52 protein-coding genes (1 of these 52 only partly in view) are annotated in these 57,671 nt (G+C 41.1%); 34 read left to right on the plus strand and 18 right to left on the minus strand.

The annotated features are described in order from the left end of the window. Positions 1–147 precede the first annotated feature (147 nt). From NSQ52_RS05140 to NSQ52_RS05150, 3 genes are all read right to left on the minus strand, one after another. Positions 148–666 (minus strand): tryptophan transporter, encoded by a 519-nt coding sequence (locus tag NSQ52_RS05140; RefSeq protein ID WP_008348886.1) that lies wholly within the window; start codon positions 664–666, stop codon positions 148–150. 125 nt (positions 667–791) lie between these two features. Then, a complete protein-coding gene (serC, locus tag NSQ52_RS05145) occupies positions 792–1,871 on the minus strand; it encodes a 3-phosphoserine/phosphohydroxythreonine transaminase (protein ID WP_342473970.1) in 1,080 nt (359 codons plus the stop codon). A gap of 158 nt (positions 1,872–2,029) precedes the next feature. Then, a complete protein-coding gene (locus NSQ52_RS05150; RefSeq protein ID WP_008348883.1) occupies positions 2,030–2,458 on the minus strand; it encodes an HIT family protein in 429 nt (142 codons plus the stop codon). Positions 2,459–2,945: 487 nt separating this feature from the next. Between NSQ52_RS05150 and NSQ52_RS05155 the strand changes: the two genes are divergently transcribed. Genes NSQ52_RS05155 through NSQ52_RS05165 form a run of 3 tightly spaced genes read left to right on the plus strand, consistent with a single transcriptional unit; the run spans position 2,946 to position 5,653 of the window. Next, positions 2,946–3,686, plus strand: a complete 741-nt coding sequence (locus NSQ52_RS05155; protein ID WP_342473971.1) for an ABC transporter ATP-binding protein — start codon at positions 2,946–2,948, stop codon at positions 3,684–3,686. Next, complete coding sequence (locus NSQ52_RS05160) at positions 3,679–4,899, plus strand: ABC transporter permease (RefSeq protein ID WP_007497169.1); 1,221 nt, start codon at positions 3,679–3,681, stop codon at positions 4,897–4,899. The genes NSQ52_RS05155 and NSQ52_RS05160 overlap by 8 nt, the downstream gene beginning before the upstream one ends. 46 nt (positions 4,900–4,945) lie before the next feature. Continuing rightward, a complete protein-coding gene (locus NSQ52_RS05165) occupies positions 4,946–5,653 on the plus strand; it encodes an EcsC family protein (protein WP_024719995.1) in 708 nt (235 codons plus the stop codon). A 28-nt stretch (positions 5,654–5,681) separates the two neighbouring features. On the opposite strand, the gene NSQ52_RS05170 is transcribed toward NSQ52_RS05165, so the two are convergent. Continuing rightward, positions 5,682–6,869 carry a M20 family metallopeptidase gene (locus tag NSQ52_RS05170; RefSeq protein ID WP_342473972.1) on the minus strand — a complete coding sequence of 396 codons (1,188 nt, stop codon included), beginning with the start codon at positions 6,867–6,869 and terminating at the stop codon, positions 5,682–5,684. 80 nt (positions 6,870–6,949) lie between these two features. Here NSQ52_RS05170 and NSQ52_RS05175 point away from each other — a divergent pair, with 80 nt between their 5' ends. Next, complete coding sequence (locus NSQ52_RS05175; protein ID WP_017360309.1) at positions 6,950–7,306, plus strand: hypothetical protein; 357 nt, start codon at positions 6,950–6,952, stop codon at positions 7,304–7,306. Positions 7,307–7,364: 58 nt separating this feature from the next. On the opposite strand, the gene NSQ52_RS05180 is transcribed toward NSQ52_RS05175, so the two are convergent. Next, positions 7,365–7,850, minus strand: coding sequence for an antibiotic biosynthesis monooxygenase (locus tag NSQ52_RS05180; RefSeq protein WP_007497177.1), 486 nt, complete (start codon positions 7,848–7,850; stop codon positions 7,365–7,367). Positions 7,851–7,977: 127 nt separating this feature from the next. Between NSQ52_RS05180 and NSQ52_RS05185 the strand changes: the two genes are divergently transcribed. The 7 genes from NSQ52_RS05185 to NSQ52_RS05215 all read left to right on the plus strand — a co-directional run bounded on the left by NSQ52_RS05185 (position 7,978) and on the right by NSQ52_RS05215 (position 18,232). Next, positions 7,978–10,113 (plus strand): transglycosylase domain-containing protein, encoded by a 2,136-nt coding sequence (locus NSQ52_RS05185; RefSeq protein WP_342473973.1) that lies wholly within the window; start codon positions 7,978–7,980, stop codon positions 10,111–10,113. A gap of 124 nt (positions 10,114–10,237) precedes the next feature. Next, positions 10,238–11,296 (plus strand): uroporphyrinogen decarboxylase, encoded by a 1,059-nt coding sequence (gene hemE / locus NSQ52_RS05190; RefSeq protein WP_025207037.1) that lies wholly within the window; start codon positions 10,238–10,240, stop codon positions 11,294–11,296. Positions 11,297–11,328: 32 nt separating this feature from the next. Next, complete coding sequence (gene hemH / locus NSQ52_RS05195; RefSeq protein ID WP_017366949.1) at positions 11,329–12,267, plus strand: ferrochelatase; 939 nt, start codon at positions 11,329–11,331, stop codon at positions 12,265–12,267. Positions 12,268–12,289: 22 nt separating this feature from the next. Then, positions 12,290–13,702 carry a protoporphyrinogen oxidase gene (hemY, locus tag NSQ52_RS05200; protein ID WP_039167644.1) on the plus strand — a complete coding sequence of 471 codons (1,413 nt, stop codon included), beginning with the start codon at positions 12,290–12,292 and terminating at the stop codon, positions 13,700–13,702. 175 nt (positions 13,703–13,877) lie between these two features. Continuing rightward, a complete protein-coding gene (locus tag NSQ52_RS05205) occupies positions 13,878–14,456 on the plus strand; it encodes a TetR/AcrR family transcriptional regulator (RefSeq protein ID WP_007497184.1) in 579 nt (192 codons plus the stop codon). Between the two features lie 64 nt (positions 14,457–14,520). Next, entirely contained in the window at positions 14,521–16,830 is a 2,310-nt protein-coding gene (locus NSQ52_RS05210; RefSeq protein WP_342473974.1) for a YhgE/Pip domain-containing protein, read from the plus strand. A gap of 352 nt (positions 16,831–17,182) precedes the next feature. Next, on the plus strand, positions 17,183–18,232 hold the full coding sequence (locus NSQ52_RS05215; protein ID WP_024720001.1) for a M42 family metallopeptidase: 1,050 nt from the start codon (positions 17,183–17,185) through the stop codon (positions 18,230–18,232). A gap of 32 nt (positions 18,233–18,264) precedes the next feature. Here NSQ52_RS05215 and NSQ52_RS05220 read toward each other — a convergent pair whose 3' ends face one another. Continuing rightward, entirely contained in the window at positions 18,265–19,554 is a 1,290-nt protein-coding gene (locus NSQ52_RS05220; RefSeq protein WP_008348850.1) for a cation:dicarboxylase symporter family transporter, read from the minus strand. 339 nt (positions 19,555–19,893) lie between these two features. Further along, positions 19,894–20,031, minus strand: a complete 138-nt coding sequence (gene yhfH, locus NSQ52_RS05225; protein ID WP_008359029.1) for a protein YhfH — start codon at positions 20,029–20,031, stop codon at positions 19,894–19,896. 155 nt (positions 20,032–20,186) lie between these two features. Here yhfH and NSQ52_RS05230 point away from each other — a divergent pair, with 155 nt between their 5' ends. From NSQ52_RS05230 to NSQ52_RS05240, 3 genes are all read left to right on the plus strand, one after another. Continuing rightward, complete coding sequence (locus tag NSQ52_RS05230) at positions 20,187–20,930, plus strand: MBL fold metallo-hydrolase (RefSeq protein WP_201268119.1); 744 nt, start codon at positions 20,187–20,189, stop codon at positions 20,928–20,930. A gap of 2 nt (positions 20,931–20,932) precedes the next feature. Beyond that, entirely contained in the window at positions 20,933–21,922 is a 990-nt protein-coding gene (locus NSQ52_RS05235; RefSeq protein ID WP_008348846.1) for a lipoate--protein ligase, read from the plus strand. 172 nt (positions 21,923–22,094) lie between these two features. Then, a complete protein-coding gene (locus tag NSQ52_RS05240; RefSeq protein ID WP_342473975.1) occupies positions 22,095–23,648 on the plus strand; it encodes a fatty acid--CoA ligase family protein in 1,554 nt (517 codons plus the stop codon). A 208-nt stretch (positions 23,649–23,856) separates the two neighbouring features. Here NSQ52_RS05240 and NSQ52_RS05245 read toward each other — a convergent pair whose 3' ends face one another. Next, complete coding sequence (locus NSQ52_RS05245) at positions 23,857–24,273, minus strand: hypothetical protein (RefSeq protein WP_007497192.1); 417 nt, start codon at positions 24,271–24,273, stop codon at positions 23,857–23,859. A 177-nt stretch (positions 24,274–24,450) separates the two neighbouring features. Here NSQ52_RS05245 and NSQ52_RS05250 point away from each other — a divergent pair, with 177 nt between their 5' ends. Next, complete coding sequence (locus NSQ52_RS05250) at positions 24,451–25,734, plus strand: M48 family metallopeptidase (RefSeq protein ID WP_342473976.1); 1,284 nt, start codon at positions 24,451–24,453, stop codon at positions 25,732–25,734. Positions 25,735–25,780: 46 nt separating this feature from the next. On the opposite strand, the gene NSQ52_RS05255 is transcribed toward NSQ52_RS05250, so the two are convergent. The 4 genes from NSQ52_RS05255 to NSQ52_RS05270 all read right to left on the minus strand — a co-directional run bounded on the left by NSQ52_RS05255 (position 25,781) and on the right by NSQ52_RS05270 (position 30,878). Continuing rightward, positions 25,781–26,926, minus strand: a complete 1,146-nt coding sequence (locus NSQ52_RS05255) for a S8 family peptidase (protein ID WP_045034875.1) — start codon at positions 26,924–26,926, stop codon at positions 25,781–25,783. Positions 26,927–27,312: 386 nt separating this feature from the next. Further along, positions 27,313–27,897 carry a histidine phosphatase family protein gene (locus NSQ52_RS05260; RefSeq protein WP_025207047.1) on the minus strand — a complete coding sequence of 195 codons (585 nt, stop codon included), beginning with the start codon at positions 27,895–27,897 and terminating at the stop codon, positions 27,313–27,315. A 61-nt stretch (positions 27,898–27,958) separates the two neighbouring features. Further along, entirely contained in the window at positions 27,959–29,254 is a 1,296-nt protein-coding gene (locus tag NSQ52_RS05265) for a globin-coupled sensor protein (protein WP_007497200.1), read from the minus strand. A 91-nt stretch (positions 29,255–29,345) separates the two neighbouring features. Continuing rightward, positions 29,346–30,878, minus strand: a complete 1,533-nt coding sequence (locus NSQ52_RS05270) for an FAD-dependent oxidoreductase (protein WP_326241855.1) — start codon at positions 30,876–30,878, stop codon at positions 29,346–29,348. A gap of 142 nt (positions 30,879–31,020) precedes the next feature. Between NSQ52_RS05270 and NSQ52_RS05275 the strand changes: the two genes are divergently transcribed. Next, positions 31,021–31,881: an SDR family oxidoreductase gene (locus NSQ52_RS05275; RefSeq protein ID WP_017360297.1), complete on the plus strand. Its 861-nt coding sequence runs from the start codon at positions 31,021–31,023 to the stop codon at positions 31,879–31,881. 64 nt (positions 31,882–31,945) lie between these two features. Here NSQ52_RS05275 and NSQ52_RS05280 read toward each other — a convergent pair whose 3' ends face one another. After that, positions 31,946–32,176, minus strand: a complete 231-nt coding sequence (locus NSQ52_RS05280; RefSeq protein ID WP_003210924.1) for an IDEAL domain-containing protein — start codon at positions 32,174–32,176, stop codon at positions 31,946–31,948. Positions 32,177–32,465: 289 nt separating this feature from the next. On the opposite strand from NSQ52_RS05280, the gene NSQ52_RS05285 reads away from it, so the two are divergent. The 3 genes from NSQ52_RS05285 (at position 32,466) to NSQ52_RS05295 (ending at position 35,162) form a co-directional block, all read left to right on the plus strand. Continuing rightward, a complete protein-coding gene (locus NSQ52_RS05285) occupies positions 32,466–33,044 on the plus strand; it encodes a competence protein ComK (protein WP_017366958.1) in 579 nt (192 codons plus the stop codon). 143 nt (positions 33,045–33,187) lie between these two features. Continuing rightward, on the plus strand, positions 33,188–34,294 hold the full coding sequence (locus NSQ52_RS05290) for a D-TA family PLP-dependent enzyme (RefSeq protein ID WP_342473977.1): 1,107 nt from the start codon (positions 33,188–33,190) through the stop codon (positions 34,292–34,294). A 385-nt stretch (positions 34,295–34,679) separates the two neighbouring features. Then, complete coding sequence (locus tag NSQ52_RS05295) at positions 34,680–35,162, plus strand: hypothetical protein (RefSeq protein WP_008348662.1); 483 nt, start codon at positions 34,680–34,682, stop codon at positions 35,160–35,162. Between the two features lie 30 nt (positions 35,163–35,192). Here the strand turns inward: NSQ52_RS05295 and NSQ52_RS05300 are convergent, their stop codons facing one another. Further along, positions 35,193–36,632, minus strand: a complete 1,440-nt coding sequence (locus NSQ52_RS05300) for a PLP-dependent aminotransferase family protein (protein ID WP_342467924.1) — start codon at positions 36,630–36,632, stop codon at positions 35,193–35,195. A 143-nt stretch (positions 36,633–36,775) separates the two neighbouring features. Between NSQ52_RS05300 and NSQ52_RS05305 the strand changes: the two genes are divergently transcribed. From NSQ52_RS05305 to NSQ52_RS05335, 7 genes are all read left to right on the plus strand, one after another. Then, positions 36,776–37,945 (plus strand): MFS transporter, encoded by a 1,170-nt coding sequence (locus tag NSQ52_RS05305; protein WP_342467925.1) that lies wholly within the window; start codon positions 36,776–36,778, stop codon positions 37,943–37,945. 62 nt (positions 37,946–38,007) lie between these two features. Further along, positions 38,008–38,286, plus strand: coding sequence for a barstar family protein (locus NSQ52_RS05310; protein ID WP_024720011.1), 279 nt, complete (start codon positions 38,008–38,010; stop codon positions 38,284–38,286). A 156-nt stretch (positions 38,287–38,442) separates the two neighbouring features. Then, complete coding sequence (locus NSQ52_RS05315) at positions 38,443–39,393, plus strand: ABC transporter permease (RefSeq protein WP_017366964.1); 951 nt, start codon at positions 38,443–38,445, stop codon at positions 39,391–39,393. Then, positions 39,386–40,336 carry an iron chelate uptake ABC transporter family permease subunit gene (locus tag NSQ52_RS05320; RefSeq protein WP_342467927.1) on the plus strand — a complete coding sequence of 317 codons (951 nt, stop codon included), beginning with the start codon at positions 39,386–39,388 and terminating at the stop codon, positions 40,334–40,336. Before NSQ52_RS05315 ends, NSQ52_RS05320 begins: the two co-directional genes overlap by 8 nt. Continuing rightward, entirely contained in the window at positions 40,327–41,085 is a 759-nt protein-coding gene (locus NSQ52_RS05325; RefSeq protein WP_342473978.1) for an ATP-binding cassette domain-containing protein, read from the plus strand. Before NSQ52_RS05320 ends, NSQ52_RS05325 begins: the two co-directional genes overlap by 10 nt. A gap of 22 nt (positions 41,086–41,107) precedes the next feature. Further along, entirely contained in the window at positions 41,108–42,052 is a 945-nt protein-coding gene (locus NSQ52_RS05330) for a siderophore ABC transporter substrate-binding protein (RefSeq protein WP_342467928.1), read from the plus strand. Between the two features lie 139 nt (positions 42,053–42,191). Further along, positions 42,192–43,148: an LCP family protein gene (locus NSQ52_RS05335; protein WP_007499147.1), complete on the plus strand. Its 957-nt coding sequence runs from the start codon at positions 42,192–42,194 to the stop codon at positions 43,146–43,148. Between the two features lie 232 nt (positions 43,149–43,380). Here the strand turns inward: NSQ52_RS05335 and NSQ52_RS05340 are convergent, their stop codons facing one another. After that, complete coding sequence (locus NSQ52_RS05340) at positions 43,381–43,815, minus strand: enoyl-CoA hydratase (RefSeq protein WP_342473979.1); 435 nt, start codon at positions 43,813–43,815, stop codon at positions 43,381–43,383. 85 nt (positions 43,816–43,900) lie between these two features. Continuing rightward, positions 43,901–44,263, minus strand: a complete 363-nt coding sequence (locus NSQ52_RS05345; protein WP_017360224.1) for a hypothetical protein — start codon at positions 44,261–44,263, stop codon at positions 43,901–43,903. A gap of 158 nt (positions 44,264–44,421) precedes the next feature. Here NSQ52_RS05345 and NSQ52_RS05350 point away from each other — a divergent pair, with 158 nt between their 5' ends. Both NSQ52_RS05350 and lepB read left to right on the plus strand, forming a co-directional pair. Continuing rightward, entirely contained in the window at positions 44,422–45,039 is a 618-nt protein-coding gene (locus NSQ52_RS05350) for a TVP38/TMEM64 family protein (RefSeq protein WP_017366969.1), read from the plus strand. Further along, complete coding sequence (gene lepB, locus NSQ52_RS05355; protein WP_007499139.1) at positions 45,039–45,551, plus strand: signal peptidase I; 513 nt, start codon at positions 45,039–45,041, stop codon at positions 45,549–45,551. The genes NSQ52_RS05350 and lepB overlap by 1 nt, the downstream gene beginning before the upstream one ends. A gap of 239 nt (positions 45,552–45,790) precedes the next feature. On the opposite strand, the gene NSQ52_RS05360 is transcribed toward lepB, so the two are convergent. After that, complete coding sequence (locus NSQ52_RS05360) at positions 45,791–46,933, minus strand: AbrB family transcriptional regulator (RefSeq protein WP_007499137.1); 1,143 nt, start codon at positions 46,931–46,933, stop codon at positions 45,791–45,793. Between the two features lie 275 nt (positions 46,934–47,208). Here NSQ52_RS05360 and NSQ52_RS05365 point away from each other — a divergent pair, with 275 nt between their 5' ends. Genes NSQ52_RS05365 through NSQ52_RS05375 form a run of 3 tightly spaced genes read left to right on the plus strand, consistent with a single transcriptional unit; the run spans position 47,209 to position 48,931 of the window. Further along, positions 47,209–47,631, plus strand: a complete 423-nt coding sequence (locus tag NSQ52_RS05365; protein WP_007499135.1) for a BlaI/MecI/CopY family transcriptional regulator — start codon at positions 47,209–47,211, stop codon at positions 47,629–47,631. Beyond that, on the plus strand, positions 47,624–48,463 hold the full coding sequence (locus tag NSQ52_RS05370; RefSeq protein ID WP_025207106.1) for a M56 family metallopeptidase: 840 nt from the start codon (positions 47,624–47,626) through the stop codon (positions 48,461–48,463). Before NSQ52_RS05365 ends, NSQ52_RS05370 begins: the two co-directional genes overlap by 8 nt. Before the next feature lie 57 nt (positions 48,464–48,520). After that, the gene (locus tag NSQ52_RS05375) at positions 48,521–48,931 is read left to right on the plus strand and encodes a DoxX family protein (RefSeq protein ID WP_008348626.1); all 411 of its coding nucleotides are present in this window, start codon (positions 48,521–48,523) and stop codon (positions 48,929–48,931) included. A 191-nt stretch (positions 48,932–49,122) separates the two neighbouring features. Here NSQ52_RS05375 and NSQ52_RS05380 read toward each other — a convergent pair whose 3' ends face one another. Then, entirely contained in the window at positions 49,123–49,569 is a 447-nt protein-coding gene (locus tag NSQ52_RS05380; protein ID WP_007499129.1) for a ferritin-like domain-containing protein, read from the minus strand. A gap of 166 nt (positions 49,570–49,735) precedes the next feature. Here NSQ52_RS05380 and addB point away from each other — a divergent pair, with 166 nt between their 5' ends. The 3 genes in view from addB to sbcD are tightly spaced (at most 25 nt apart) and all read left to right on the plus strand, a layout consistent with a single transcriptional unit that may run on beyond the window. Further along, the gene (gene addB / locus NSQ52_RS05385) at positions 49,736–53,245 is read left to right on the plus strand and encodes a helicase-exonuclease AddAB subunit AddB (protein WP_342473980.1); all 3,510 of its coding nucleotides are present in this window, start codon (positions 49,736–49,738) and stop codon (positions 53,243–53,245) included. Beyond that, the gene (gene addA / locus NSQ52_RS05390; RefSeq protein ID WP_342467930.1) at positions 53,223–56,927 is read left to right on the plus strand and encodes a helicase-exonuclease AddAB subunit AddA; all 3,705 of its coding nucleotides are present in this window, start codon (positions 53,223–53,225) and stop codon (positions 56,925–56,927) included. Before addB ends, addA begins: the two co-directional genes overlap by 23 nt. A 25-nt stretch (positions 56,928–56,952) precedes the next feature. After that, positions 56,953–57,671, plus strand: partial view of an exonuclease subunit SbcD gene (sbcD, locus tag NSQ52_RS05395; RefSeq protein WP_342467931.1) — the 5' portion only. 457 nt of this gene lie beyond the right edge of the window; the window shows 719 of its 1,176 coding nt (coding positions 1–719); its start codon is at positions 56,953–56,955; its stop codon lies beyond the right edge, outside the window.

A 57,671-nucleotide genomic window follows, 5' to 3' on the forward strand; every position in this document is an offset into this window, starting at 1 on the left:
CTCCGCGCCAGTACTCGTCCTTCCTAGACTTCAAGGGCTTTCAATCATGCTGAAAAGAAGACAAAGGGCTAAAATAAAGAATCATTTTAGCCCTTTGTCAACAATATGAAAAAACCTCTTCATCCAATGAAGAGGTTCAGTTATTCGTTAAGCGACTTCAATCATTCTTGCGCGCTTTAATATGGACTGAGCAATCGGGAAGACAAATACCATAGCTATCGTATTGATCACAGTTGCTGGCAGGACAACACCTACAAGAAGTGCTGGTAACGCAGCCGGCAGTCCAGTAATCAGTAAAGCGGCAGATAGGAAAATCACGCCCGATACGACGGTCCCAACAGCGGTGAGTACAGCGGTCAGAACGACTTTGTTCTTGATCTTCTGGCAAGATAAGAAAAGGGCTAAGAAGATAAAGGCTGTCACCGGTTTATCAATCATATTTGGAATTTGTCCGCCTGGAAAACCTGTTGTCAAAGCGGAAATGACCCCAGTGACTAGGGCGATCACAACGACATGCTGTACCTTCGGAAAAAGGATGATGCTTAAAAACATCATGACCAGCATCATATCAGGTTTCATTCCGAAAAAGATGGGCGGGAAAATCGTATGCAAAACAGCTCCCATTGCTGCAAGCAATGACATAATCACTAATTCTTTTGTTTTCATTTCTATGCTCTCCTCTGCTAAGCTCTTAGAACTCTCCAATAATATGGCTGATCATTTATTGCAAGAGTCATGACTTTATATTTCTCGTTATTATAACAAATTTATTTCACGATAGAAAAGCCTTTTTACTCATTTTCTTGCTGGAACTTTTTCATAAAGTCCGCAAGCTTTTGGCAGTCTTCTATAGAGACGGCGTTGTAAATCGAGGCTCTGCATCCGCCAACAGAACGATGGCCGGCGAGTCCAACCATTTGTTCTTGTTTTGCTTTCTCCACAAAGGATGCAGTGAGTGCATCATCACGAAGGGTAAACGTGACATTCATATGTGAACGGCTGTCAGCACGTGCATGTCCTTTGTAAAAACCACCGCTTTGATCAATCGTATCATACAGAAGCGCTGCTTTTTGTTCATTGCGTTTTTCTGCTGCTTCTACGCCGCCCGCCTGTTTCACATGCTCCAGGACAAGGGATAGCATATAAATCGCAAAAGTCGGTGGTGTGTGATAAAGAGAATTGGCTTTGGCATGTGTTGAATATTTTAAAATTTTAGGTGTGCCGCTTTTTTCTTTCTCTAATAAACGTTTGCGCGCGATCACAATCGTGATACCAGAAGGCCCTAGATTTTTTTGTGCCCCGGCATAAATGAAATCAAATGAAGACACGTCTATTTTTTTGCTGAGAATATCACTGGACATGTCGGCAATAAGCGGGAGTGACGTGTTCGGGAACGTTTTCCACTGAGTACCGAAAATGGTATTGTTCGATGTGATGTGCAAGTAAGCACCGTCAGTTAAAACGGAAGCATCTACATCTGGAATATACGAATAGTTGTCGTCTTCACTTGAGGCAAACACTGATGTTTCACCAAACCCTTTTGCTTCTGACAAGGCTTTCTCTGACCAAGCACCTGTTTGGATGAAATGAGCCGTTTCGCCTTCATGTAAGAAGTTCATCGGAATCATTGCAAATTGAAGACTTGCCCCGCCTTGTAAAAAGAGGACCTCATAATCTTCTGGAATGTCCATCAATTCTACCAAGAGTGCTTTCGCTTTATTGTGGACTTCTTCATACTCACCGCTGCGATGAGAAAGTTCCATCACAGACATCCCGGTTTGTTTAAAATCAACAAGTTCTTCCTGTGCTTTTTGAAGCACTTCTAGCGGCAGCACCGCCGGACCAGCATTAAAATTCGTCGTTCGCTTCATCACAATCTCTCCCTATTTCTCGCGTTAATGGATCAAAAGATAAAACCATCCTATCACAAATTTGAAGCATTTGGACAAAAAATTTGAATCGTCCTAAATATCTTACGATTCAGAGGATAAGCACAGAAAAGAAGTGAAAAAAAGAAAAACCTCATCAATTAAGATGAGGTAAGGCGCGTATGGATGGCAGAAGAAATGTCTTTTAAATCCTCTGATGTATATTGATCTTGGTGAGATTTCCATACGGCACCAAAGCCGTCGCCTTTACCATAACGTGGAATGATGTGCATATGGTAATGGAACACAGATTGCCCGGCTTTTTCACCGTTGTTGTTCAGAAGGTTTAAACCAATTGGTTCAAATTCTTGTTTGATGGCTCTAGCGATTTTTGGAATCGCTTGGAAGTAATGATTAGACACTTCTGGTGTCATGTCATAAATGTTTTCTTTATGTATTTTCGGGATTACAAGGGTATGTCCTTTTGTTACTTGGCTGATATCAAGAAAAGCTAATACATGCTCGTCTTCATATACTTTTGCACATGGAATGTCTCCATCAATGATCTTGCAAAAAATGCAGTCGCTCACGCCATGTCACTCCTCATTATTTTTCCTTTATCGTATCACAAAAAGAAGCAAAAAAGAAAACAGGACAAGCGAACTCCTTTGGTCGCTCATCCTGCTCCTGCAGAAGAAATGCTGATGCTTTCATTTGATATGCCTTTTGAATTCTCTATTTACTGAAATAAAGAATTCATATGCCTGCTATTTCTGCCGTAAACACCTCATTTGACGTTTTGGTTCGTCGTATACATATTTGTATAGGACACAAAAATCAAGAATCAGTGAAGCAAAACAGAAGCTAAGGTTTTTAGATGAAAAACCAATTTGTCATGCGGTTATTGCCTTTAACAAACACCTCATTTACGTATTGGTCATCAAGTTCATTTCTTCTACATACATTATGATGACCAGTATGCCTATGTTTTATTCATGAGTTGTCTATAGGTAAACATTTCAAATTGTCTTTCGTTTTTGGTACTATAAAGGAAAAAAGAAAGAAAGGAACGAACTGATGTCCCTTCTAACTGTAAAAGATGTAACGGGTGGATATACAAAGAATCCCGTTCTGAAAAATATTTCATTTGAATTAGAAAGAAACCAAATCGTTGGTCTCATTGGCTTAAACGGGGCGGGAAAAAGTACAACCATTCGTCATATTATTGGATTAATGAAACCTCATAAAGGGGTCATTGAGCTGAACGGACGAACCCTTCAAGAAGATCAAGAGGCGTATCGTTCACAATTTACGTTTATTCCAGAGACACCTGTCTTATATGAAGAATTAACGTTAAAAGAGCATTTAGAGCTGACAGCGGTGGCTTACGGCCTTTCAAAAGAACAATTAGAAGAACGTCTGCCGTCTTTGCTGAAGGAATTCCGAATGGAGAAGCGATTGAAATGGTTCCCTGCTCATTTTTCTAAAGGGATGAAGCAGAAGGTGATGATTATGTGTGCGTTTCTTGTGGAGCCAGAGTTGTATATTATCGATGAGCCGTTTTTAGGGCTTGATCCGCTTGCGATCAACGCACTATTAGAACGTATGAATGCGGCGAAACAAAATGGCGCAAGTGTTCTGATGTCTACGCATATTTTAGCCACAGCGGAACGTTATTGTGATTCCTTTATTATTTTGCATGAAGGGGAAATTAGAGCGAAAGGAACACTGACAGAACTAAGAGAGCAGTTCAACATGAGAGATGCGACACTCGATGATCTTTATTTGGAATTAACAAAGGAAGAAAGCTATGAGTAAAACAACGCAAACCATTTGGAAATCACGATTAGAAGAACACGTACAAGAAACAAGAAAATATTTAAAATATATGTTCAACGATCATCTTGTGATTGTGCTCATTTTTTTCCTTGCAGGCGGGGCGAGTTGGTACAGTAATTGGCTGAAGCATATTCCAGCTCACTTCCCATCCTATTGGGTCATGGCAGTTGTTTTCTCATTGGTACTGACTAGTTCTTACGTGCGAACGTTGATCAAAGAGGCAGATCTTGTGTTTATGCTTCCTTTGGAAGCTAAGATGGACCCTTATTTAAAACAAGCGTTTAACTTTAGCTTCATTTCTCAGTTATTTCCTTTGATTGCCGTGTCCATTATTGCACTTCCGCTATATTCGGCTGTCTCCTCAGGCGATCTGATGCTATATGTGCTCATTTTGGCGCAAATGATCTTAATAAAAGGTCTGAATACAGCGATTCAGTGGAGAATCACTTATTTTCAAGGGAAACATGTCAGATGGATTGATGCAGTGATTCGTTTTCTGCTCAATACAATGTTAATGTATACCGTTTTACAAGCAGCTTATGCCATTGCCATTGTTTTTTATCTTTTATATGCTGTCTATCTCATTTATCTAACAAATGCAGTAAAAAAACAGCCCTTTCAATGGGAATTGCATATTTCTGATGAGTTAAAACGAAAACAGCGTTTTTACCGCTTGGCAAACTTATTTACGGATGTCCCTCATTTAAAGAAACAAGTGAAAAGAAGGGCGTATATGGACTGGGTCTTGCAGTTTGTCCCTTATGAACAGCGTAAAGCTTTTTCTTATATGTATGTGAGGGCGTTTTTACGTTCAAATGACTATTTTGGTCTTGTGTTTAGGTTAACGGTCGTGTTTGTGCTCATCCTCTTGTATACAGGTGCAGCAGGCTGGGTGGGGGCATTACTTGTCTTGTTTACAGTCTTTATCACAGGTGTACAGCTTGTCCCGTTAACAAAGCATTTTGCTCATCTGTCGTTACAGGCACTTTATCCTGTGTCTCAGCAAGAAAAAGATCGAAGCTTTTTTGTTCTCGTACGAAATGTACTCATCATCCAGTCAATTGTACTGAGCTCCGCCGTTTTCCCAGCAGGTGGATGGAAGGGAAGCGGACTTGCTCTTCTCATTTCATTGGTATTTGTGCTTGTCCTATTCAAGCCTTACGTACAAAGCAGATTAAAAAAGATGAGATAAGCATTTTTTACAGCGTGTGTATGATGTCACCAAGGAGGGTACTGGGATGAATGCAGCTGAACGGGAACTGTATGAAGAGGCCATTTTTTTTCAAATGCGTTTTTTAAGAAAACCATCCAAGATCGAGCGGTTTTCAAAAGGTGTTCAGCAGCAAGTGAATCGCCGAATCCCTGCTCGATTTCATCAAGTCATCACAAGTGCGGTGAAAACAATGGTTGAATCCACTGTATCAGGAAGCCATTTTACTTCATTTACAGTCATTGATGAACAATTGTCTATAGTAGAGCGAAATGAGCTGGCAAAGGAAAAGGTGACATATTATCAAAAGGCCGCTGCGATTGAAGGAATTGGCACAGGTGCGGGTGGATTGTTTCTCGGAATGGCGGATTTCCCTCTCCTTTTGAGTATTAAAATGAAATGTCTATATGAACTTGCTTGTATATATGGATTTGATTTGTCTCAAAAAGAGGAAAGGCTCTTTTTACTTTGTATTTTTCAACTCGCCTTTTCAAGCAGTGCACACCGTCAAAAAATGATGAAACTCATTGAAGAATGGGAAACAACCCGGGAAGAAATGGATTGGTATAGCTTTCAGCAGGAATATCGAGATTATATTGACCTTGTGAAGCTGTTTCAATTAATGCCTGTGGTCGGTGCCGCTGTTGGTGGGGTGGCAAATCATCAGCTGACTGGACAGCTTGGTGAAGTCGCACGCCATGTGTTTCACTTGAGAGTGTTGAAAGAATCGAAATAGAAAAGCCGCTGGTGGCAGCGGCTTTTTTTTATTTATCGTAGGAAAGGACGGCATGAGCGAGTACCTTTGCTGCGACAGGCATTGCATTTTCGTTAATATCAAATTTCGGATGGTGATGTGGATACACATCTTGGCTGCTTTCTGGCATAGCGCCTGTGTAGAAGAAAGTACCAGGAACATGCTGAAGGTAGTAAGCAAAGTCTTCTCCGCCCATTTGAGTTTCGGCTTCTTTTACTTCTGTGACTCCTTCTGTCTGTTTGGCTATTTCTGCTATATATTCAGTTGGTGCAGGGTGATTTTTGACTGCAGGATAGCCTCTTACATATTCATAAGTATAAGAGGCATCGTGCATGTGGCAGACACCTTTCACCACCTGTTCAATTTCACGTTCAATGATATGGCGTGCACTCTCTTCAAAGGAACGTGCAGTACCTGTTAGCACGGCCGAATCTGCAATGACGTTAAAGGCATTTTCAGCGACAAATCCCCCTACAGATACCACCGCAGAATCAATCGGGTTGACTTTACGGGCCACGACCTGCTGAAGATTGGCTACAATTTGTGAACCGATGAGTACGGCATCTTTCGTCAGGTGCGGCTGTGCGCCATGTCCGCCTTTACCTTGCACTTGAATAGAAAAACGATCGGCGGCTGCCATAAAGTTCCCGCTTTTATAAAGAACAGTGCCGCATGGCTCTGAGGACCAAAGGTGGGTGCCGAAAATGACGTCAACACCGTCTAAACAGCCATCTTCAATCATTGGTTTCGCACCGCCGGGGGCATATTCTTCAGCGTGTTGATGAATGAGGACGATTTTTCCTTTTAATTGATCTCGGTGCTCATGTAAGATCTTCGCTAAGACGAGAAGTGTTGCTGTGTGGCCATCGTGACCGCATGCGTGCATGACGCCAGGTTTTGTTGAACGGTAAGGTACATCCTTTTCATCATGAATGGGAAGTGCATCAAAATCAGCTCTCAGTGCAATGGTCGGTCCAGGGGAAGCTCCTTCAATAAAAGCGAGTACACCATGTCCGCCTACATGTGTGCGTGTCGGGATATGTAATCTGTCATAATATTGAGCGATGTAAGCAGCGGTTTCCTCTTCCTGAAAAGAAAGTTCTGGATTCATATGGAGATGGCGTCTAATTTCAACCATTTCCTCATAATGTTCATCAAGACGTTCATTGATCCTTTTGTGTAAAGTGGATACTGTCATTGATCCGAAAACCTCCTTTAGGCTCTTTTACTGATTGTATGGTAATTGTTAGAATCTTTCAACAGAAGAGGATGTCGAGAATGACAGAGAAGGTCATTTTACATAAAAGTCGAAGGTTAAGTATGAAGCTTGAAAAAGGGGGAGTGGCATTGGGAAGCTGTCCAAATTGTTCAAAAGCATTTTCTTTCGTCGAAAAATTTCATTTATCGCATACGAGAATGATGCTTTGTCCAAGCTGCCGGCATCAAATCAAAGAAACGTTCGTTTCGAAGATGAGCTTTTTGATGATTTGTTTGATTCCACTGTTGGTACTACTTATTCAGATGAAAGGTGCTTCACCTATGCTCAAATGGCCAATCTTATTAGGATGGATCTTGCTGAATTTTTATGTACTTCAGCCAATCATTCATCGGTACGAGCTTAGAGATAAGCGTTGAAAGCCCAGCAGAAGGGCTTTTTTTTATGAAAAAAAGAAGTGCGAAAAGCAGCACTTCCTTAATGGTCTATGACGGCATGATAGGATGTCAGATAGGCAGGACGAGAGAAGATGGAGCCAGTATCCTCGTGTGGCTGAAAGAATGCTTCTGACTCTTGGAAGTCTTGAAATAAGTCTTCAGATTCCCAAAGGGTCAATATCAAGTACACTTCTTCATCCTTTTTTGGTCTTAACACACGAAGCGCCTGAAAGCCGCGCTGGTGTTCTGACATGTTTGTTTTTTTCTGAAAGGTGGATTCAAAAAGTGCTCTGCTTTCGAGCTTTACAGGGATATGATTCAGCGTGACAAAGCCAGATTGGACGAGCTCACCTTTTGTATAAATCACATCATAGGCATGGGGTGCTTTAAAGACTGTCTCACCCTCCGTTTCATGAAAAAGAGCTGCTTGTTCCTTACCGACCGTATAAAGCAGATTTTCAAGATGATGTTTTTTTGCGATTTTTTGCAAAAAGTCTGCTGTTCCATATGTAATATAGAAATTCATCTAAACCGCCTCCTGCTTGATAGTATAACAAAAGAATGATATATAATTCTTTGGTAGTCAATCCATAAAACATATTATGAAGCAATACATCCCATACTATCCGTATAAAGGAATGAGGTGACCTAATTTGAAGAAAAAGAAGATAATCATTCCATTAGTCATTGCAGGAAGTACAATCGTGCTTTCATTTATTGGCTATCTGACCATTTTATTTTTAGGACATTATGTCATAGATGAGAAGAAGCTCGTTTTTCACGCTTCCTCGAAAATCATTGATCAGAATGGAAAAGAACTCACAAGCATGTATTCAGAAAATCGGGACCCTGTGTCATTAAAAGAGGTCCCAGATAAAGTGGCGAAAGCTTTTGTTGCTGTAGAGGACAAGCGCTTTTATGAGCACCACGGAATTGATGCACAATCGATTTCAAGGGCGGTTTATCGAGATATATTAGCAGGTGGAAAGGTGGAAGGCGGCAGTACCATCACCCAGCAGCTCGCCAAAAATATCTTTCTCACAAATGATAAAACGTTTCTTCGAAAAACAAAAGAAGTCATTATTGCGATCAATTTAGAAAGAGATTATTCAAAGGACAAGCTGCTTGAAATGTATTTGAATCAGCTTTACTTTGGTCATGGCGTCTATGGGATCCAAGCAGCGGCCAATTACTATTTTAGTAAAGATGTAAAAGATCTCACTGTCAGTGAAGGAGCTACACTTGCTGCCATGCCAAAGGCACCTTCAACGTATTCCCCTGTTCTACACCCAGATAAAAATAAACAAAGACGGGATACCATCCTGAATTTAATGAATGAACAAGGATATTTGTCTTCTACAGAAACAGTTGAAGCAAAAGGAAGAACACTTGGTATTCATTTAAAAAAGAAATCAGAAACCCCTTGGGTGGACAGTTATGTAGATCTCATGATTAAAGAAGCAGAATCGCAGTATTCGATTTCGCATGAACAATTGCTTCAAGGCGGCTATACCATTACGGTACCAATCGATATGAATTTGCAAAAAGTTGCCTATGATGCAATGAAAAACAATCGTTATTTCCCGGGAAAAAGCGGGTCACCTGAAGGCAGCGCTGTGTTTATTGACAACGCATCTGGTGGTGTAAAAGCAGCAATAGGCGGACGAGAATATCAGGCAAGAGGCTATAACAGAGTCACAGCTGTTAGACAGCCTGGTTCTGTCTTTAAGCCGATCGCAGTATATGGTCCAGCGATGCAGGAGAAAAAATTCAGACCGTATTCACTGCTCGAGGACAAGGAAAAAAGCTATGACGGCTATTCTCCAAAGAACTACGATGGACAGTACGAGGGCAGGGTCACGATGGTAGAGGCTCTCATGAAAAGTAAAAATACATCTGCCGTATGGACGTTAAGCCAGCTTGGCATCGATACGTCTAAATCCTATCTTGAGAAAATGGGGATGGATATTTCGGATAAAGGACTTGCCATAGCGCTTGGTGGTCTAGAAAAAGGGGTTTCTCCATTGCAGATAGCTGGAGCATTTCATACATTTGCAAATGAAGGCGTCTATAAAAAGCCGTTCTTCATTCAGAAAATCACGAATGATGATGGAGAAACCGTTGAAAAAAATCGAAACAAAGAAGAACGAGTGTTTAGCGTACAAAATGCTTGGAATATGACAAGAATGCTTCAACAGGTCGTCAAAGGCGGAACCGCTCAGAGCGGATCATACGCTGGAGATTTGGCTGGTAAAACAGGTACAACTACGTATTCCGGTGTCAAAGGGGCAACGAAAGATGCTTGGTTTGCTGGCTACACGCCTAGTACAACAGGGGCAATCTGGATGGGGTATGACAAAACGGATAACAGTCATTATTTAACTGGCGGCAGTCAGTATCCAGTGCAGTTGATGAAAGATATTTTAACGACAGCCCAAATAACCAATGAAACCTTCCAAAAACCGGAGGGAATTAAAGAACTTCAATCGCCAATCCATTTAGAAGGACTGTCAGGCTTTGAAGCACGTTATGCATTTAAAATCAAAGGGCTCTTTACATTGGAGCTGTCATGGGATGAACAGGAAGACAAACGCGTTGAATATCGTATTTATGAAGTGAGAAATGGAAGCGAGACCCTGATCGATTCTGTAACAGGAACAAACAGCTACACAATGCCGTATGCAAATGTGTTTTCAGATGCGCAGTATAAGGTTGTTCCATACAATACTCAAACACAAGAAGAAGGCGAAGGCAGTGCTTATATCAAGCCGGAGGCTTTTGGACGTTAATATTCGGCGATTTTTTGAACATTGAGCCGCTTTAGTATACCGAGCCTTGAAAAAGCGGTATAGTAAAAGCAGTGTTTGAGCCTTATACAAAGAGAGTGTGAGGCGAAAGGTGGAATGAAAGGTAATGGGAAAAACGAAGGCTTTTAATGACACGTTCTTAAAGGCGTGCAAAGGGGAAAAAACAGACCATGTACCGGTTTGGTATATGAGACAGGCAGGACGCTCGCAGCCTGAATATCGTGCCCTTAAAGAAAAATACGGGCTATTTGAAATTACGCATCAGCCAGAGCTATGTGCTTACGTAACAAGACTTCCTGTAGAACAATATGGTGTAGATGCCGCTATTTTATATAAAGATATTATGACTCCGCTTCCAGCTATTGGAGTGGATGTTGAAATTAAAAATGGAATTGGACCAGTGATTGACTCGCCTATTCGGACAAAGGCAGATATCCAGCGTCTTGGAGAGCTTCATCCTGAAGAAGACCTGCCGTATGTGCTTGATACGATCAAGCTGTTAACAGAGGAGCAGTTGAATGTTCCGCTGATTGGTTTCGCAGGTGCACCTTTTACGATGGCAAGCTATATGATCGAAGGCGGTCCATCTAAAAATTATCATAAAACAAAGGCGCTCATGTACAGTGAGCCAGAGACATGGATGCTTTTGATGAATAAATTAGCCGATATGACGATCACATACATACGCGCTCAGGTAAAAGCAGGCGTCCGAGCATTTCAAATCTTCGACTCTTGGGTTGGCGCTTTAAATGCAGCAGATTACCGGACCTTCATTAAGCCTGTCATGCAGCGTATTTTCACAGAGCTGAAGTCTGAAAACGTACCAATGATTATGTATGGTGTCGGTGCGAGCCATCTGGCCAAAGATTGGCATGACTTGCCGCTTGATGTCGTTGGACTGGATTGGCGTATGAGTATAGACGAAGCGCGAAAAGAAGGCTTAACAAAAACGTTACAAGGAAACCTTGATCCAACGATTTTACTTTCTCCTTGGGAAGTGATTGAAGAAAGAGCAGCAGCGATTTTAGATCAAGGGATGAAATCAGATCAATTCATCTTTAACTTAGGTCACGGGGTATTTCCTGATGTCTCACCAGACACGTTAAAGAAGCTGACAGATTTTATTCACGATTATTCAGCTAAACATAAAAAGACATCCATCTAAATGATTTCAAATGATCTGAAGGAGTGTTGGTTGTGGAGAAAAAGAAAATGGGGCTACTTGTCATGGCATATGGCACCCCATATAAAGAAGAAGACATTGAACGTTACTATACACATATCCGTAGAGGCAGAAAGCCAGAGCCGGAGATGCTACAAGATTTAAAGGACCGCTACAAGGCAATTGGCGGCATTTCTCCTTTATCAAAAATTACAGAACAGCAGGCAAATGGTTTGTGTGAACATTTGAATGAGATCCAAGACGAGATTGAATTTCATGTATACATTGGGTTAAAACATATTGAGCCTTTCATTGAAGATGCAGTCGCTGACATGCACCGAGATGGCATCACAGAAGCGGTAAGTATTGTCCTTGCACCGCACTTCTCCACATTTAGTGTGAAATCGTATAACAAACGTGCACAAGATGAAGCAGAAAAGCTTGGCCATCTGAACATTACTTCTGTTGAAAGCTGGTACGATGAACCGAAGTTTGTGGACTATTGGGTGAAACAAGTGAAAGAGACGTATGCATCCATGAGTCAGGAAGAAAGAGATTCAGCAGTGCTGATTGTGTCTGCACACAGTCTTCCTGAAAAAATTATTGCAGCAGGAGACCCATACCCTGATCAGCTTGCACAATCTGCAAAAATGATTGCTGAAGGTGCAGGAATTGAGCATTATGAAATTGGCTGGCAAAGTGAAGGCAATACGCCTGATCCGTGGCTTGGACCAGACGTACAGGATCTCACGCGTGACCTATTTGAGCAAAAAGGCTATAAAACATTTGTATACGTGCCTGTTGGATTTGTCGCTGATCACCTTGAAGTGTTATACGACAATGATTATGAATGTAAAGTCGTCACGGATGAAATTGGTGCAGCCTACTATCGTCCAGAAATGCCAAATGCGAAACCAGCATTTATTGATGCACTGGCAGCAGTCGTATTAAAGAAGCTTAATGAAAGCAAGTAATCATATAAAAGAAGGCGATCCTATGCATGACAATCAAAAACACCTTGTCATCATTGGCGGTGGCATCACGGGTTTGGCCGCCGCCTTCTATTTGGAAAAGGAAATTGAAGAAAAAGGCCTTCCTATCCAAATATCTCTTATTGAAGCGAGTCCTAGGCTAGGTGGAAAAATTCAAACATTATATAAAGACGGTTATATCATTGAACGTGGACCCGATTCATTTTTAGAAAGAAAGGTCAGTGGACCCCAGCTGGCAAAAGATGTTGGCCTATCTGATCAGCTCGTCAATAATGAAACAGGGCAAGCGTATGTATTAGTCAATGAAACCCTTCATCCGATGCCAAAGGGGGCTGTCATGGGCATTCCAACTCAAATCAGTCCTTTCATTACAACTGGGCTTTTTTCAGTTGCCGGAAAAGCACGTGCAGCGATGGATTTCGTATTGCCAAAAAGCAAACAGACAGAAGATCAGTCTCTGGGGGAATTTTTTAGAAGACGTGTGGGTGATGAAGTGGTGGAGAATTTAATTGAACCGCTACTATCAGGCATTTATGCTGGTGACATTGATCGCCTGAGCTTAATGTCTACCTTCCCGCAGTTCTATCAAACAGAACAGAAGCATCGCAGTTTGATTCTTGGGATGAAAAAATCACAGCAGCATGCAAAAGCGCAACAAGTGACAGCGAAAAAGCAAGGACAGTTCCAGACAATCAATCAAGGGCTGCAAGCACTTGTTGAAGCGGTCGAAAGTAAACTCAAGCTGACGAAGATTTACAAAGGGACAAAAGTGACCCAGATCGAAAAAGCAGAGGGAGGCTATGGCGTTCAATTAGACAGCGGTCAAACGCTTTTTGCAGATTCTGCCATTGTGACAACTCCTCACCAATCGATCTATTCCATGTTTCCAAAAGAAGCAGGGCTTGAGTACTTGCATGACATGACATCGACTTCTGTTGCAACAGTTGCACTCGGATTTAAAGAAGAGGATGTTCACAATGAATATGATGGTACTGGTTTTGTCATCTCAAGAAATAGTGATTTCTCCATTACAGCATGTACGTGGACAAATAAGAAATGGCCTCACACTGCACCTAAAGGAAAAACATTGCTCCGTGCATACGTTGGGAAAGCTGGCGATGAATCAATTGTCGAACAGTCTGATCATCAAATCGTGAGCATCGTGCTGGAGGATTTGAAGAAAATCATGGATATTAAAGCAGATCCAGAGCTGACGACAGTGACTCGCTGGAAAACAAGCATGCCGCAATATCATGTGGGTCATCAAAAACAGATTTCGACGATGCGAGAAACGTTTATGCAATCATATCCTGGTATTTATATCACGGGTGCTGCATTTGAAGGTGTTGGGATTCCTGATTGTATTGATCAAGGAAAAGCTGCCATCTCAGAAGCTGTATCTTATCTATTTTCATAAAAAACAAACTCCCTTTTCTGTCATGGAAAGGGAGTTTTTCATGTTCGTATGTTTAGAAAAGAGTGGTGAATAATAAAATTGAACAAAGTTGTTGCATCTGAGGAAAAGGATGTGGTATATTACTTTCTGTACTTAATGACCGAAACGTTCAAATAGTCATTTTGGGAGTGAGATCATGAGTGTTGATAGGAGACAAATGATTTTAGATGGAGCAACAAAGGCATTTACCCAGTTCGGGTATAAAGCCACGACAATGGACCTTGTAGCAAAGCTTGCCAACGTTGGAAAAGGAACGATTTATACTTTTTTCAAAAACAAAGAAGAGCTGTTCGATGAAATTTTCACATCACTGTTAATGGAGATGAGGAAAATTGCAGATGAAGCAATAGATGAGAAGAATAGTTTCTCAGAAAACCTTCATTTAGCACTCTTTGCAATATTAGAATTTCGAAAAAACCACCAGCTTACAATTAAAATCTTTCAGGAAAATGCGGAGCTTGGCACATCAGCAGTGAAAGAAATGATTGAAAAAATGGAGCAGATGATCATTCGCTATATTAAAACAAAAGTAAAAGAAGCGATTGAAAAAGGCGACATTAAGCCCTGTGATCCTGAATTGACGGCATTTGTGATGGTGAAACTATATATTGCACTTATTTTTGACTGGGAAAAGCGATATGAGCCTTTAACAAAAGAAGAGGTCGCTGAATCGCTCGAGCTTTATGTACTAAAAGGACTGTCTGCAACAACATAATTTTTTTTGAGTTCAAATGACCGAATTCTTAATTTAGTCATTCATCAATGGGAGGAAAACAGCAATGAATTTAATTCGGAATCAATGGAAAGACATTGTGACGAGCAAAAAACTACTGATCCCGATTTTAGCTGTCTTATTTATTCCACTGATTTATAGTGGTGTATTTTTAAAAGCTTACTGGGATCCATATGGTACAGTTGATCAATTACCTGTAGCGGTTGTCAACTTGGATGAAGGCAGTCATTATGACGGCAAAACCCTTCAAGTGGGCGATGATTTAGTGAAGGAATTGAAGAAAAACGATAGTTTTAAATGGCATTTTGTTGATAGTGAAGAAAAGGCCATCAAAGGGTTAAATAACGAAGACTATTATCTCGTCGTCGAGATTCCGAAAGATTTCTCGAAAAATGCGAGTACAGTACTAGACAAACATCCGAAAAAATCGAATCTGAAATATTATACGAATCCAGGCGCAAACTATGCTGCGTCTCAAATTGCGAATAACGCCATTATCAAATTAAAAGATTCGGTTTCAAAGGAAGTCACAGAAAATTATGCAGAGGTCATCTTTGATAACTTCAAAACGATTGCAAAAGGATTAGATCAAGCAAGCGATGGAGCGAAGAAAATTGATGACGGAACAAAAAGCGCAAAAGACGGTAGCCAAAAGTTAAAAGACAATCTGGCGAAATTGGCAGAAGGAACGTTAACGTATAGCGAAGGTGTTCATCAGTTTGCAGGAAAAATGGGTGAACTGAACACTGGAATTCAATCTCTTGATAGCGGTCTTGGTCAGCTCTTAACAGGCTATCAAACGATTGATCAGAAATTTGGTGAGCTTGGCACAGGAATTGATACATTGACCGAAGGGTTAAACACAAGCCGTGAAGGACATGAGCAGCTTTCTTCTAAAATGCCGCAATTCACAGCAGGCATTGAGCAGCTGAACAATAAAGCACAGTCATTTTCAGAAAAAATCGCTGCTGTTGAGAAAGTATTGTCTTCACCTGAATTAGCGAACCTTGAAAAGATGGCGCCTAAGATTGATCAGGTGAAAGAAGATGCAAAAACGTTCAGTACCAAACTTGCTTCTTTAAAAGAAGCATTATCTAATCGAGATGCAAAAGTAAAAAGTATTATTCAAAACAGCTCGATGACAGATGAAGAGAAAAAGGCGGCAATGGATCAGCTAGACAGTCTCCCTACAGTCGAACTGCCTGATTTGTCTGGTCTTGAGCAAAGCTTAGCGGCGCTGCAGGAACTGCCTGACGCAAGTGAAGTTCAGTCTGCGGTTGCATCTGCAAAAGCACAGCTACAGCAAGTCAAGCAGTTGCCAGAGAAAACAGAACAGCTGTATACATCGACAGTCGCCATACAAAATGCGATTGATCAAATGACATCCGGTACGAATAAATTGTATCAAGGTGCACTGAAGCTTCAAACGGGTCAAGGGAAATTACAAGATGGCCTACAAACAGCAAATGGAAAGCTTGATACAGCGAAAAGTGGTGCGGATAAACTGGCAAATGGTTCAAGCCAGCTTAGTGCAGCATTGAATAAACTAGAAAGTGGATCAGCGAGTATCCAAAGCAACTCATCTAAACTGGCTGAAGGGTCAAAATCCCTTGATAAAGGATTAGGTGACTTAAAAAGTGGAACTGGAAAGCTTTCTGATAAGCTAAAAATCGCTGCAGATGAAACAGGAGACATTGATGCGGGGCAGGACAATTACAATATGATTGCAAGCCCAGTCAAAACAGAGAATGATACAGCGAAAAAAATTGATAACTATGGAACAGGGCTCACACCATATATTTTATCAATGGGACTCTTTGTTGGAGCTCTTATGCTGACTGTTGTATTCCCAATGAAAGATCCTGCAGGACGCCCTAGAAATGCGTTTGAATGGTTTGTCAGCAAATATAGTGTGCTTCTCTTAGTCGGTATCTTGCAGGCAGTGATTGCAAGCTCCATGCTGATCTTTGGACTTGGACTTGAAGTGGAAAGCCTCTGGCGCTTCTATCTCTTTGCGATCATCGTCAGTCTGACATTCCTAGCGATCATTCAGCTTCTTGCGACGACGATGGGGAACCCAGGACGCTTTATTGCCGTCATTATCTTGGTTCTTCAGCTTGCAGCAAGTGCGGGTACATTCCCGCTTGAGCTTGTACCAAAATTCTTCCAAGTTATTCACAGTCTGCTTCCAATGACGTATACCATCAACGGATTTAGAACGATCATTGCAAGCGGTGATAACAGTTATTTATGGCACCAAGCAGCGATTCTTGGAACAGTAGCCATCATCATGATGGCTGCAACAACAGCATACTTTGCTTGGAACATAAGAAAAATGAAACAAGAAGAAGCTTAATCAAAAAAACCTTTCTCTTTCATGAGAAAGGTTTTTTATTTCAGATTGTTGACAAAGGGCTAAAATGAACTTTATTTTAGCCCTTTGTCTTCTTTTCAGCGTGATAGAAAACCTTTGAAGTCTAGGAAGGACGAGCACTGGCACAGAGCGAATTGACATTCGTGAGTACCAGCGCGCAGGACTGACACCGAATGCGAGGGTTTGTCTACACGCTGAAACCTTTCTCTTTCATGAGAAAGGTTTTTCTATTAGAAATTAGACATCAGGAACCCGAAGCGATATATTTTAAGAAGGATGCTGAAAAAAGGCATGCTTGGAAAGAATTTCTTTTAGATGAAGGAGGATATGCCGAATGACAACGGAAGTAAATGAAACGATTCAGCTTATTCAAAAGCTTGTGTCGATCCCAAGTCCATCAGGAAATACTGAGAAAGTGATTGGCTTTGTCGAACGTTTTTTACAAGATTTAAATATTGAAACGAAGCGAAATCGAAAAGGCGGATTAATTGCCACCCTAAAAGGAACAGATGACAAGGAACACCGCATGCTGACAGCACATGTCGATACGCTCGGTGCGATGGTCAAAGAAATTAAATCAAATGGCCGGCTGCGTCTTGCACTCATTGGAGGCTTTCAATATAACTCGATAGAAGGCGAGTATTGTGAAATTGAAACAGTAACAGGCCGTACATACACAGGTACCATTCTGATGCATCAAACGTCCGTTCACGTATATGAGGATGCTGGAAAAGCGAAGCGAAATCAAGAAAATATGGAGATTCGCTTAGATGAGAAAGTGAAAAATGCAGACGATGTGCAAGCACTCGGCATTCAAGTAGGAGACTTTATCTCATTTGATCCTAGAGTGGAAGTGACATCTTCAGGTTTTATTAAATCAAGACACCTTGATGATAAGGCAAGTGTGGCGTTGTTGCTGAGATTGATTCACCGCATTCAAACAGAGAACATCACATTGCCGCATACGACACATTTCTTAATTTCAAATAATGAAGAAATCGGATACGGTGGGAACTCGAATATCCCGGAAGAAACGGTGGAATATTTGGCGGTTGATATGGGAGCCATCGGTGACGGTCAATCAACCGATGAATACAGTGTGTCAATATGTGTGAAGGATTCTAGTGGTCCTTATCACTATGGTCTGCGCAAACATTTAGCAGCATTAGCTGAGGCAAATAAGATCGATTACCGCCTTGATATATACCCTTATTATGGTTCAGATGCGTCAGCAGCGATTCGAGCAGGGCATGATATCATTCATGGACTGATTGGACCTGGCATTGACTCTTCGCATGCCTTTGAAAGAACCCATGAAGACTCATTGATTCATACAGCCAATCTTCTGTACCACTATGTTCAAAGCAAATTAATCACAGTATAAAAAAAGAACCCCGATCGCGGGGTTCTTTTTGATTAGCTTGAAAGTTGTGTTGGCTCAGGTACATCTTGTCCAGTCATCACGCGGTGTCCTTTTTCAGGGTCATATTGCCCTTCCCATTTAGACATCACGACAGCTGCAAGTGCATTACCAGTTAAGTTGACAACGGTTCTTGCCATATCCATGATACGATCAACACCTGCAATAAAGGCTAGACCTTCAGCAGGAACACCGATCGTTCCAAGTGTTGCAAGTAATACAACAAAGGATGTACCAGGAACGGCAGCCATTCCTTTTGATGTCACCATCAATACAAGGATTAGTGTGAGCTGCTGTACGATCGTGAGGTCAATGCCATATACCTGCGCTAAGAAAAGCGCCGCAATGGCTTGATACAAGACGGAGCCGTCCAGATTAAACGTATAACCAATTGGGATAACAAAAGAAACAATTCCTTTTGGACACCCGATGCGCTCCATTTTATCCATGACTCTCGGTAAAACTGTTTCAGAGCTGGATGTACTAAAGGCGAGAAGCATTTCGTCTTTCATGTAAGCAAGAAATCTGAAAATATTGACGCCAATCATCTTTCCAATAATTCCGAATACAACGATAAGGAAGAGAGCGAGCGCAAAATAAACAAGACCTACGAGCTTACCTAATGAAACAAGAGATTCAAGACCAAATTTTGATACTGTCACACCAATGAGCGCGAACACACCAAATGGTGCTGCTTTCATCACAACATTGACGACATGGAACATCGCATGTGACACACCTTCAAAGAAGGCGAGCACTGGTTTGCCGCGTTCACCAATCGCTGAAACGCCAAGTGCGAATAATACAGTGAAGAAAATAATCGCAAGCAAATCACCTTCCGCCAATGATTGGAAGAAGTTCGTCGGAACGATATGAAGGAACGTATCAGCAACTGATTTACTGCTTTGTTCTTTTTCCGTTTCAACATACTGGCTAATATCCTGTTTTTCTGTATGTCCAAAGTCAACGCCTGCACCTGGTTGAACAAAGTTCGCAAGCACAAGACCAAGGATGATCGCAAACGTTGTGATAATTTCAAAATAAAGAATGGTTCTAAAACCAAGCTTCCCTACTTTTTTACCATCACCCGCACCTGCAACACCTAAAATTAAGCTAGATACGACAATCGGAATGACAATCATCTTAATGAGTCGTAAGAAGAAGTCTCCAATTGGTTTTAAATATGTCTCAACACCAGGGTTACCGAAAAAGATCGCACCAACCACGACACCGAGAATAAGACCGATTAGGATTTGAGTTGCTAATCCAAATTTTAATTTTTTCATAGATTTCCTCCCTAACATATTCATTAAAGGAATATTCCCATTATATTAAGTTTTAATATATGAATTAAAGTATAACTAAAATTAAAGAGGTTCGTCCACGATTAAATTATATTAAGAAAATACAAAATTATTTGAAAAAATGGACACTTCGAACCCCCTTCGTTGTTTTAAGTCAATAAAAAGTGCCTTCCGAACTAAAAGTCATCATATGAAAATACTAAAAAACCCTTCTGTACCAAGGGTTTTACCTTTTTACCTATTTTTCAGAAAAAATAAAAAGCACTTTTGACTCCAACTGACGAAGGAGGAAAAAAGTGCCTTTTCGTTCTATTTATTTCCTTATTTAAGATAACTTACTTGTGAGCATTCCTCACATTCATTACCGTAACACTCGTGCTGTTCCATTAAATCATTTCCACATTTTGTGCATTTTTTTGAAGGCAAATTTCTAAAAAACTCAGTGATTTTTCCTAGCATTTGTCATCCTCCAATACGTTTTATTGCTATCATTGTATTATAACAGATTGATAATTGTCAATCTGTTTTGTAACAATAGGCAAGAAGAATGCTTTTTTTATGAAAAATGGGTATATTGTAAGAAGGGGATTTTTTGAAAAGGAGGAAATATGACGATGAAATTAACCGTGATTGGCTGCTACGGAGGATTTCCAGCAGCTGGTGAAGCCACATCAGGTTATCTTTTTGAATCAGATGGTTTTCGTCTGCTTGTCGACTGCGGGAGCGGAGTTCTGTCAAAGCTTCAGCAATACATTGATATAGAAGAACTAGATGCTGTACTCCTTTCTCATTATCATCACGATCATATTGCAGATATCGGACCTCTCCAATATGCGAAGCTAGTGGGTTATCATTTAGGAAAAAGCAGTGGTCCGCTGACGATCTACGGACATACCGGGGATCAAGCAGCATTTCAGCGGCTCTCTGATGATGTACATACAAAGACAAAACCTTATCACCCGGAAGAGGGCATTCAAATCGGACCATTTCAAATTGATTTTTTGAAAACGGTTCATCCGGCAGAATGCTATGCGATGAGAATTCAAGCAAATGAGGCTGTGGTGGTGTATACAGCTGATTCCAGCTATCAAGATGCATTTATCCCTTTTAGCAAGGATGTAGACTTACTTATTGCCGAAAGCAACTTTTACGCTGGACAAGACGGATCGGGTGCAGGACATATGAACAGTACTGAAGTAGGGAAGCTGGCAAGTGAAGCAAATGTTGGAGAGCTTATCATCACCCATCTGCCTCATTTCGGTCGGCATAAAGACCTAGTCAATGAAGCACAGGCGTTATATACTGGCAATATACAGCTTGCCCAATCAGGGCTTAGATGGAACAAGGAAGGAAGATAGAGATGCTGTTTATCGATAACGAGCAACATTATGACCCAATGATTAATTTAGCAATTGAAGAGTATTGCTTAAAATATTTAGATCCAGAAGAAACGTATTTGCTGTTTTACATCAACCAGCCATCCATTATTATTGGAAAGAACCAAAATACAATAGAAGAAATCAATACAAAATATGTGGAAGACAATGGCATCAAAGTCGTTCGCAGGTTATCTGGCGGTGGTGCAGTTTACCATGACAAAGGAAACTTGAACTTCAGTTTTATTACAAAAGACGATGGGGACAGCTTTCATAACTTTAAAAAATTCACCGAGCCAGTCATCAAAGCGCTTGAAAAGCTTGGCGTCAAAGCGGAATTAAGCGGCAGAAATGACATCATGGCAGATGGGCGTAAAATTTCGGGGAATGCTCAATTTGCTACACGAGGACGTATCTTCAGTCATGGCACCCTATTATTTGATTCAGAAATCGAACATGTTGTCTCGGCATTAAATGTGAAGAAAGAAAAGATCGAATCAAAAGGCATTAAATCCATTAGAAGCAGGGTTGCGAATATTAGTGAACTGATGGATCAAAAGATGACAACAGAAGAATTTAGAAAAATTCTTTTAAGCTATATTTTTGACACGAACGGAGACGTGCCTGAGTATCAGCTGACAGAAAAGGATTGGGAGAAGATTCATGAGATTTCTCGTGATCGATACCAAAAATGGGAATGGAACTACGGCCGTTCACCTAAGTTTAACTTGCAGCACTCTAAGCGTTTTCCAGCTGGATCGATTGATCTTCGATTAGAAGTGAAAAAAGGCATCATTCAAGACTGCAAAATTTTTGGTGACTTCTTCGGTGTAGGGGATATTGCTGATATTGAGAAACGACTCATCGGGCAGCAATATGATCGCAAAACCATTAGTGATGTATTAGAAGACATGGATATGCGCCATTATTTTGGTAACGTATCAAAAGAAGATTTTCTGGATTTGATTTATTAAGCAAGGACAAGCACGGCTAGAGATAGCGGTGCTTTTTCTAATGAAAGGGATGAAAGCGGTTTACATTTGATCTTGTGAATTTTTTCGATTGTCTATTATAATAGAAAGGAGGAATGTTTGGTCATAAAATGAATGGCTATTCATTCATTGATGAAGTATAAGGGGTGGGAGAATGGATTTGATCAAAAATCTTGAGCAGACTGCGATGACCAAGGGAGAGAACGTCGCACTGATCTTTGAAGGGAACAAGTGGACCTATCAAGAACTGATGACAAGTATCGAACGTTTTGCAGATGGTTTAGTGAGCGAAGGGTTTCAAGTGGGAGATCATATCGCGCTGATTTTAGGAAATTCACCGCAATTTGTGATTTCATTTTTTGGTGCATTAAAGGCAGGACTTGTTGTTGTACCTGTCAATCCAACATATACGCCAAGTGAAATCGGCTATATGCTGGTCACTGGTGATGTAAAAGGGATTGTTGCACCGGATCAGCTTCTGCCGATATACGAGCAGGTGTATGAACAGCTTCCAGCTATTGAACGAGTCATTATTTGTGCACAAAATGAATCTGCGTGCAGGTCAAGTTTAAAAGAAGTATCTGATCGTCTTGTTTTCTTCGGAAAGCTTGTGTCTGGAGATGCGCCGGAAACTGAGCATCCTGTCATCCAACCTGACGATACGGCCGTTATTTTATTTACATCTGGCACAACAGGAAAGCCAAAAGGGGCAATGCTCTCTCATGTTAACCTATATTCAAATGCAAGAGACATTGCAGAGTACCTGTCAATTGATGAGAAGGACAAGGTGATTGCTGCATTGCCGATGTTCCATGTGTTTTGTTTGACCGTCTGTATGAATGCCCCTTTGATTCATGGAGCGACCATCTATGTCCTGCCGCATTTCAGCCCATCAGAGCTTTTACGAATGATGGAGAAAGAAAAACCAACGCTATTTGTTGGTGTTCCAACCATGTATAACTATTTATATCGTCAGGACGGTCATGAGGAAGCGATGAAGTCGGTGAGGATTTGTATATCAGGCGGTGCGTCCATGCCTGTTGCTTTACTTCACGGTTTTGAAGAAAAGTTCGGTGTCACGGTGTTAGAGGGCTATGGATTGTCAGAGGCTTCCCCAGTGACGGCATTCAATCCCCTTGATGGAAAGAGAAAACCAGGTTCAGTCGGAACTGATATTATGAATGTGAAAAATAAGATCGTGAATGAACTTGGAGAGGAAGTTGGACCAAACGAAGTCGGAGAATTGATTGCAAAAGGGCCAAACATTATGAAAGGCTATTATCAAATGCCAGAAGACACAGAAGCAGCACTGAAAGATGGCTGGCTGTACACAGGAGATTTGGCGAGAAGAGATGAAGACGGATATATTTATATCGTCGATCGAAAAAAGGACATGATTCTCGTTGGCGGGTATAATGTCTATCCAAGAGAAGTAGAAGAAGTGCTTTATCAACATGAAGCTGTAGCAGAAGCCGTTGTCATCGGTGTGCCCGATCCAAACACAGGAGAGGCTGTTGTCTGCTACATTTCCCCTAAGAAACATGCTCACATCAATCAAGAAGACATCATCACACATTGTTCACGCTATTTGGCGAAATATAAGCAGCCCCAAACGATCCATTTCATTGATGATATTCCAAAAAACACGACTGGTAAAATTTTAAGAAGAGCGCTAAAGGATAAGTACCAAGCAGAAACAAGTAAATAAAAAAAGAGTCTCTTCTTATGAAGAGGCTCCTTAGCGTCGTGTGTAGACAAACCCTCGCATTCTTTGTCAGTCCTGTGTGCTGGTGCTCACGAATGTCACATTCGCTCCGCGCCTCCTAGACTGCAAAGGTTTTCTATCACGCTGAAAAGAAGACAAGGGGATAAAATCAAGTTCATTTTATCCCTTTGTCAACAATCTAGGGAGTCTCTTATGAAGAGGCTCCTTTTTGAATCGCTTCTTGTACCTGTTTTCGAAAGGAATTTGACTGTTTTTGATTTAATTCATAATAGGTGCCGTCTACTAAAAAAACAACTTGAGAGCGGTTGGTCCATAGCTGAAAAGAAGTACCATTTGTCCGTCCGAACATGACCTTGGCGATATAATCTGGCTTCTTTACATTCTTTTTGAGATGGCTGCTTGTTTGTTTCCCTTTGTTTAATTGTTCAATTAGATCCTCAGTTGTATCTTTATCATCTATTTCATAAGAAATGGACTGGTTCGTCGGTGAAAGCAATAATTTCTCTGCTCGATTTTCATCGAAGATGTCACTTGTCCGGCTGAACACATAAAAGAAGGTAATCAGTAAAAGCCCAAAGATCACAATTCCTGCAAGGATTTTCTTCATGATGAACCTCCAACTCACTTTTTTATAGTTAGTTTCTCCGATTTTTGAACAGCATAATCATTTTTTTCACTCAAGCTTTTTCAGATAGGGCATGCTATGATGGAGCCACATGAGACAGGTTCTAAACAAAAACGTGCGTGATTACAATAGAGAGAGAAATGGAAAGGAGGCTGACCAGTGCGAGTACGCAAATGGGTAGCTCTTGCAACGGTAGCATACATATTGTACGGTCTTTTTATTTATTCTTACTTATTTCTAATGGGGGATTCATCTGTCCCTGACAGTGTGAAAGGGACAAGTGCAGACCCGCATACATTTATGACAAGCCATGAGCTTTTGATCAGTGGAAATTACTCGAACATTCGTAACCTGTTGTACTTTATGACAATTCCTTTAGATTGGTATGTCTTTTTCCTTTTGCTCATTTCAGGGTTTTCAAGGAAATTAGCAGATTGGAGCTTGGTAGCAGCTCGTTTTGACCTTTTGAGCAAACTTGTGTATGTGTTTGTGCTGTCATTTTTGACGATGCTGATCACATTGCCGGTCAAGTGGGTGAGCTACCAGTTGTCCTTGTACTACGGTGTTTCAGCACAAAGCACGGCAAGTTGGCTAAAAGACCAAACGCTTGATTTTTGGATTCAATATCCACTGCTTGTTCTATGCGCAATTGTGTTCTTTTGGCTCATTCAAAAGAAAAGGAAATATTGGTGGCTGTATTGCTGGTGTTTAACCGTTCCAGTTACACTGTTTCTCTTCTTTATACAGCCGGTCGTTATTGATCCACTCTACAATGATTTTTACCCATTGAAGGATCAAGCGCTTGAGAAAAAGATATTAACTCTTGCAGAGAAAGCACACATTCCAGCAGATCATGTATATGAAGTCAACATGTCAGAGAAAACAAACACGATGAATGCTTACGTCACAGGAATTGGTGAAAATAAGCGTATTGTTTTGTGGGATACGACACTTCAAAAGCTGAAAGACCGTGAAATCTTATTTATCATGGCGCATGAGATGGGACATTACGTGATGAAGCATGTGTATATCGGTTTAGCAGGATATTTAGTGCTGTCTCTGGTTGGATTTTTTGCCATTGACCGTTTTTATTTTTCCCTTTACCAAAAAGGCGCTTCTTCATTTCGTCTGAAGGCACCACATGACGTTGCTGCTCTGCCGCTTCTGTTGATCATTGTGTCTATGCTGTCATTTGTTGCTTCTCCTTTTACAAATGCTGTGTCAAGGCATCAAGAACGTGCAGCTGATGAATACGCCGTGAACTTGACGAAAGATGGAGAGGCGGGGGTGACGTCATTTCAAAAGCTTGCAAAATCAGGGCTTTCCCAAGTCAATCCGCCACTTTTAGTGAAAATATTCCGCTATGGACACCCGACGATGATGGAGAGAATCATCGATATGGAAAAAGCCGCAAAAAAAGAGGAAACATCGAAAAAGCAATAAATAAAAAATCCGGCTCAGTTCGCCGGATTTTTTTGTCACACTTATTTTAGTTAGAAGCCGCTTGAACGTTAATTAATCCTTTTCCATAATAGAACGAATTACCAAGCGGTGTTGCCGTATTTTCTAAGCGCTGACGAACCTGAGACGTTGATAGATTCGGATACTTAGAAAGGATAAGCGCTGCTGCTCCTGCTACATGAGGAGATGCCATTGATGTTCCCGTATAAGACGTATATCCACTGCTTGGTACTGTACTTAAAATCGATGTACCAGGTGCAGAAACATCTAATTCAGGACCTGCGCTAGAAGACGAGTTTCTGACATTGTTGCTGTTCACGTTGGCAACAGCAATTGTAGAGTCGTATTTTGCAGGATAGCCTACGGTGCTAGTAGAGCCAATTGAACCTGAATTCCCTGCTGCGGCAACGACAACTACTCCGCGGTTATTCGCTGTGTCTACAGCATTTTTAAGCGCTGTGGAGCCGTTTGGTCCGCCTAAGCTCATATTGATGACATCCATGTTATTGGCAACAGCCCATTCAATACCGCTGATAATCCAGCTGTATTGTCCATCTCCGTTTCGATCTAACACTTTAACGGCATACAAGGAGGCGCTTGGCGCAACCCCAAGAACACCAATCGTGTTATCAAGGGCAGCAATGGTTCCGGCTACGTGAGTTCCGTGTGATTGAAAGTCTTGTGTGGCATTTGGCTCTGAAGGGACGAAGCTAGCACCGCCTGCAACATTTAAGTCAGGGTGTGCGGCGTGGATTCCAGTATCAAGGACAGCTACTTTGACGTTAGCACCTTTATAACCTTGAGCGTGTACGGCTGGAGCTTTGATTTGAGGGATACCATAAGGGACGGTTTGGGCATATGCTTCTGCTTTGTGGTCTTCTTCTACATAAGCAATGCTAGGGTCGTGTTCAAGTTTTTTTGCGGCTTGTTCAGACATCTTCACTTGTGCAGCATTAATGAGGCGGTATTGTTTTTCTAATTTCCCACCATTTTGTGTCACTGCTTGTTTCTTAGAGCTGTTTGTGGTGGCAGAAGCTTTAAAGCCAACGATATAGCTTTTTTCGCTTTCTGACTTTGAGGCAGTCTCGGCATTTGCCATCGAGCCTCCAAACCCTGCTGAAAACAGAAGAGGGACAGCCAATAAAACACTTGTCATCACATTTTTCTTTTTCACGCACATTCCACATCCCTTTTTCTTATTTCAGAATAATCATCCGTAGTCTATTAGAATGATCCGTTTGATTATTCTGTATTTTCAGTTTAATAGAGATAGGCAAATAAGAGTAGGCCCGAATTTTTGTGGAAGTCCTAGCGAAAAATAGGGAATTAAGTCGCTTGGAAATGATGGTAAAATATGTTTATTCTATATTTCCAACGGTTTCCTATTAAAAAGGAATCGTGCTTTTTTTCTCATGATCCATTTGAGGATAAACATTCGATACCCGAAATGCCATAAAATAGGTAGAAAAGGCTATCATCTATTTCGAATTTCGATATAAAAAAATATTATTTTATCATTGTTTTTGACATGAAAAAGAACCTGCTATGAAAACAGGTTCTTTAAGAAGGGGCAGATTGTGTTAAATGGCTGACCACGTTGTAATCGTTCACCTTCCATTCACCATCTGTCCATTCCACATAATTTAAGCAGGCATTCTCAAGCCTTGTATCCTTAATACCCATATGTTCGTCAGCTAGTGAGGTGAGTAAGGCATGGATGGCAGCACCGTGTGCTACGATTAGTACCCGTTGATCTGGGTAGGTTGCTCTCACTTTTTCGATACCTTCTAGCATTCGATCTTGAAGTGCCGATAGTGGTTCCATATTTGGATACTGTTTATTTGGAAACAGTTTCTGACGTTCCTCAAATGACATGCCTTCAGCGTCGCCATAGTCACGTTCAATAAAATCGTCCATGATCACGAGCGGTGCATGTACATGCTGTAAAATCAAATGAGCTGTTTCTTTTGCCCTTGATAGCGGACTGGAAATGACAACATCCCAGTGGGCATCTTTTAAGTAAAGACCGGTTTGTTCCGCTTGCCATTTACCAGTGTCATTTAAAGGGATATCTGTTCGTCCTTGAATTCGTTTCGCTGCATTCCAATCGGTTTCTCCGTGTCTGACTAGGCAAATTGCTGTCAATCAAATCCCGCCTTTTCTATCTTTTCCTCTATTATACTAAAACAGAAGAAGAATGACTGGATCAGTGATTTGTCAGACTCGTTAAGGACTCGACCGAACTTGCCACTTGGGACACTGTTTGTTTGACTTCTTTCAATTCATTTAGGAATGTTTGCAAATCTATTTCAATTTTTCCATTTTGGTTTTTGCTTAAGTTCATGCTGCTGACGATATCATCGAATAGCGAGTTGATTTGGGTCATTTTTTCTTTACTGTCTGTCACAAGTAAATTCACATCAGCAATATGCTGTGACACAATGGCGATTTGTGAATTTGTGTTGTTGACGAGCTCAGATACAGTTGAAACCGTTTTCTTTGTATCCTCTGATAATTTGCGAACCTCGTTTGCAACGACAGCAAAGCCTTTGCCATGTTCACCTGCTCGAGCTGATTCGATTGAAGCGTTTAAAGATAGTAAATTCGTTTGCTCCGCAATACCTGTGACGATCCCAAAAATTTGTTCAATTTGTTTCGCAATTTCTTCTAAGCGTTTAATTTCTGTTTCAATCTTTGTCATACTGCCGTCAATTTGGTTCATTTGCGTCTGCTGAATTTCTAACTCTTTTTTACCGCCAATTGATTTCTCTTCAACTTGTGCTGAAATCTTTGTGCCAGCCTGTGACATATCCGCCATCTCATCAGATTTTGATACAAGTTTGTCCACTGCATTTGTTGTGTTTGAGAAGAGAGAAGCAAGTGAATTAGATGTTTCTGTAATTTTTGTATGAAGCTCTTTTTGCTGTAGTTCTGCTTCATCACGAACTTTAGAGTATTCATTTTGGAACGTATCTAGGACAAGCTGCTGCTCTAGATTTAAAATTTTCGTCGTCGCTTTCACTGCCGTCTGATATTCTTTGAAATCTTGGATATGCTGGGCAAATAAATCCATTATGGATAGCAATAGGTCTTGGAAGGCTGCCATATACCATTTAGGTTGAAGTCCAATTCTTAAATGAACTTGTGCAATTTTAATTCTTTTGGCCACATAAGATTCGTCAATCACACCGGCAAACATTTCACTAATATGAATGCGTAGTGTTTTCTTTAGACGCTCGACTGAGCTGTTATCTTGAATGATGTGCATCAAGGAAGACTCGACTTCTAGGTTTTTATAAAATTTATCGACGATATGTTCAATTTCATCTTGAACGATTGGATTCAGCTGTTTCAAGATAAAAAGGTCTTGCTGCGTCAAATCAATCATTTTAATTTGTTTGGCAATGTCCGTATTCTCCGGAAAATTAATTCGTTTTATCCCATCATCCTGCTGTGTGAAAAAAGCAGTGTTTTTCTTTTTACTCTCTTTTTTAAATAACAATGTGTTTGTCCCCCCATGATTATCAAAAATATCAGACTTTATGTTTTTTATCGGATAATTTTGGTTTTTTTAAAGGGAAAACAGTGAAATTTTACTGTTCTTTATATGACCTTTTTAGTGGTTTTTTCGCCGGACCTTCTACTACTTCTCCCGTAATGGAGAAGCGAGACCCGTGACAAGGACAGTCCCACGTGCGGTCACTATTATTCCACGCGACTTCACAGCCTAAATGAGTACAGGTTGTATCGACAAGAAAGATATCGCCGTCCTCTGACTTAAATGCGCCACATTTTTTATGCTCATAAGATACAATCCCGCCTTCACCCGGATTTAAATCATCAATTGTTTGATCAGCTCGTTTTAATTTACCGCTGATTAGCTTCGCTGCAACATTGGTGTTTTCTTTGATAAAGTCTTTTACGAATGCGTCTGACACGAGTCTTGATGGAGTAAAGATGGATTCGTAAGGATTCGATTTTCCTTCGATCAAATCTCCGATCAGTGTCGCTGCTACGTGGCTTGTGGTCATGCCCCATTTTCTAAAGCCTGTTGCAATGAAAATATTCGAATGATGTGATGTCAGGCGGCCAATGTAAGGGATTTGATCCATTGTGACCATATCATGCGTGGACCAGCGGTAAAGGACTTCCGTTATACCAAGGGTGGCTTCACCAAACTTTTCTAGTGCTTCATAGTGTGCGGATTCATCTCCGCCTTGTCCGGTTTTATGGCCTTGTCCACCGATGAGCACGACATCTTCTCCATGGAATTTCGCCGTTCTTAATGAATGGGCAGGCTGATCAATTCCTAAGTACATGCCGTCTGGAAGCGGTTTTTTTGTTTTGGCTGCGACGACATAAGATTGCTCAGGATGGATTCGCGTGAAATACAGTCCTTTGCCATCGTAAAAAGGAAAGTGTGAGCATGAAATGATAGAGCGCCCCATCAGATGATGACCACTTTTTGTGATGACAGCAGGGTGTTTTCCTTCTTTTACATCGACTGCCGCTGTCTGTTCAAATATGCGCACGCCTCGGTCAATGAGCTGATCGATCAGTGCATGAAGATAATGAAGAGGATGAAATTGTGCCTGCTGCGTCATGGCGAGGGCTGCCTTGATGCCAGCATCAAACGGGAGCGCTGTTTTCCATTCGCGATCGATACCGAGCTGTTTGTACGCATCTAATTCCTTCTTTAACTTTTTGACGCCGTTTTCTTCTGTTGTATAAAGGTAAGCATCTTTTACCTCAAGCTGACAATCAATGTCATACTCTTTCACACGTGCTTGGATGAGCTCCTTTGCTTTTTCATTTGCTTCTACATATAAACGGGCTTTCGGCATACCAATATGCTGAATCAGCTCATGATAGTACACATCATGCTGGGAGGTAATTTTCGCTGTCGTATGTCCAGTGGTTCCTTGCAGCACTTGATCAGCATCTATGATGATGACATCCAGTCCGCGTTCTGTCATTTCAAATGCAGTAGCGATACCGGTAATACCGGCACCGACAATGATGACATCTGCTGTAAGATCTTCGCTGACAGTAGGAAAAGAGGGCTTCTCACTATCAGCTAGCCATAACGACTTTGCTTGTTCCGATCCTTTATGTTCTTGTTCCATGTTGTCGCCTCCAGTCACTTATTGTGTATAATTTTTCCACGATGCTGAAAATCATACATTTTAGTGAAAACAAGAGCGAAATACATAAAAAAATGAGCAACACATAAAAATAAACGAGATAAAAAGGAAGGAGTGGACTGACGTGTCAACAAAGCAGCCAAAGAAAACGTTACCGCCTCAGCATCAGAACGAACGTCCAGGACTTGAATATAAAATGAACCCTAGACCTATCTTTGATCGAGAGGTGCAAGGCAAAAAGCTGACAGGGAAAACGGCGATTGTCACAGGTGGAGACAGCGGGATTGGAAGAGCAGTATCTGTCTTATTTGCCAAAGAAGGAGCCAATGTAGCGATTGTTTATTTGAATGAACATCGTGATGCGGAAGAAACGAAGGACTATATTGAAAAGATGGGAGGTCGCGTCATTTTAATATCAGGTGACCTAGGGGATGAAGCTTTTTCACACGAGGTCGTCAAACAAACAAAAGATGCTTTCGGTTCGATTGATATTTTGGTCAACAATGCAGGTGAACAGCATCCGCAAAAAAGCATTGAACAGATTACCTCTCACCAGCTTCTTCGGACATTTCAAACGAATATATTTGCCATGTTCTATTTAACAAAAGCGGTGCTCCCTCATTTAAAGAAAGGAAGCAGTATTATTAATACAGCATCGGTCACTGCTTATAAAGGTCATGAAACCTTAATTGATTATTCATCGACAAAAGGGGCGGTTGTAACGTTTACAAGGTCATTATCTCTATCTCTTATCAAACAAGGGATTCGGGTAAATGGGGTAGCGCCTGGACCGATTTGGACACCACTGATTCCATCCACATTTACGGAAAAGGAAGTGTCTGAATTTGGTGGAGATGTCCCAATGGAGCGGCCTGGTGAGCCAGTAGAGTTAGCGCCAAGTTATTTATTTTTAGCGAGCGAAGACTCTTCTTATATGAATGGACAAATGATTCATGTGAATGGCGGAACCATATTAAATGGATAAAAACAAAAAACTTGCGGTAAAGAGACAAGTTTCTGTCTCTCTGCCGCAAGTAAAATCATCATAATTAATGTAAGCAGTGTTCTGCATATTGAGCTGACAGGTCGTTGAATCGCTTTTCATCACGCTGATCCAGTGCCTTATCAATCTCTTCTCTAAGGAAGGTTAAGCGCTGTTTATAAAGCGCCTCATCTAAAACCATTTGAATATAGATGTCTAAAATCGTCACGCCGTTTTCTTCGGTTTTTTGGGTGTTGCGGGACTTCATGAGCTCAGCATACGTTTTTTTCTCTTTCATAAAGAATCCCCCCGATGCCTTTTTTATAGTATATGGATTGGCGGAGAAAAAATCAACAAGAATTTATAATTTTTAGACAATTTATTTTTGAGTCATATCGACACCCCTTGTCCAGTCGACAAGATGCGATATATCTTTAAAAATGGCTTTTAGATAGATCGAATGTACTAAATAACATGATAAAAAGATAATTTTAAATAAATATTGAAAAAATCCTGTCGTTTCTTATACGTTGGTGATAGATTAATAGTATCTAAAATAACCAAAAATTAACACAGGAGGAAATGAAGTGTCAGGAATTAGTGAAACACCATTAGATTCATACGTCATTAATCAAACAACAATGGCGGTCCTTCCGGTTGAAGAAGGAAAACGAGTATATTCAAAAGTGATCGAAAGAGAGACAAGCTTTTACGTTGAATTAAAGCCGCTGCAAATTATAGAACGCAGTTGCAGGTTCTTTGGCTCAAGCTATGCAGGCAGAAAAGCGGGAACATATGAAGTAACAGGTATTTCCCACAAGCCTCCCATCGTGATTGACTCATCCAATCATCTGTATTTCTTCCCAACCTATTCATCCAACCGCCCTCAATGCGGATGGATCTCCCACAAATACATTCATATCTTTCAGGAATCATCCCTCGGAGACACGGTTGTTACTTTTACAAATGAGCAATCGGTCAAACTAGATGTCTCATATAAGTCATTTGAGAGTCAGGTACACCGAACAGCGTATCTCCGAACGAAATTTCAAGATCGACTTGATGGAGGTCTTCCTAAGAAACAAGAATTTATGCTGTATCCAAAAGAACAGCAGCTCAACCTTGTGTATGATTTTATCTTAAGAGAACTTCGCAATCGTTATTAGTGAGAGATCAGCGGCAGACAGCCGCTGGACTGCTTACTCATCGCCATCACTTTTTTGCAGAAAAAACCATTGATTATCGTATAAAAAAATATATAATTTATATATATCGTATAATTTTTTATATAATGAAAGGGGTCATGGGGATGATGTATGAAGAACTGGATACGCCGGCACTACTCATTGATAAACGGGTGTTGATGGAGAATGTAGCGGCGATGCAACAATACGCAGACCGTCAGCATGTCAAATTGCGCCCTCATACGAAAACTCATAAAACGCCTGCACTTGCCAAGCTGCAGGAAGAGAAAGGTGCATCTGGCATTACGGTAGCGAAAGTAGGAGAGGCTGAAGTAATGGCAGCCCATGGGCTAAAGGATATTTTTATCGCCAATCAAATTGTAGGTGAGATTAAACTCAAGCGGATTCGTAAACTGGCAGAGTCGATACAGATTTCATTCGGTGTAGATTGTGTTGAGCATGTGAAGCAGATTGAGCAAGTCTTTTGTGAATCAGAGAAAAAAGCGGAGGTTTTAATTGAGATAGAGGTTGGAGAGGGAAGGTCTGGTGTCATTGAAGAACGTGATTTCTGCCACATATTAGAGGCGATTCAAACAAGTGATGCCGTTCATTTAAAGGGGATTTTTTCTCATGATGGTCATACGTATCAAGCGGAAAGTAAAGCACATTGCCGGACATTATACGAGGAGGCTGTAAATCGAACACTCCGTTTTGCGCAGATTGCAGAAGAAGCTGGTATGCCGCTAGAGGTCGTCAGTATTGGATCAACACCGCCATTTTTATTTCAATTTGATATTCCAAAAGGAGTCACTGAAATACGGCCAGGCACATACATTTTGATGGATGCTTCCCAGTCCAATGTAATCGGCACATATTCACATTGTGCAGCATCTGTGCTGACGACGGTCATTAGTAAACCGACAGAGCGCCGGGTGATTACAGATGTAGGGGCCAAGGGGCTGACGGCACAAACGCGTACAAAAGGGCTGACCAAAACAGAGGGCTTAGGCAAAGTGAAAGAATATGATGATGTATTTGTTTCAAGCGTATTTGATGAGCATGCCATTATCTATCATGAAGGCTTTCGTCAAAGTGTACAGATCGGTGAGAAGGTGCAAATGATTCCGAATCACATCTGTCCTGCTGTGAATCTTCATGAAAAAGCATATCTCATTCAAGATGGCAAGGTGGTAGAAGAGCTGGAGATTGCTTGTAAAGGAAAGCTGCAATAAATGGGTAGGATCATAGAGGGTGTTGCCGCATGCATAGCAGAATATAAGGCAGCTTCCATTCTAAGAAAGATCATCATTTGAAATCCATACATCTAAGGAAAAGGCGCCGAAAGGGGTCTTTTTTATTTGAGAAAAAATGGCGAAAATGAAATAGATTGAAACCAAATGTGCCTTTCTCGTCGTCTATTGACTGTATCATCATGAAATGGCAGGGAAATGTGAACCATTAGAAGGATTTTCATTCATTTCCGCATAAATCACAGAAGTGATACATGCGGTCTGTTACAATAAAAATAAGTCATTTCTTACAAGGTGTTCGTATGAGGTAAAAGTTGATCATATTTGACCGATATGAACAAATGGGAAAGAGAAATGGGGGCCCTGTATGAAAAAACGATGGCATTTGATGCTGCTATTTACCGTGACAGTGACACTACTCACGGCCTGCAATCAAGCAGGTCAGCCGCCTTCAAAACAAAACACAAAAGAAGCTGCGTATGAACAATGGGTTCAGCGTTATATGGATGAGTTAAATGAAGCATATGAAAACATGACCGATCAATTTATTTCGGATGGACATGGAAAAATTCAAGTAAATGAAAAATTGACAAAAGCGACGAAAGCATTCGACCGTGTCATTCAAAAAGGGCTTACTCATCAAGAAGTGCCAGCTGTGTATCAAAAGGCAGACAAACAATTAAAGACAGGTCTTGCTTCATTTGAAAAAGGAATTAGCAAGGTAGAGCAGCTGTTAAAGCGTCCTGATCAAGAAAAGCTGTTTATGTCAGCTACTCAACATTTTCAAGATGGATTGCAAGAGACAGCCTCTTTCATTGAAGAAGTGGGAAACGTTCAGCAATCACAATGAAAAGCCTGGAAAGGAGACTTCCAGGCTTTTTTAGATGTGCAGTGTTTGCTTTAATCGGCGTACACCTTCTTGAATCATGGCTTCATCCGTACAGGCAAAACCAAGCAGCAACCCTTTCCTTTTGCTTTCATAACAATAGGGGCTTAATGGATAAATGCCGACACCTGCCGCTTTTGCGGCCTCAATCGTGCCTTGTTCATCAAAGTCTGATGTTCCTTCCAAAAAGACGTGAAGGCCTGTATCGGTTCCATATAAACGGAAGTGTTTGTCAAAGTGATGTGTCAAAAGAGCATCCATCATCGCTGCCTGCCGTTTTTTATACACCTGTCTCATCCGCCTGACATATCGCGTAAACTCTCCTTCTCTGAAAAAAGAGGCAAGAGTGATTTGCTCCATGATCGGCAGCTGTCTTTGAATAAGTGATTGCAGTGCAGCGATTTCTTTAATGACTGCTTTGGAGCCGATGATGGCAGCAAGGCGGATGCCTGGAGCAAGTACCTTGGAAAAACTGACAATATAGATCACATGATCGGGTGCTTCTGAAAATAAAGAAGGAAGCGGTCCGCCATGATAACGATAATCCCCATCAAAATCATCTTCTAATATGTAAGATTGAGCCTTCGCAGCAAACTGCAACAGCTCCCGTCTTCTATTGACGCTCATACAGACACCGGTTGGCCGCTGATGAGAGGGCGTTACAGCGATCAGCTTTGTACGTTCTGGCAATGTATTCACCATCATTCCTTCTTCATCGACTGGTGCGGGGTAAATAGTCATTTCGCGATGTAAAAAGGACAACCTTGCTCCAGGAAAACCAGGATCTTCAACAGCGACTGTATCTCCTTTTTTGAGCATGACTTGTGAAATCAAGTCAATGGCTTGCTGTGTGCCTCCTGTTAACACCATTTGGTCTTCTTCTATATCAATGCCGCGTTCAACCGATAAGTATTGGCGAATTTCTGAACGTACTTCCCATAATCCGTGCGGAGAAGAATAGCCCCAATCTTTCATATTTAAGCGCTGTAATGCTTTTAGAAGCGAGCGTTTCCATATGTTTTGAAAATGGTCGTCGATGGCTGGTTCTTGATGGCGGAAATCAATCTCAAGTGTGTCATGAAATTGATTGGCCGAGAGCCAGTGATCCATTTGTTTTTCAGCCTCGTCAAAGTGAGGTCTTGTCGGAAGTGCAAAAGGCGGTTCGTTTTGATGTGGGGGAGAAGCAGCATTGTGATCACTTGAAATGACCTTTGTTCCGCCTCTTCTAGAGGTGCTGACATAGCCTCTTGCCAGCAGTTCATCATAGGCAAGCTGTACGGTGGATCGAGATACGTTGAGCTCTTGTGCTAATACTCTTGACGGAGTCAACTGATCCTCAGGATTCAGTGTGTTTGTATGAATTTTTTGAATGATGCCATTGACGATTTGCTGCCAGAGCGGGGTAGAGCTGGAACGGTCTAAATGAATGTACACAGTGCACCTTCTTTCCCTTGTCATGTCATCATTGATGATGACATGGAATTATGGACTGGTCAATAGCTTCGTTTTTGGATGTAGGAAGAAATCCAAATGATGTGTACACTGGTTCATATCATTTGCACAGAGGAGAGAGTCCCATGATTCCTGCATCAAAAGAAGAAACAGCACAGCTATCTATGATTCCGTTTGTGTTCGTTTTATTTAGCCTTTTTATGATTACAACAGCAGTGAACCTGCAAGTCCCTCTTTATACGGAATATGCAGAGCAGGCAGGATACGGAAAGGCGTCAACAGCCCTTGTGTTTGCTGCGTATGTTTTCGGACTGATTCCAGTATTACTGTTACTTGGCGGCATGTCTGACCGGGCAGGACGAAAACCGATTTTATTGATCGCTCTTTGCTTTTCATTATGTGCCACCCTGCTCATGATCGTGCATCCGACCATACAAATGCTCTTTGTCGCCCGGCTGCTGCAAGGAGTGGGACTTGGGTTAAGTGTTGGCACATGTACTGCCTACTTGATTGCTTTATATCCAGAGAAATCGGGCTGGATCCCAACGTTTATCGCATTATGCAGTTCAATTGGATTTGGGGGAGGTGCTCTTTTTACAGCGATTCTTTCTTTTGAGCAAGTGTCACTGACGCCTCTTAGCTATTGGATTGTGTTGGTCTTGATTATGTTGACGATTGTTGCTGTATTCTTTTTGGTGCCGCCTGTACAAGGGGAGGCAAGTAAACCGCTAATGAACATGCCGAGGTTTCCAAAAGGGACAATGCCTGCGAACATAGCCATTGCTATCGCATGGTCTGTGTGCGGTCTTGTCATTTCGATTTTGCCAGCACAGCTTAAATTAAATGGCTATGAATTGTGGGTAGGCCCAGCGCTGTTTTTTATTAATATGGCAGGTGTTCTGATGCAGCCTTTTGTCCGAAAGATGAATAGCAGTGCAGCGCTTCGTATCGGTTTTATTTGTCTTCCGTGTGGATATGGCCTGCTGTTATTCGGTGCTAATAGCGGGTCCATATTCCTTGTCCTTGCTGGAACTCTTTTAGCGGGCACAGCTTGCTATGGATTTACTTACTTAGGAGGTCTCCAGCTGATTGTTGAGAAAGGGAAGAAGGAAGCGGCTAGAGCCGTTGCTGGATATTACTTGTTTGCGTATCTAGGTCTTGGCATACCAAGTGTGTTCGTTGGTCTCTTTGCTGATATGTACGGTACTCAGACAGTGTTAACGCTCTTTTTCACGCTCGTGTTGTCTGCCTGTCTGATCTTGTTTAGTTTAAGTTTCAGAGAGAGGCAAAAGTGAAATGGATTCTTTCTCTTTCCTCTCCAATTCGTTTAAAATAAAGACAGAAGAGGGGGAGGGAAATGAAAAAAGTACAGCTAAATGGTGCGATGTGCAGATCACAAGAGGAGCTTCATGATCAACTAAAAACAGTGTTACAACTTCCTGATCATTACGGGAAAAATCTTGATGCCCTTTGGGACTGTTTAACAGGAGAAGTGAGTATGCCTGTAGAGCTCACGTGGATTCATTATCAAGCAAGCAAAGACGAACTTGGTGATTATGCAGAGAATTTGCGGCAGTTATTTCAAGAGGCTGAAGAGGAACTGCAAGGGCAGTTTCAATTGAATATTGAAGCGTAAAAAAGCAGCTGATCCCAAAAGCTGTTTTTTTTATGCGGTTTTCACCCTCATTCTACTATTGAATATTTCACTAAATATGATAATATATGAACTGTCGCTTAATTGATAATGATAATCATTTGTGGCAGAGAGCTTGATAGAAAGTGTGAACCCTGTATGAAGTTGTACCAATTAAGTTTGTTGTTTGTGTGTTTGGCATGTGCGTCGCTGTTTGTCGGGGTACAGGACCTGTCTCTTTTACAGTTGTTTCATCTATCAGATGAACAAATGAACACCTTATTTTCAAGTCGCATCCCGCGGCTAATGAGTATTGTGCTTGCTGGCATGAGCCTGAGCTTATGCGGTTTTATCATGCAAAGCATGACGAGAAATAAATTTGTCTCTCCAACGACTGCAGGAACAATGGATTGGGCCAAGCTGGGTATTTTAACCGCCATGCTTGTTTTTACACAGGCAAGCCCACTGATGAAAATGGCGATTGCGTTTTTATTTACGTTAGCTGGCAATCTATTATTCTTAAAAATTTTACGCCATATTAAGGTGAACGATACGATCTACGTACCGTTAGTCGGCTTAATGTTTGGCGGAATTGTTAGTTCAATTTCCACGTTTATAGCCTATAAATATGATTTGATCCAAAACGTATCCGCATGGCTGCAAGGGGATTTTTCTCTTATTGTTCAGGGGCGTTATGAACTGCTCTATGTGAGTGTTCCTCTATTGATCATCGCGTATTTATATGCTGACCGCTTTACAGTGGCTGGTATGGGTGAGAGCTTTGCCGTCAATTTAGGTTTAACGTATAAACGTGTCATGGCAGTTGGTTTGGTGATTGTTTCGATGATTACGTCTGTAACGATTTTGACTGTTGGCATGCTGCCATTCCTCGGCTTAATCATTCCGAATATTGTATCGATCTACCGAGGGGATCACTTGAAAAAGAGCCTGCCGCATACGGCTTTATTAGGGGCCATTTTTGTGCTCATATGTGATGTACTCGGACGGGTGATCATTTATCCATATGAAATATCTGTCGGGCTTATGGTTGGCATCATTGGAAGTGCGATCTTCCTGTACATGTTATTAAGGAGGAAGCGCTATGCATAAGAAACGAACATTATTTCTCATTGCAGCCATTGCAGCCGTATTCGTTGTCATCTTCGTCACCTTTCAAATGGGGTACTGGGAGTACACAGTGCCGAGCCGTTTAAAAAAGGTGCTTTCCATGACTTTGACAGGAGGCGCGATTGCCTTTTCTTCTGTTGTGTTTCAAACATTGACCAATAACCGAATCTTAACGCCAAGCATTTTAGGGTTAGACGCGCTTTACTTGTTTTTGCAAACGGCGATTATTTATCTTTTTGGATCGACCAATATGATGATCGCGAATAAGAACCTGAATTTCTTTCTCTGCGTTGGATTAATGATTCTTTTTTCTGTGCTGCTCTATACAGTCATGTTCAAGCGCAAAAACAAGCATATTTTCTTACTCCTGCTTGTCGGGATTGTGTTTGGAACATTGTTCAAAAGTCTTTCTTCCTTTATGGAAATGCTCATTGACCCGAATGAATACCAAGTCGTACAGGACAAGTCTTTTGCCAGTTTTAATCACATGAACACAGATATTTTACTCTTCGCTTCTCTTTTATTTGCGGCACTTTGTCTTTATATATGGACCTTCCGCGCGAAATTAGATGTCATGTCATTAGGAAAGGAACAGGCTGTGAATCTCGGGATTGACTATGACAGGATCACAAAAAAGATGCTGATCGTCATTGCCGTCCTTGTTTCGATTGCGACGGCCCTCGTCGGCCCGATTACGTTTCTTGGCTTACTCGTTGTAAATGTGGCAAGAGAGCTGTTTCGTACATATCGGCACACGTACTTGCTATTAGGCTCGTTTTTCATTAGTGTCATTGCGCTTGTAGGCGGGGAATTTCTTGTGGAAAAGGTATTTACGTTTCAAACACCGCTTAGTGTGCTGATTGATTTAGTCGGCGGACTGTATTTTATTTATCTACTTTTAAAGGAGAGTCGTTCATGGTCGTGATGAAGGGAGTCAGTAAGACATATAACGGAAAAACAGTGCTTCACGAAACAACTGTCAGTGTAAAAAAAGGACAGCTGACCTCTCTCATTGGTCCAAATGGCGCAGGCAAAAGTACGCTTTTGTCCATCATGAGCCGCCTGATTCAACCTGATACTGGGGAAGCTTATTTAGAGGACAAACCTTATCGTGCGTACTTTCCTCAGGAGCTTGCGAAAAAAATGAGCATCTTGAAGCAGTCGAACCACATGAGTGTGCGTTTGACCGTTCGTGAGCTTGTCAGCTTTGGCCGCTTTCCTTACTCTCAAGGCCGCTTGACAAAAGAAGATGAGAACATGATAGATGTGTCGCTTCAATACATGAGACTCGTCGAAATCCAGCATCAATATTTAGATGAACTAAGCGGCGGACAAAGGCAGAGAGCCTTTATTGCCATGGTGCTAGCTCAGGATACGGATTATATTTTCTTAGATGAGCCTTTAAATAATTTAGATATGAACCATTCAGTTGAAATGATGAAGCTGTTTCAGCAGCTCGTGAAAGATCTTGGAAAAACGATTGTTGTTGTTCTCCATGATATTAACTTTGCATCTGTCTATTCAGATCACATCGTCGCCTTAAAAGAGGGTCAGGTGATCAAAGAAGGAAGCGTTGATGAAGTGATTCAAACAGAAGCACTTGAACACATTTATGACATGCGCATACCGATCGAAGTCATTCGTGGTGAGCGTATTTGCTTATATTTTTCTTGAAAAAATGAAGAGGTGATCAATCATGAAAAAATGGATTTGGATGATAACAGTATTAACAGCGATTGCTGTCCTTGCTGCCTGTGGTAACCAAGGAGAAACAGCGGGAACGAATGAGGAAACCGTAACAGTAAAGGATATGTTGAATAAAGACGGTGTGAAGATCAAGAAAAACCCGAAAAAAGTCGTCGTCTTTGATATGGGAAGTCTCGATACACTTGATAAGCTTGGTGTCAACGTGACAGCCTTACCAAAACAAGTGATTCCTCACTATTTATCTAAATATGAAAGTGACAAATATGAGAATGTCGGCGGGTTAAAAGAGCCAAACTTTGAGAAAATTGCAGAGATGAAGCCTGACTTGATCATTATTCAGCACCGTCAAGCAGATGCATTTGATGAATTTTCTAAAATTGCTCCGACGATTTATATGGATGTAGATAATGCAAACTATATGGAATCATTTAAAAAGAATGCTGAAACATTAGGAAAGATTTTTGATAAGGAAGACAAAGTCAAAAAAGAACTGTCTGCCATTGACCAAAAAGTGGCTGCATTAAAGAAACAAGCAAAAGAGTTAAAGAAAAATGGACTCGTCATCATGGCGAACGACAGCAAAATGACGGCATTTGGTCCTAAGTCAAGATATGGTCTGATCCATGATGTATTTGGGATCACACCAGCAGATCAAAAGCTAGAGCCATCTGATAAACATGGACAAAGCATTTCGTATGAGTATATGGTCAAAACGAACCCAGATTACTTATTTGTCGTGGATCGAGGCGCGGCGATTGGAGAAGAAACGTCTGCAAAACAGCTTGTTGAAAATGATTATGTGAAATCAGTCAAAGCGGTTAAAAACAATCATGTGGTGTATTTAAACTCTGACATGTGGTATTTAGCAGGCGGCGGCCTTGAATCATTAAATGCGATGATTGATGAAGTGAAAAAAGGAATTGAACAAAAGTAATGGATGAAAAGCTGCTTATTTTGAGCAGCTTTTTTATTGTGGATACATAAAAATATGTTGCATGCAGGAAACTTTCATCAAAATATGTTATAGTGGAACCTACATTGTGAGACTAAGATAGAGTGAGGGTTCGGAAAGGATGAAGGAGAAAACAAGATCAAAAAGAAGGCTAAGACCTTGGGTGAAAGTCGTGCTGTTTATCATGGCATTTGTCATGATCATGGCAGTATCTGTCACAGGATACGCATACTATAAAATTTCAAAAGCGTCGAATAAAGCGCAAGTATCTTTAGAAAGAGGAGAGACCTCGCAAAAGCGTGTGAAAGCTTTTGATCCAGGAAAGGATAGCTTTTCGGTGCTGCTCTTAGGGATTGACAGCCGTCCAGGTGAAACGGTAGACGAAGCAAGAAGTGATGCGGTCTTACTGGCGACGGTGAATCGAACAGACAAAACGATCAAGCTCCTAAGTATTCCTCGTGATTCTTATGTCGATATACCGGGGAGAGGATATGATAAAATTGCTCACGCCCATGCGTTTGGGAGTGCAGATTTATCAGTCAAAACGGTAGAGAATTTGTTAAACATCCCGGTAGACTATGTAATTGCAGGAAACTTTAAGGCGTTTCAAGACATTGTCGATGAGCTAAATGGAATTGACGTAACGATTGAAGATGAAGGCATTGCAAAACAAATGGAAAAGGATTCGAAAGGAAAAGTTCATGTGGAAACCGGCACGCATACGCTCAGTGGTGAAGAAGCATTAGCGTTTGTGAGAACGAGAAAGGCAGATAGTGATCTCATGCGTGGAAAGCGCCAAATGGAAGCACTTCAAGCCATCTTTGAAAAATCCAAATCCATTTCTTCCATACCGTCTTATGACAACATCATTGATACACTTGGGGATAACGTCTCCACCAATTTATCCATGAAGCAGTTGATCGGTCTATTCCCTTTACTGAGTTCATTAAAATCAGTGGATACCATCCAGTTAAAAGGGCACGATTACCAGCCTGGGAATGTGTATTACTTTGAGTTAGATGGACCAGGATTAGAAGAAGTGAGACAAGAGCTGAGAAAACAGCTCGAATTATCATAATGGAGAAAGAGCCTGCCGCTGTGGCAGGCTTCAGCGTGTAGACAAACCCTCGCATTCTTTGTCAGTCCTGCGTGCTGGTGCTCACGAATGTAAAATTCGCTCCGCGCCAGTACTCGTCCTTTCTAGACTGCAAAGGTTTTCTATCACGCTGAAAAGAAGACAAAGGGCTAAAATAAAGTTCATTTTAGCCCTTTGTCAACAATCTGGAGCCTGCCACTGTGGCAGGCTTTTTTTAATAATAGAGGGTTGCAGGCATCGTTGGGTACCACACACCATTTAAAGCAAGCGCCCAGCCATACACCTTTTGACCTGATTCAATCTTGTCCTTTACCGAAGTGAGCGCTTCGTATGAAAAGACTTGATAAGCCTGTCCGGTTTTTTTAGCGACAATGACCGATAGAATATTGTCATTGAATACACTTGGCTCTTCGTCCGTACTCGTCCAAGCAATTCGATTATAGTAATTCATGTTGAAAGGATTTTCGAGTGCTTTCACTTCAAACTTCACTCGTTTTCCAACGATAGAAACCGTTGTATAGGCTACACTTGTTATTTGTGAAGATGCTGCTGGGGCTTGTTTTCCTGTCTGCAGTGGTTCTAATGCTGACACTGTGCTTGGCACAAGTAATCCTGCTGCTAAGGTGAGTGCTGTTATTTTTTTGAACATGAGTTGGAACCTCCTAATTTTTGGTATAACAATCAATTCGCCAAAAACTGAAGAGTTCCTTCTATAAATGTAAAATATAACCATATTATTTTCCTGAATGGAGGAAATAATGGGTGAGCATTTCCTCTACACGATGACGTATACGGGGATTAAAATATTTATGCTTTTCTTCATAGCCATTTATCAGAAATAAATATGTCGTAAATCCTTCATCGTGTTCAATTTGCTGTACGTTCATTTTTTCTTTACGTAACTGTTGTTTCAGTTGATAAAGGGCTTTTTGTGCTTCTTTTAATGAAGAGGTGACTAGCTGAATATATGGTTCATTTAGTTTGAATGTTTGATGTTTTTTAAGGTACGTCAAATCACGATTGAGGATGGAGATGACCATTGGAAGAAAGATGGCCTGTTCCATCATCTGAAGCTGTACGCTTGATAATCTCGTCATGTCCATGCCTGCTTTCTTTATTTATAGAACATTTGTTCTTATTTATTATATCGGATGAGTTAAAAAATCTCAAGGGGGGCTGAGAGGGATTCATTTGTATATTTTTATGTTTTCCATGTAAAATGAAAGATAGACAAACCTTGAAGGAGTCAAACAAGTTGCCATTATTTCTTTCTATATTTACTCATGAAAATATCACATCATTTTTTGAAAGCTACAAGGCTTTTGGACCCATTGTGGCTATATTACTCCCTTTAATAGAAGCATTTCTACCGTTTTTACCTCTCGTGGCATTTGCGGTGGCCAATGCAAATGCTTTTGGGCTATGGGAAGGCTTTTTATTGACCTGGATTGGTGCAAGTGCAGGGTCTATCCTTGTCTTTTTACTGATCAGAAAATTTGGACAGATGAGGATGCTGAACTTTATTAGCAGACACCCTTCTATTCAAAAGCTAATGCTTTGGGTTGAAAAGCGGGGATTTGGTCCGTTATTTATTTTACTCTGCTTTCCTTTTACACCTTCTGCTGCCGTTAATGTCGTAGCAGGTCTATCAAGAATCAGCGTCTGGCAGTTCTCATTAGCTGCTTTATCAGGGAAGTGTGTCATGCTCTTTATTATTAGTTTTATTGGCTATGACATTTCAGCTTTAGTAAAGAATCCGTTAAGAAGTGTTTTTGCGGTTCTAGTCATTGCTTTATTATGGTATGTTGGAAAGAGAGTAGAAAATAGGTTGAATATTCGGATGAGTCAGCGTGAGGACAAAGGAGGCTCTTAATGAAAAAGAAGCCATTGCTATGGTTCATGATTATTACATGCATCGTCTTGTTGTTCCAAGTAAAGAATTTCATGTTTGTCACGTACAAAGTAGAAGGGGTTAGTATGGACCCGACATTTACAGATGGAACAGAATTATTAATTAACAAGTTCTCGCCAAAACTCACGAAAATTAGCCGGTTTGACTATGTGTTATTTCATGGCCCTAAAAATCAAATCTTGATCAAACGGGTCATTGGACTTCCAGGAGAAACAATCAAATATGAAGATGATCAACTGTTTGTTGATGGTGTGAAATGGAAAGAACCGTATTTAAAAGAGCAGAAAAAACATAAAATGGGCAACGTCCTAACAGGTGATTTTCAGCTGAAAGCCATCACCGGTCGTCAGAACATACAAAACAATCATTACTTCGTGATCGGAGATAATCGAATACATAGCTTTGACAGCCGGCATTTTGGAACGATCTCAAAGGATCAAGTAGTCGGTGTAAAAAGGAATCATGATGAATAAAAAAGAGCCGCTCTGCTTATGCAAAGCGGCTCAGCGTGTAGACAAACCCTCGCATTCGTTGTCATGTCTGCGCTCCAGTGCTCACGAATGTCAAATTCGCTCCGCTCTGGTGCTCGACCTTCCTAGACTGCAAAGGTTTTCTATCACGCTGAAAAGAAGACAACGGGCTAAAATCAACATCATTTTAGCCCGTTGTCAGACCATCTGAAAGCCGCTCTGCTTATGCAAAGCGGCTCTTTTTATTTAGCGGCTTTATAATCAGTCTGTCTTTTTGCCCAGACATGATGTAAGAAACGAAAAAACGGTGGCAGCATGGCGATGACCAAAATAATTCTAACGACTTGTACAGCCACAACAAATGTGGAATCCTCGTGAAGTGTCACAGCTGTTGTCGCCATTTCTGCAATACCGCCAGGCGAAAAAGCAAGAATGGCCGTAATGACAGAAATACCTGTTATTTCTGCAATGGCAATTGAACTGAGAACGGTCGCAGCAATCAATCCGGCTGAGCTGACGACGGCCACAATCAAGGTATTTTTTAGCCCGACAAACATTTGTTTATTCATTTTTGACCCGATGGTTGCCCCTAGAAATACCTGTGACGCAATGTTCGCTTGGGCTGGCCAGTAAGGAATCAAATCATGACCTGTCAAGGCGCCTGCCCCTACTTGGAGAGCCGCCACACCTAACATACTGCCGATCAGCCATGGGGCGGGAAAGTGAAGACGCACGGCTAGGCGTGACATCAGCCATGCCCCTAAAATGAGTGCAGCAGTCCAAGAAATGTTTGATATTGTGAAAACGCCTGATGAGAAGGCGCTGCCTTGGGCGACTACCACATCTGATTGGCTTTTTGTATTTAAATAAAATACCGTAAAAGGAATGGTCAGTACGACCATTAACACGCGTATCGTTTGTACGAGACTCACTACAGCTGTATTTGCTCCAACCTCTTGGGCGATGCCCGGCATAGCGGAAAGACCGCCGGGGGCAGTGCCTACAAAGCTGGTCAGCATATCTGTTTTACTCAGCTTCCATAAGACAAACCCGGAGAGCATGGCTAATAAAATAGAAAAAACGAGCATGAAACTCACGGGAAGCCAATTTTCAGCGAAAATGTGAAGGACTTTCATGTTCATTTTTTGTCCTAGTTCGATTCCGAGAATGAATTGACCAAGGAGTAGCCATCTGCTGTGAATACGTAAGGTATTCTTTCCTTTACGCTGAAACAGGGCGGGACGGCGCAGGGCAATAAATGCAGCTGTCATTAATGTGCCAATCATCCAGCCGATAGACATCCCTGTTAGAGACAAAAGGAATCCACCTAAACCGCTTACCGCAATCAAAATGAGATCGGTTCGAAGGCTGTTTCCTTGCTTCATCACGTATAAACCTTCTTCCTGTATATTTGTTCAGTAAGTGAAATGTTGTTATCTTCACTATAATACAAAAGTCTCTATAAATAAAATACGAATTTTTTTAGTATTTTCATAAGATTATCTTATGGTTAACTCTGTTAGAAAAGAGATTTTTTTGATATAAATGACATATAATTTTCGCCAAAAACAAATACAATATACAACGATTTTCCCCTATTTTTGTTATCTGTTGACTATCATTTTCAATTACACTACAATGCTTAGTGTGAGGTGATGACATGAAAATTCCTTCTTTTAAATATAACGAAAAGGGATTGAACCGCTTTTTCGGTCCTTTAGAAGGAAGGATTATGGAGATCCTTTATCAAGGTGAGGATATGCCGATTAAAGAGGTACAGCAGAAGCTGTCAGATGAGAAGCCAATTAATTTCAACACGGTCATGACGGTACTCAATCGATTAACCGAAAAAGGAATTGTGGAAAAGAAAACAAAAGGGCGTTCATCTATCTATAACCCTGTTTTAACAAAAGAAGAATTTCTAAATGAGCAAACGAAATGGATTACTCAAGGACTGATGGATGATTTCGGCCCCCTTGCAGTCAATCATATGGTGGACGCAATTGAAAGTGCTGATCCTGAATTACTGAAGGTACTCGAAGCAAGGCTTGCATCCAAAAAAGAGGAGAAACGACATGATTAAAATGAAGTCGAGTCTGCTGTTTTTAGGCGGTATATTGATTGGCTTAGTGATCTTTTACCAGATGGGCTATTATGTACTCTCAAGCTTTTTTGGCTGGAATCAAGCATATAACCTGATCCATGTATGTCAATCTGTTCTCGAATTTTATGGATTCACTCCTTTAAAGTATTTTCTGGATGCGTTCGTCTTGTATACGCTTGGTTTTGCCGTTTTCTATATGACAAAGCAGGTCAGAAAGTATCTTCATTTCAAAAGAAATATGATGATGGCAGTCGATCAACATTCAACGCAAAGTCTATCAGACAATTATAGAAATGAGATCATTGTGTTTCATTGCCATGAACCGCTTGCTTTCGCAATGGGGATGCTTCGGCCAAAAGTGTATCTCTCAACAGCGCTTATAGACATGCTGGATGAAGGGGAAATCGATGCTGTTGTCTATCACGAATTACATCACAAATACAGCTACGATCCTTTAAAGACTTTCGCTTTCTCTATGCTCACAAAAGTGATTTGGTACATTCCTGTGTTAAAGCATATGAGACAAAGTTACTCCGTTTTTCGTGAAGTCATTGCAGATGACTATGCCATTCAGCAGACAGGGACTGAGCTTGGAGTAGGGCAAGCTCTTTTGAAACTCATTAAAAATAGAACCCAGTTTCAAAAACAAACAAAATTTGCCGTGTCCTTTGGAGATCGAGCATTGAATTTAAGAATCCAAAAAATCTTAAACCCAACATACAACATACCGTTCAATGTACCACTTATCCCAATTGTGACATCAACCATCCTCATGTTGGTCTTAATGATTATGCTCAACTTAAATTACTAATTTTTTTTACGAATGAACATTACATGATGTAGTGTAAAAATGGGAGGAAATCACTATATGAAAACAAATCAAGAAATAGGAACACTTTTTGTACGTGTCATCTTAGGCATTATTTTCTTTTTACATGGGCTTCAAGCATATCAAGGTGGACTAGGAGGCACTGCTGCATTTTTTGGTCAAATTGGTGTCCCTGAATTTATGGCCTATATTGTCAAAACAATTGAACTGGTTGGTGGAATTGCCCTGATTCTAGGTTTAGGCACACGTCTTTTCGCAGCTTTATTTGTGCCAATTATGGCTGTAGCCATTATCACAGTTGGTTTTGCAAGAGGATTTGTGGGCGGTTATGAATTTGAACTTTCTTTAATGGTCATGGCGCTTTACTTGACACTTAGTGGCAGCAAGATGCTATCGATTGATGGATTGTTAAAACAACAGCAGCAAAGTAATGAAGCAAAATTTCATTAAATAACAAAAAACTCCTTCTGCGATTTGTAGCAGAGGAGTTTTTTTTTGGTCAAAAGGTCGTTTTATCATTAAAAAAGGAAAAGCGAAGAGGCGTTTTGATGATGACAGCCCTTTATTTCACATATTGAATGAGCAAAAAAGCAATTTCATTTTTTGACGGAACATACGATCTCCTATTAAAATAGGGTTATCTAAGAAACATGGTGCGTTAAAAGATATAGAAACCAGACGGCATGCTGCTGTTCATCTTGAGCAATACGCTTCATTAATTCCTTTGTTCCTTGATCACGGACATAGTCTGATACCGTTAAGTAAAAATCGACTGTTTTTTGTTCGTCTTTAAAGGCAAATAAGAGACCTTCCCTAAATTGGTCTGGACAAGGCTCTGTTATGCTTGGTTTGTGGTTTTTACCAGTCAAAGAATAGTATAGCTTTGTAAATAGCTGATAATGTCTGACTTCATCCTGACGTATTTCTTGAATGATTTTTTTCGCTTCAGGATTTTTTGCTTTTTGTGCAAGTTTTTCATAGCATTGGATCGCAGAATATTCGCCATTGATGGCCTTTTCAAGGTCTGCAATGATCCTTGTGTTTTGGCGCATGTCATATGGCGAGTAGTCATAATAACCGTAATACATGATATTGCCAGCCTCCTTTTAGATCATGATGGTTTATGATATGAAAAGAGTCGGGAAAGGTGCCTATTTTCTTTTCAATCGGAGGAGAAAGGGAAGGTGATAGGAAAATAGCTATTTACCTTTATTTTCGCTAGAATATGAGTACATAAGAAAGGTGTTGTGGAACGTGGAGATTCAGTTTTTAGCAGGCAGATCGGGGAGTGGAAAAACGACTGCAATTCTAGAAGAAATCAAAGAACAACTGCGGCTTGATCCGCTGGGTCCGCCAATCATTTTTTTAGTCCCGGATCAAATGACATTTTTAATGGAATATGAGCTTGCAAAAACGTCTGAAGCTGGTGGAATGATCAGGGCCAAAGTCTTTAGTTTTACTCGGCTTGCCTGGTCTATATTACAGCAGACTGGCGGTGCGAACCGTCAATTTGTCACAAGCACAGGGATTCAAATGCTCTTAAGAAAAGTAATAGAAGAACAGAAAGACAAGTTTAAGGTATTCAAAAAGGCGAGTGATAAACCGGGATTTGTTGAACAAATAGAAAAGACGATGGCTGAATTCAAAAGGTACTGTATGATGCCGGAGGATATTGAAAAAATCTCGGCAGCCAGCATGCATTCAGAGTATACAGAAGAAAGACGTGCGGCGGAAAAATTGCATGATCTTCATGTTCTTTATCAGCAGATGGAGCAGCATCTGCAAGATGAGTATGTGCACTCAGAGGATTACTTGACACTTCTGGCTCAGCAAATTCCTTTATCAGAAGAATTGAGAGGGGCACACATTTATATAGATGGTTTTTATCAGTTTACCCCCCAGCAGCTTCTTGTCATTGAACAGCTTTTGCTACATGCCGAAAAAATAACAGCTGCATTCACAGTGGATCGTTCCTATCATGACACGCAGCCAAATGAACTTGATTTATTTCGCATGACAGGTAAGACATATTCCCAGCTTTATCAGCTGGCTAAAGAGTGCGGAGCGGCTATTTCTGAGAACATTTTGGAGAGAAATAAGCGGCATCTTCATACCCCAGATCTAGCTTATTTAGAAAATCAATATGAACAGAGACCTTTGCAGCCGTATCAAGAAGAAACGCCTCACCTTACCGTATCGAAAAGTGCAAATAAACGAGCTGAAATTGAGGGAGTAGCGAGAGATATTCTTGATTTAGTAAGAGGTGAAGGTCTTAGGTTACGAGACATCTCAATTGTTGCAAGACATGTAGACGACTATAAAGATACGTTAAAAGAGGTGTTTCGAGATTACGATATTCCTTTCTTTATTGATGGAAATGAATCGATGCAGTATCATCCGCTCATTGAGTTCATTCGTTCGAGCCTCGATGTCATAAAAGGGAACTGGCGGTATGAGGCGGTGTTTCGCTGTGTGAAAACGGAGTTCTTATTTCCGCTTGAACTCGCCAAAAACAAAGCGAGAGAACAGGCGGATCAGCTTGAAAACTATTGTATTGCTTACGGTGTAAAAGGTGAACGCTGGACGAATGGTTCACGATTTCATTATCGCCGCTTCCAATCACTAGATGAAGATTTTGGACAAACCGATCAAGAAATAGAAATGGAGCAAATGCTGAATGATGTAAAAGAATGGATTGTTCCGCCTCTCTTTCAATTGCAAAAAAGATTGAAAAAAGCGCAAAAGCTAAGAGACATGGTGGAGGCAGTGTATATCTTTCTAGAAGAAGCCCAAGTGCCAGAAAAGCTTGAAAAGGCAAGGCTTGAGGCAGAAGAAGCAGGCAGGTTAGCTGAAGCGATGCAGCATGGGCAAGTGTGGGATGCTGTCATTCAATTGATGGATGAATTTGTTGAAATGCTGGGCGAGGAGGAGCTCTCATTTCCATTATTTCAACAGATGATGGATACAGGACTGTCCTCTCTCAAGTTTGCTTTGATTCCCCCTTCACTTGATCAAGTGTTTATCGGAAGTATGGATTTATCCAGAATGTATCAAGTAAAGTGTACGTTTGTCATTGGAGTAAATGATGGAGTTATACCTGCACGGCCCTCTGATGAAAGTGTATTGTCTGAAGACGACCGGGAATGGTTAAAGCGGGCAGGAGCAGAGCTGGCAGAGACAGGGAAGGAACGGCTGCTGGATGAACAATTTTTGATATATCAAGCGCTGTCCAGTCCATCGCACTACCTGTATTTATCCTATTCAGCTTCAGATACGGAAGGGCGGTCTCTTTTGCCTTCGACCCTCATCAAGTATTGTGAGGAACTGATGCCAAACCATCAGCAAGCCCTCTATGTGTTAGATCCAGAGCAGTTGGATGATCAGGAGCAATTAAAATTTGTAACAAACGAGCATGTCTCGTTATCCTATACCGTTTCGCAGCTGCAACAATGGCTCAATCAATATCCGATCAGCGGCGTATGGTGGAGTGTATATAATCATTTGATGACCTCGTCCAACCGTGACGTATCAAAAAAAATCATGTCCAGCTTGTTCTTTACCAATAGAGCGAAACGTTTAAAGCCGAATGTCACAAAAGAACTTTACGGTGACCATATTCAGGGCAGTGTTTCAAGAATGGAGAAATTCAATGCATGTGCATTTTCTCATTTTGCTTCCCACGGGCTAAAACTAAAAGACCGACAATTTTACAAATTAGAAGCACCTGATATCGGCCAGCTCTTTCACTCGGCTTTAAAACTGATTTCAGATACGCTTGTTGAACAAAAAAAGGATTGGAAAAACTTAACGAAGGAAGATTGTGTGACCTACTCAAGGCATGCAATTGAACAGCTGGCTCCACGTCTGCAAAAAGAAATTTTATTAAGCTCTAATCGGCATGCTTATATAAAAGAAAAGCTTCAAAAAATCCTCATCAGGGTGTCTTCTATATTAAGCGAACATGCAAAAGTGAGCGGATTCTCTCCGGTTGGACTTGAGTTAGGTTTTGGAGGTCAAGGACCTCTGCCGCCGTTTACTTTTCAATTAAAAAACGGCTGCACGATGGAGCTTGTTGGAAGGATTGACCGAGTGGATAAAGCAGAAGGGTCAAAAGGACTTCTATTAAGAATTGTCGACTATAAGTCCAGTGAGAAGGGGCTTGATCTAGCAGAAGTTTACTACGGTTTAGCCTTGCAAATGCTCACTTATTTAGACCTGACCATTACGTATTCTAAAGAATGGCTTGGCATGGAAGCGACACCGGCAGGAATTTTATACTTCCATATTCATGACCCGCTGATTCAAGCGCCTATTCCGCTTGGAGAAGATGCAATTGAGCAGGAAATATTGAAGAAATTTAAAATGAAGGGTCTATTGCTCGAAGATGTGGAAGCAGTGAAGTTGATGGATCAAACACTCGAATCAGGAAGATCACAAGTCATCCAAGCTGGTTTGAAAAAGGATGGTTCTTTCCGATCTGACTCTGCGGTATTAAGTGAAGATCATTTTCACATTCTCACAAAACACGTTCGGCGAACCTTTGAAGAGGCAGGAGAAAGAATTACAAGCGGTGAGGTAGAGATAAACCCATATAAATTAAAGGATCAAACCCCTTGCCGCTTTTGCTCCTTTAAGTCTATTTGCCAATTTGATGAATCAATAGAAGATAATGAATTTAGGGTGCTCACCTCTGAGAAGGATGATGTCATGTTAGACCGGATCAAAAAAGAAGGGGATCAGTATGCAAATACCAAAACCGAATAACAGTACTTGGACAGATGACCAATGGAACGCCATCGTTTCAGAAGGACAAGATATTCTTGTTGCTGCGGCGGCAGGGTCAGGGAAAACAGCGGTCTTGGTTGAACGGCTCATTCGAAAAATGACTCGGCCGGAGCAGCCAGTTGATGTGGACAGGCTGCTCGTAGTGACTTTTACCAATGCTTCAGCAGCAGAAATGAAGCACCGGATCACTGAAGCACTTGAAAAAGAACTATCTAAAAACCCTGGATCACTTCATATGCGGAGACAGCTGTCACTTATGAATCGTGCCAATATTTCTACCTTGCACTCCTTTTGTTTGCAAGTTCTTCGCACTTTTTATTATGAGATTGACCTTGATCCAGGTTTTCGTTTGGCTGATCAAACAGAAGGAGAATTATTAGGAGATGAAGTGTTAGATGAACTGTTTGAGGATGAGTATAAGGCTGGAAAGCCGTCATTTTTTGAACTCGTTGATCGTTACACATCTGATCGGCATGATTTAGATCTTCAATGGCTTGTCAAAAGAATTTATGAGTTTTCTAGGTCACATCCAGCGCCCGAACAATGGATGCGGGCATTCCTTTCTCTTTATGATGTGGATACACAGACAAAGGTAGAAGAATTACCCTTTTATCCATATATCAAAGAGGACCTTTCTCTCGTTTTAAGAAGCTGCCAGGAACTGCTGGAACAAGCGCTCACTTTATCAAAAGAGCCGGGCGGTCCAGCACCGAGAGCAGAGAATTTTATAGATGATTTAGAGCAAGTAAATGAATTAATAAGGCATCAAGATGATTTTGAGACACTTTATGAGCTTTTACCAACTATCAATTTTAAAAGGTTAAAGACTTGCAAAGGGGATGACTATGACCCAGCTCTGTTAGAAAAAGCAACAGATGCACGCAATCAAGCCAAAAAACAATTAGAAAAGCTAAAAGATGAATACTTTATGCGCAGTCCCGATCAGCATTTAAAAAGCTTGGCTGAAATGAAGCCAGTTGTAGAAACACTTGTAGAGCTTGTGATTCAATATGGAGAGCGTTTCGAAAGAGCAAAACAAGAAAAATCAATCGTAGACTTTTCGGATCTAGAACATTATTGTTTGCGCATTTTAGCGAAGCAGGACGCAGAAGGAAATCTCATTGAAACAGAAGCGGCTAAATACTATCAACAGCAATTTGAAGAAGTACTCGTGGATGAATACCAGGATACAAATCTTGTCCAAGAAACGATTTTAAAGCTTGTGTCTAAAGGGAAACAACCGGCAGAAGGCAATCGCTTTATGGTTGGTGATGTGAAGCAGTCCATTTATCGCTTTAGACTTGCAGAGCCGATGCTCTTTTTAAATAAATATAAACAATTTAAAGCAGATAACAAAGAAACAGGTAAAAGAATTGATCTAAATAAAAACTTCCGTAGCCGGGCTGATGTTTTAGACAGTACCAACTTTCTGTTCAAACAGCTGATGGGAGAAACAGTTGGAGAAATTGAATATGACGAACAAGCTGAATTAAAGCTTGGAGCGAGTTATCCGCAAAGCGAAGACACGACGACAGAAATGCTTCTTGTTCATTTAGATCAGCACGACACAGAAAGCGATGAAGAACGAGAAGAGCTAGAGACGGTACAATTTGAGGCGAGAGTGATTGCAAAGAAAATAAAAGAATTGGTAGAACAGCCTTTTCAAGTGTACGATGCAAAACAGCAGCTGACACGCAACTTGCAGTATCGAGACATTGTGATCTTGCTTCGATCAATGCCGTGGGCTCCGCAAATGATGGAAGAGTTGAAGAAGCAGGGAATCCCTGTTTATGCGAATCTTTCCTCAGGCTATTTCGAAGCGACAGAGGTATCTGTCATTCTTTCTTTGTTAAAAGTGATTGATAATCCATATCAAGATATTCCGCTCGCTGCTGTTTTAAGGTCACCTCTTGTTCATTTAGACGAAAATGAGATGGCACTGATTAGAACCAGTGATAAAAAAGGCACTTATTATGACGCTGTGAAGGCATTTATGAGTGTGACACACTCTGATCATCCGACATGCAGAAAGCTGGAGCGATTCTTCCTTCAATTACGCAAATGGCGTGATTTTTCGATTCAGCATTCGGTAGCAGAACTGATTTGGGAAGTGTACCGAGATACACAATATCTAGATTATGTCGGCGGGATGCCAGGAGGTAAGCAAAGACAGGCAAACCTTCGGGCTTTATATGATCGAGCGAAACAGTATGAAAAGGCTGCATTTAGAGGGCTGTTTCGATTTCTTCGATTTATTGAAAGAATGCAAGAGCGTGGAGATGATCTTGGAGCGGCAAAAACGTTCAGTGAAACAGAGGATGTTGTCCGCATGATGACCATTCATAGCAGTAAAGGACTCGAATTCCCTGTTGTATTTACTGCAGGACTTGGCAGAAACTTTAACATGATGGATTTAAACCAGTCCTATTTGCTCGATAAAGAATTAGGTTTTGGCAGCAAATATATTCATCCTGAGCTGAGAATTAGTTATGCAACATTACCGCTGATCGCGATGAAAAAAAAGATGAGAAAAGAGTTGTTATCTGAAGAACTGAGGGTTCTATATGTGGCGCTCACAAGGGCGAAGGAAAAATTATTTTTAGTCGGCTCTGTCAAAAATCAAGTGAAAGCTTTAAGTAAGTGGCAAAATGCCGCAAACGGAGACGACTGGCTTCTCCCTGATTTTGAACGTTATCAAGCGAGAACATACTTAGATTTTATTGGCCCTGCCCTTATCCGTCATCAAGCGATGTCTTCTCTTTTAGAAGAATCGAGAGAAGTCGTTCTCTCGCATCCATCATCATTTTCTATCACCTTTCATCAAGCGTCCGATCTTCTACAAGAAGACATGTCACTTGAAAAACAAAAACAAGACGAAGTGCTACAAGCATTAATGGAAGGTGTGCCTGTTCAAGGATATGGCGATTACGAGGAGGAAGTAAAAGAAAGACTTTCATGGCGTTATCCATATTTAGCGGCCTCCCAAGTAGGGACAAAGCAGTCAGTTTCCGAGATCAAAAGAATGAAAGAAATACAGGATGAATACAGTGTGCCTGCTTCCATTCGAAAAGCTCATGCGACACTGTACGAACGACCGGCTTTTATGAAGAAAAAAACACTCACAGCTGCAGAACAAGGGACGGCCATGCATACAGTCATGCAGCATATACCTCTTCCTTCAAATGAACCATATGATGAATCTCGTGTAGAAGAGCTGCTCCATTCTTTAAAAGAGAAAGACTTACTAACAGATGAACAAATCCAGTCCATCAATCGAGAAGGAATTGTGGCCTTCTTTTCTACTGCTATTGGTCAAAAACTGCAGAAAGCGGACTGGGTGAAACGAGAAGTATCGTTTAGTATGGTTTTACCGGTTAAAGAGGTATACAGCCATATTGATGCAGAAGGTGAACCTGTGCTCATTCAAGGAATGATCGATTGTTTATTTGAAGCAGATGGCAAGCTCTATTTACTTGATTATAAAACAGATCGAGTGACTGGCAGATTCTCAGGTGGATTAGAGGAAGCTGAAGCGATGTTAAAAAAACGCTATGAAACGCAAATATCGTTGTATACAGCAGCGGTAGAACGTTTAACAAACAGAACATTAGAGGAGAAAATCCTTTATTTCTTTGATGGAAATCTAGAAATTTCTTTATAGGTGGAATGAATGAGAGGTGAATCACATGAGGATTCTGCATACAGCGGATTGGCATCTAGGGAAAACCCTTGAAGGTCGAAGCCGGCTTGAGGAGCAAGCGGAGTTTTTAGATGAATTAAATCAAATCGTCAAGGATGAACACATTGATGTCATTGTGATGGCAGGCGATGCCTTTGATACAGTAAACCCTCCTGCTCGCGCAGAACAGCTTTTTTATGAAAGTTTGTCTGCATTATCTGATAAAGGAAAGCGTCAGGTGGTTGTGATCTCTGGCAACCATGATAACCCAGACCGTTTATCAGCCGCATCTCCTTTAACGAATGAGCAGGGGATTCATTTAATTGGATATCCGACAAATGATTTAATTCATGTCGATGTTTCTTCTGCAAGTGAACGTCTATCTATTGCAGCACTCGCTTACCCGTCTGAAGCAAGGCTAAACGAGGTGCTGGCTGAAACATTTGAAGAGAAACTGCTTCGTGATCAGTACAATTTAAAAATACAACAAATGTTTCAACATTTAAGCAGCCAATTTCAGGCGAATACGGTCAATATCGCAACAAGTCATATTTATGTGGCAGGTGGCAGTCAAACGGATTCGGAAAGGCCGATTGAAGTGGGAGGCGCATATACCGTTGCGGCCGAAAGTCTGCCTGAGGCGGCTTGTTATGTCGCATTGGGGCATTTGCATCGCCCCCAAACCATTAAACGTGCCAAGACGATTGCCCGCTATTCTGGATCTCC

Origin of the sequence: Bacillus sp. FSL W8-1141 (genome assembly GCF_038593205.1) — a bacterium.
Taxonomy (GTDB): domain Bacteria; phylum Bacillota; class Bacilli; order Bacillales; family Bacillaceae; genus Bacillus; species Bacillus altitudinis.

Coding starts and splice junctions, on each gene's coding strand:
- NSQ52_RS05180 (WP_007497177.1), bottom strand. CDS start 7,850: ATGAATTTCTATATTACATATGGAACAGCAGACTTTTTGCAAAAAATC.
- NSQ52_RS05320 (WP_342467927.1), top strand. CDS start 39,386: ATGCATAAGAAACGAACATTATTTCTCATTGCAGCCATTGCAGCCGTA.
- NSQ52_RS05140 (WP_008348886.1), bottom strand. CDS start 666: ATGAAAACAAAAGAATTAGTGATTATGTCATTGCTTGCAGCAATGGGA.
- hemY (WP_039167644.1), top strand. CDS start 12,290: ATGCATGACAATCAAAAACACCTTGTCATCATTGGCGGTGGCATCACG.
- NSQ52_RS05325 (WP_342473978.1), top strand. CDS start 40,327: ATGGTCGTGATGAAGGGAGTCAGTAAGACATATAACGGAAAAACAGTG.
- NSQ52_RS05335 (WP_007499147.1), top strand. CDS start 42,192: ATGAAGGAGAAAACAAGATCAAAAAGAAGGCTAAGACCTTGGGTGAAA.
- NSQ52_RS05370 (WP_025207106.1), top strand. CDS start 47,624: ATGATTAAAATGAAGTCGAGTCTGCTGTTTTTAGGCGGTATATTGATT.
- NSQ52_RS05310 (WP_024720011.1), top strand. CDS start 38,008: ATGAAAAAAGTACAGCTAAATGGTGCGATGTGCAGATCACAAGAGGAG.
- NSQ52_RS05280 (WP_003210924.1), bottom strand. CDS start 32,176: ATGAAAGAGAAAAAAACGTATGCTGAGCTCATGAAGTCCCGCAACACC.
- serC (WP_342473970.1), bottom strand. CDS start 1,871: ATGAAGCGAACGACGAATTTTAATGCTGGTCCGGCGGTGCTGCCGCTA.
- NSQ52_RS05245 (WP_007497192.1), bottom strand. CDS start 24,273: ATGAAGAAAATCCTTGCAGGAATTGTGATCTTTGGGCTTTTACTGATT.
- NSQ52_RS05270 (WP_326241855.1), bottom strand. CDS start 30,878: ATGGAACAAGAACATAAAGGATCGGAACAAGCAAAGTCGTTATGGCTA.
- NSQ52_RS05330 (WP_342467928.1), top strand. CDS start 41,108: ATGAAAAAATGGATTTGGATGATAACAGTATTAACAGCGATTGCTGTC.
- addA (WP_342467930.1), top strand. CDS start 53,223: ATGCAAATACCAAAACCGAATAACAGTACTTGGACAGATGACCAATGG.
- NSQ52_RS05210 (WP_342473974.1), top strand. CDS start 14,521: ATGAATTTAATTCGGAATCAATGGAAAGACATTGTGACGAGCAAAAAA.
- NSQ52_RS05295 (WP_008348662.1), top strand. CDS start 34,680: ATGAAAAAACGATGGCATTTGATGCTGCTATTTACCGTGACAGTGACA.
- yhfH (WP_008359029.1), bottom strand. CDS start 20,031: ATGCTAGGAAAAATCACTGAGTTTTTTAGAAATTTGCCTTCAAAAAAA.
- NSQ52_RS05220 (WP_008348850.1), bottom strand. CDS start 19,554: ATGAAAAAATTAAAATTTGGATTAGCAACTCAAATCCTAATCGGTCTT.
- NSQ52_RS05235 (WP_008348846.1), top strand. CDS start 20,933: ATGCTGTTTATCGATAACGAGCAACATTATGACCCAATGATTAATTTA.
- lepB (WP_007499139.1), top strand. CDS start 45,039: ATGAAAAAGAAGCCATTGCTATGGTTCATGATTATTACATGCATCGTC.
- NSQ52_RS05215 (WP_024720001.1), top strand. CDS start 17,183: ATGACAACGGAAGTAAATGAAACGATTCAGCTTATTCAAAAGCTTGTG.
- NSQ52_RS05175 (WP_017360309.1), top strand. CDS start 6,950: ATGACAGAGAAGGTCATTTTACATAAAAGTCGAAGGTTAAGTATGAAG.
- NSQ52_RS05205 (WP_007497184.1), top strand. CDS start 13,878: ATGAGTGTTGATAGGAGACAAATGATTTTAGATGGAGCAACAAAGGCA.
- hemE (WP_025207037.1), top strand. CDS start 10,238: ATGGGAAAAACGAAGGCTTTTAATGACACGTTCTTAAAGGCGTGCAAA.
- NSQ52_RS05290 (WP_342473977.1), top strand. CDS start 33,188: ATGATGTATGAAGAACTGGATACGCCGGCACTACTCATTGATAAACGG.
- NSQ52_RS05155 (WP_342473971.1), top strand. CDS start 2,946: ATGTCCCTTCTAACTGTAAAAGATGTAACGGGTGGATATACAAAGAAT.
- NSQ52_RS05315 (WP_017366964.1), top strand. CDS start 38,443: ATGAAGTTGTACCAATTAAGTTTGTTGTTTGTGTGTTTGGCATGTGCG.
- NSQ52_RS05170 (WP_342473972.1), bottom strand. CDS start 6,869: ATGACAGTATCCACTTTACACAAAAGGATCAATGAACGTCTTGATGAA.
- NSQ52_RS05305 (WP_342467925.1), top strand. CDS start 36,776: ATGATTCCTGCATCAAAAGAAGAAACAGCACAGCTATCTATGATTCCG.
- NSQ52_RS05240 (WP_342473975.1), top strand. CDS start 22,095: ATGGATTTGATCAAAAATCTTGAGCAGACTGCGATGACCAAGGGAGAG.
- NSQ52_RS05365 (WP_007499135.1), top strand. CDS start 47,209: ATGAAAATTCCTTCTTTTAAATATAACGAAAAGGGATTGAACCGCTTT.
- NSQ52_RS05160 (WP_007497169.1), top strand. CDS start 3,679: ATGAGTAAAACAACGCAAACCATTTGGAAATCACGATTAGAAGAACAC.
- NSQ52_RS05165 (WP_024719995.1), top strand. CDS start 4,946: ATGAATGCAGCTGAACGGGAACTGTATGAAGAGGCCATTTTTTTTCAA.
- NSQ52_RS05375 (WP_008348626.1), top strand. CDS start 48,521: ATGAAAACAAATCAAGAAATAGGAACACTTTTTGTACGTGTCATCTTA.
- NSQ52_RS05345 (WP_017360224.1), bottom strand. CDS start 44,263: ATGACGAGATTATCAAGCGTACAGCTTCAGATGATGGAACAGGCCATC.
- NSQ52_RS05360 (WP_007499137.1), bottom strand. CDS start 46,933: ATGAAGCAAGGAAACAGCCTTCGAACCGATCTCATTTTGATTGCGGTA.
- NSQ52_RS05230 (WP_201268119.1), top strand. CDS start 20,187: ATGAAATTAACCGTGATTGGCTGCTACGGAGGATTTCCAGCAGCTGGT.
- NSQ52_RS05380 (WP_007499129.1), bottom strand. CDS start 49,569: ATGTATTACGGTTATTATGACTACTCGCCATATGACATGCGCCAAAAC.
- NSQ52_RS05340 (WP_342473979.1), bottom strand. CDS start 43,815: ATGTTCAAAAAAATAACAGCACTCACCTTAGCAGCAGGATTACTTGTG.